Below are 44,709 nucleotides of genomic sequence, written 5' to 3'. Positions count from 1 at the left end.
CCAATTTTTATATAACATAAGACTTTATCAAAAAAAGTACAGCAAACAAAAAGCGATTAAGAGAAATGTAACATTTCTTAATCGCTTTTAAAGTTAAATTTCAAAAAGAGTTGCTTTTTCAGTGCCCTCGCATTTTGTAAGGGTTTTTTATTAAATCGTTTTTGTTTGACTTTTTACTTCATTTCAAATAACTTCGCTCATTGTTATTTTTAGGAACTTAAATTTTTACAATAATGAATAGCGAAAAAATCTTAAACGAAGTTGAAAAAATTTACGCTCCATTATCCGCAGTCTGCAAACAAGAGTTTATCCATAATTCAAAAATTAAAACGTTTAAAAGAGGTGAAATTATAGTTCGTGAAGGGCAATATGCTGAAAAAGCGTATTTAATTATAGAAGGGTGCGCCAGAGCCTACTATTTAAAAGATGGAAAAGATATTTCTGATTGGTTTGCTTTCGAAAACCAATTTATGGCATCAATTGTAAGTCTTTTTAGCGATAATCCAAGTCCGCATTATATTGAGTTTATTGAAGATGTAACGGTTATTGAATTTTCAAAGAATACGATGACGCTTCTTTCAAATAAACATCATGATTTTGAACGTTTTATTAGTAAAGTTGTTACCGAAACTATGTTAGGTTTGTGTGAACGTTTATACACCATTCAATTTAACAAGGCCAACGAAAGATATAATCACTTAATTACTATTCATCCAACAATAACAAACAGAATTCCTTTAACACATATTGCTTCTTATTTAGGAATTACACTCGAAACTTTAAGCAGAATTAGAAACCCAAAAAACCGAACTTGATTAATATCAAATGACACCTCTTTTGTTTGTATGACCTTTGTAAAAAACAAACATAATGGAGACAAACAGTTTACAATTAAAATCAATTTGGGGCAACTGGTGGCTATCAACTAGAAAATGGTTTTACCCTACTTGGCTTATTTACGAAACTTTAATTCGTTTTTACGATTATACTTGTGGCATTTATAATTATTTTAACAAGCAACAAGAAAATATTTCGTCCTATATTGGAGATATTGGTGCCTTATTTTTAAATATTATATGTAGTAGTATTACTTTTTTAGTATGTACTTTTTTCTTAACAGTTCCGACCTGTTTTATTTTATATAAATTCTTTACCGTATATAATTTATCAGGTACTAAGTTTGAAGTAAAACTTAAAAAACTTCTCTAAAACCCCCACTATTTTATACTTATAACTAAAATGAAAAAAATATTAATCATAAATGGGCATCCAGATAAAGAAAGTTTTAATTATGCACTTTCTGAATCTTATAAATTAGGTACCGAAAAGTCTAATACTGAAGTAAAAATAATTAATATTGGAGAACTAAATTTTAATCCAAACCTTGAGTTTGGCTACAGGAAAAGAACCGAACTAGAACCCGATTTATTAGAAGTCCAAAATAAATTAAAATGGGCCGATCATTTGGTTTGGATATATCCAGTATGGTGGGGTTCATTACCCGCAATAATGAAAGGTTTTATAGATAGAATTTTGTTACCTGGTTTTGCATTTAAAAAAAGAGCCAACTCATTATGGTCAGATAAATGCTTGACAAATAAAACTGCCAGAATAATTTGTACTTTAGATCAACCTTCATGGTATTATCGTTGGTATTATAAAAGACCAAGTACTAATGCTATGAAAAAATTAACGCTTCATTTTATCGGAGTAAAAAAAGTAAAAGTAACAACGATTGGCCCTATTAGAATGTCTGAAGAAAAATTCAGGAAAAAGTGGCTGAAAAAAGTCGAAAAACTCGGAAAAACGGATAGTTAATTTTTAATTACAACCACTCAAAGCAGCTTGTTATTTCTCAGCATATTATATTTTACTTGATTTTAAACTTATTTTCTAATAACTTCGCTGAAACTAGTTTTTACATAAAAAACATCCTATTTAAATGAAATATATATCTTTTATCGTAGTACTGCTAGTATTAGTTTTAGGCTGTAGTAAAAAAAACAAAATTAGCTCTATAAATTCTGAGAACTGGTCAAAAAGAGCCATCAATATAAACAACAAAAGATCACTTAAATTCGGAAAATCTTATCTATCCATTTATTCCCAAATTTATAGCTTTACAGAACATAAAACTCATAATTTAACATCAATGGTAAGTATGAGAAACACCAGTGATTTAGATACAATTTATCTTTTAAAAGCTCAGTATTATGATACTGATGGCAAATCAATTAGAAAATATTTTGATTATCCTATTTTTTTAGCACCTATGGAAACTACAGAAATAATTATAGATGAAATTGATGTTTCTGGAGGCACTGGTTCTAATTTTATTTTTGAATGGAAAACACCTCAAAATTGCCCAGAACCTTTATTTGAAGGCGTAATGACATCAACTATGGGGCAACAAGGTTTATCTTTCACAACAAGCGCTAAACGTATTAAGTAATTATGGCTGAAATTTTAACAACTATTTTTTTCATTTTAGCAGTAATTGACCCTATAGGTACAATACCCGTTTACTTAGAAGCAACTAAAGAGTTTGATTTAATTCATAAAAAGAAAATTGCTATTAGGGCATCAATAATTGCTTTTATAATACTGCTCTTTTTTATTGTTATCGGGCAATTAATTTTAGAAAGCATGTCAGTATCTCTTGATGCTTTTCAAATTTCTGGAGGAGTCATTCTTTTTTTATTTGCATTAACGATGATATTTGGCGACGGAAAACCTGAACAAGAAAAAAACAGAATAACTGATTATAAACATGTTACTATATTTCCAATAGCAATTCCTTCTATAGCATCTCCCGGAGCAATTATGGCTGTTGTTTTAATGACCAATAACCATGTTTACACAATTCAACAACAAACTATTACAACCATAATTGTACTGCTTGTAATTGGTATTACTTGTTTAATTCTTTTAACTGCAAATCATTTACAAAAAAGAATAGGTAATTACGGAATTACCGTTTTAAGTAAGATTATGGGGCTAATATTAGCTTCTTATGCAATACAAAGTATTTTAAGCGGAATTACTAGCTACTTTAAAAACATATACAATTAACTTTTTTAAAAGCTGATTTACCTACTCTTTTTACCTGAAATTTAGTACTACCGCTCTGTATAAACTACTTACAATTTTATCACTTACACTACGTTTTACACTTTAATGAAAACACTCAAAGAAATGTACCATAAGCTTACTGAAAAGAAAACTTTAATCCGTTTATTAAAATATGTAACGGGTTTGGTTAGTATAATATTTCTATCAATATTACTACTTTTCTCTTTGGTATATTTTGAGGTGTTTGGCGCTTTACCTAACAACAAAAAATTATCATCAATAATAAATGAAGAAGCCTCTTTAATATATTCTTCGGATGATGTAATTATCGGTAAAATTTTCACAGAAAATCGAACCAACATCAACATATCACAAATACCAAATCATTTAAAAGAAGCTTTAATTGCTACGGAAGACAAACGTTTTTATACTCATAATGGTTACGATGGTCAGAGCTATGCAAGAGTGCTATTTAAAAGTATTTTAATGCAAGATGCTTCTGGCGGCGGCGGAAGCACCATTACACAACAATTAATTAAAAACTTATACGGACGAAAGTATCACGGATTTTTAAGCATGCCCATAAATAAGATTAAAGAACTTATTATTGCTAGCAGAATGGAAAATTTATATTCTAAAAACGAGATACTTCAATTGTATTTTAATTCGGTTCCTTTTGGTGAAAACATCTTCGGAATAGAATCTGCCGCTAATCGATTTTTTAATAAAAAGGCAAATGAGTTAAATGCCGAAGAGTCTGCTGTGTTAGTTGGTATGCTAAAAGCAAATACTTATTACAACCCAAGGTTGTATCCTAAAAATGCTTTAAGCAGAAGAAATATTGTGCTGCAACTTATGAAAAACGAACAGTATTTAAATACCAAAACTACGGATAGTTTACAAAAATTACCACTTACACTAAGCTATAAAAACCTTGATTTAAAAACAACTGCTGGGTATTTTTCTTATCAAGTAAAGAAAAAAGCTGTTAAAATAATAGATAGCATTAATGAAACAAGAAATATAAAACACAATTTAGAAGCCGACGGTTTAAAAATATATACCACGTTAAATTACAGTATTCAAAAAATTGCCGAAAAAGCAGCTAAAGAACAACTTATAGTAAAACAAAAGGAATTAGATAAAGAACTACGATCAAATAGTTTAAAAAATAGCTGGTTAAAAAAGAACCGTTTTTCTTCTGAAAAAGACAAACAAAACAAAACCTTTAAGTTGTTTGATTGGGACAGTACTAAAACAATAAAAGGTACTAAAACAATAAAAGGTACTAAAATTGATAGTTTATGGCATTATGCAAAAATGCTTAATGCGGCTGTATTGGTTACAAATCCTAAAAACGGAGCAGTTATCAGTTGGGTAGGTGGAAACAATTTTAAAATACTTCCTTTTGATATGGTTTTATCGCATCGTCAAATAGCTTCTGCTTTTAAACCAATTTTATATGCTACAGCCATAGAAAATGGCATTTCGCCTTGCGATTATTTTAACAACGAAGAAAAAACATATCCCAAATTTAATAATTGGAAGCCTCAAAATGCCGATTACAGCTCAACACCCAAGAGTAAAGTTGCGCTATGGAATGCCTTAATTCATTCTATGAATTTACCAACTATCGATCTTTATTTTAAACTCGAAAGAGAATTATTAATCAATTACTGTGAAAAACTACAGTTTCCTAAAATTACCAATAATGCACCGTCTATTGCTTTAGGAACCTTAGACTTATCATTGTCCGAAATAACAAAAGCGTACGGTAGCTTTGCTAATAATGGCGCCATGAACGACTTGTACATGATTACTAAAATTACCGATAAAGAAGGTGCTATTATTTATGAAAGTAAGGAGCAAAAAGCCGAAGAAGCCTTTAAAAAAGAAACTACTGAAACACTAACAGCCATTTTACAAAAAGCTGTTGACCAAGGTACGGGAGCTAAGATTAGAAACACTTATAAAATTAAAAGTCAGCTTGCTGCAAAAACAGGTACCGCGCAAAATTATACCGATGCTTGGTTTCTTGCCTACACCCCCAATATTGTTTTTGGTACTTGGGTAGGAACTTCAAAAAACACCATACATTTTAAAAGCGGAAAAGGTGCTGGCTCGTCATTGGCTCTACCTATTGTTGCCAATATTATTAAAGAAATAGAGAAAGACGCCGAGCTAAGTAAAAAATACTTGACCGATTTTAATATTCCAGATGATGTTTACAAATCAATAAAATGCCCTCCTTACAGACAAAAAGGAATTAAAGGTTTTTTTAATAGACTTTTTGGCAAAAAGAAAAAGAAGAACGATTAGTCTTTACTGTTTCGAAATACTTAATTTTATTTTTAGCCTGTTTTCTGATAACTTAGCTAGCGCTGATAAAAAAATCAAAAATCTTTATATAATTAAGTTAGCATAAATATGAATACTACGAATTTCATTCACATTTCTAAGATGAATCGAGAGCAAACTAAAAACGTTTGTGAAAAATTCTATAATAGCGCTAAGGAATATACTCTAAGAAATAATATCCCGAATCAATCCGATAAAATATTAGACCAAACTGATTCTGTTCTTTCTAAGTTTCTTTCCGCAGGAGTAAATCTTGAATTTCTTTGGCAAATTCATTATTTAAAAAAGGATAAATATTCAGAACAAGAACACACTACTGAATGGGAAAATAATATTTCTTTCACCGATTATATCTTTATGGAGAATTTTATAATTCAAACAAAAGCATACTTAGATTTTAGTAAACGACTAGCTTTTATTATTCTCGGACTGGATAAAAAAGTTCAAAACGGAAATCACTTTCATAAAACACTTGATAAATTACAAAATGATAAAGCTGAATCTATAAATCAACTTTTCAAGGAAATTTACGAAGATGGACAATGGGCAAACAAGATAAGTAAAGTTCGAAACAAAATAATTCACAATGAGGTTCATAAAACCTGGTCATTAGACAAGCCCAAAATTGATAATTCAGAATATCAACAGTATTGCCAAAACACTGAAAATGGCATGTTTGAATTATTGACTAAAATGCAAGAATTGTTTTTTGAAAAAAAATGGAAAACAGGATATTAAAAAACATACTTACACCCATTTTATTCTATTTAAAGGAGTTTTTATGTGTTTTCTGTTTTGCTTACACTTATAAATACTAGTCAAGTGTATTAACAAAACTTAAGCAAACAACGTAGCGAAAGCCTCTTCTATTTTACCAACTAAAACGAGTTTTATACCGTGGTTTTTAGAAGATATTTTATTGTATTTCGATGCTACTAAAGTTTTATACCCTAGTTTTTCAGCTTCTAAAATACGCTGATCAATTTTAGAAACCGGTCGTATTTCTCCTGCCAAACCAACTTCGGCAGCAAAACAAACATTCGGGTTAATTGCTAAATCTTGATTCGATGATAAAATGGCTGCAACAACCGCTAAATCAATAGCAGGATCATCTACATGAATTCCGCCTGTAACATTTAAAAACACATCTTTTGCACCTAGTTTAAAACCTGCTCTTTTCTCTAGCACAGCTAAAATCATGTGCAATCTTTTCAAATTATAACCAGTGGTAGAACGTTGTGGTGTACCATAAACTGCGGTAGAAACCAAAGCCTGAATTTCGATCATTAAAGGGCGAATACCCTCTAAAGTTGATGCAATTGCGGTTCCGCTTAAATCGGCATCTTTTTTTGATATTAATATTTCAGACGGATTAGAGACTTCTCGTAATCCGCTAGATAACATTTCATAAATTCCGAGTTCGGCAGTAGAACCAAATCGGTTTTTCTGAGAACGTAATATTCTATAGGTATGATTTCTGTCGCCTTCAAACTGTAAAACTACATCTACCATGTGTTCTAAAATTTTAGGCCCTGCAATGTGTCCTTCTTTATTAATATGACCAATTAATAATACCGGAGTTGAAGTTTCTTTGGCGAATTTTATTAATTCTGCGGATGTTTCACGTATTTGAGAAATACTTCCCGGTGAAGCTTCAATAGAATTTGTATGTAAGGTTTGAATAGAATCAATCACCAAAACATCAGGTTTAACTTCCTCTATATTTTTAAATATTTGCTGCGTATTTGTTTCAGTAAGAATTAAGCAATTAGAATTTGTAGCTTCTAAACGCTCAGCTCGCATTTTAATTTGCGACTGACTTTCTTCACCTGAAACGTACAATACTTTTTGCGGGATTTTTAAAGCGATTTGTAACAACAAGGTCGATTTACCAATTCCGGGTTCACCACCTAATAAAACAACGGCACCTTTTACAATTCCGCCACCTAAAACAGTATCTAATTCGTTATTTTTTGTTTCAACACGTTCTTCTTGATTCAACTGAATATCTTGTACTCTTAAAGGCGTAGCAACTCTTTTTTTGTTGTTCTCTGGCGTTTTCCAACTTCTTTTTTCTTCTTTCTGAATTACCTCTTCAACAATGGTATTCCATTCTTTACAAGTATTGCATTGTCCTGCCCATTGCGCATGTTGCGCTCCGCAGTTTTGACAGAAAAAAGTAGTTTTGGTTTTAGCCATTTAGGTTTAGTTGTAACGTTTATAAAGTATCAAAGTTACAAAGTAATATTTAATGCTATTGATTATTTTTAACGTCTGTATAAATTTTATTCTAAAAAAAGTGAATTCCTAAAATTGAATTTATTTCAGTTTCTAATTTATCAGAGTTATGCGATGCTGAAATAAATTCAGCATGACACGGTAGTATGATTTTCATAATCACGAAAACAACTTCTTAAACACAGCTGAACAAAAATAACTTATAACTAAAGTTTATAAAGAACCTGCGTTAGCGATTGAGCGACATGTTTGAGCTCTTTTTAGTTTTTTCAAAAAAAGCGAGTAGCGAAAGCGCGACCTGCAAGGGAACGCCCTATTACTTTTTATTTTTATTATAGATAGGTAAGAATAAAAATGCTAGCCCTCCAAAAACAATAATCATCGCCGTTTGGGCTGTCCACATAATCCAACCAAAAGCGGTTGCTGGTTCTTCTGCAATACCAAATAAAGCTAAGGCACCTGCAACAGCTACCGGATATAAACCGATACCTCCGTTGGTTGCTGCAATACTAAATCCGCCTGCAATAAAACCAATTAAAACACCTCCTAAAGGAACATTTAAACCATTAATTGCGGGTATTGTTGCCCAGAACATTAACACATACATTACCCAAATAAATACGGTATGAAAAATAAACGCCCATTTATTCTTCATCTTAAATATACTCATGACTCCTTCAACTAAACCTGAGATAAAGTTTTTTATTTTTAGGCCAATTCCTGATCTTGCTTTTTTTACATATCTCGAAAAGATAAATCCGGCTACAATAAGAGCTGCTAATATTGCTACTATTTTTAGTGGATTAAAATTCTTTGTTAATAATTCATAAATAAAATCGAACTGTACAAATAACGTAATGGCGATGATACTTAACATCATAATTAAATCTGCCATTCTTTCTGCAACGATGGTTCCGAAACCTTTTTCGAACGGAATGTTTTCGTAGTTTGTCATTACTGCTGCGCGGGATACTTCTCCGGCTCTTGGTACTGCATAATTTACTAAATAAGCTACTAAAACTGCCATGGTACTGTTACCAAAATCTGGCTTATAACCCATTGGCTCCAGTAAAAACTTCCAACGATATGCTCTAGACAAGTGACTTAAAATTCCGAAGAATAATCCTAAAGTTATCCACCAATAATTTGCCTCTTTAAAATAATCTAGTAAAGTTGCTATAGACACTTTTGACAAAGAGTACCAAACCAAAAAACCTCCCAAAACGAGAGGTAATATAATTTTTAATGCTTTTTTAATATTCAAAACTATGTAAGGGTATTATCTTCTTCATTAGGAAAAACTAACGAAGGTTTAAAGTTTTTAGCTTCTTCTAATTCCATAAAAGCATATACGATTAGTATTAACACATCGCCTTTTGCTACTTTTCTGGCAGCGGCACCGTTTAAGGTTATTTCCCCACTATTTCTTGGACCAGGAATTGCATATGTTTCTAAACGTTCGCCATTATTGTTATTCACAATCTGAACACGTTCTCCTTCAATAATTCCTGCTGCATCCATTAAATCTTCATCAATGGTAATGCTTCCTATATAATTTAAATCGGCACCCGTAACTTTTACCCGGTGGATTTTAGATTTTACGACTTGTACTAACATAGTGCAAAAATAGTTTTTTAATGATTAATGAGTTGTTTTTGAATGATTTTATTTTAAACGGATATTATCTATCAATCTAATTTCTCCTGCAAAAACTGCAATAAATGCCCGATATTTTTGTTCAGACTCTTTTTTATCGATGGTTTTTAAGGTTTTTTCGTTGGCAATCGTAAAATATTCAAGTTCTAACAACGGTTGTTTTTTAAACTGTTTTTTTACCCACTCAGTAACTTCACTTCCGTTTTTAGTGATAAATTTCTTCTTTGCTTTTTTTAATGTTTTATAAATAAAAGGAACCAATTCTCGATGTTCTTTTGTTAATCTCGTATTGCGTGAGCTCATTGCTAAACCATCTTTTTCACGGTAAATATCGCATCCTTTTATCTTTACCGAAAGTGCATGTTTTTCAACCATCTTTTTGATGATTTGTAACTGTTGAAAATCTTTTTTCCCGAAGTAAGCAACATCAGGTTCCACAATTTCGAATAATGTTTTTACGATAGTTCCCACTCCGTCGAAATGACCATCTCTAAATTCACCTTCCATTTGATGTTCTAATCCATCAAAATTAAAACGTTCTGACACAATATTTTCACTATATATTTCTTTTACAGAAGGAAAAAATAAAACATCGCAAACAACGCTTTCTAAAAGCTGAACATCGTTATCAAATGTTTTAGGGTACTTTACTAAATCTTCTTTCTTATCGAATTGCGTTGGGTTTACAAAAATGCTTACTACTGTAATATCATTTTTTTTCTTTGACTCTTTAACAAGCGACAAATGACCTTGATGCAAGGCCCCCATTGTAGGGATGAATCCAATTGACTTATTAGCATTTTTTATATCTGATAAGAATTCTTTTAATTCTGATTTAGTTTTATAAACTTTCATTCTATTATAGTTGGAATACATGCAAAATTAGCAATTTAACACCATTTTAGCATAAATTTTCTTATTTTTGCATCTTCAATAAAATAGACAGACTTAATGAAGGATAAGAGAATATTATATGTTTCATCGGAGGTAACACCTTATTTACCAGAAACAGAATTATCATCTACTGCATTTAATGTTGCTAAAAACGCACATTCTAAAGGAGTTCAAACCCGTATTTTCATGCCTCGTTATGGGGTAATCAACGAACGAAGACATCAATTACATGAAGTTATTCGTTTATCTGGTATGAACTTAATAATTAACGACATGGATATGCCTTTAATTATTAAAGTAGCTTCAATTCCTAAAGAAAGGATGCAAGTGTATTTCATTGACAACGAAGAGTATTTTAAGCGTAAAGCGGTTTATTCTGATGAAGATGACAAAATGTTTAGCGACAACGACGAACGCATGATTTTCTTTGCGAAAGGCGTTATAGAAACTGTTAAAAAACTAAACTGGGCACCAGATATTATCCACGTTCATGGATGGATGGCTTCTCTACTTCCTTTATATTTAAGAGAATTTTATAAGGAGGAACCATTGTTTACCGAAAGCAAGATTGTAACTTCGATTTATAATAATAATTTTGAAGGTGAATTGAATGGGGAATTAGCAAAAAAAGTGCGTTTTGACAAAATTGATGAGTCAAAAATAGCAACTGTAGCTACACCAAATCAAATTAACATCTTAAAGAGTGCTATTGAAAACTCAGATGCTATTGTAAAAGGTAGTGAAGTATTGCCTGATGAAATTAATGCTTTTATTGATGAAAAAAGTACTAAAATTTTAGAATTTCAATCAGAAGAAGTATTAACTGAGGCATATTTACAATTTTATAAAGAAAACGTTTTAGAATTAAGCGAATAATAACAATATAAATGATTAGAAAAATTGGTATTTTAGGTATTAGTATGCTATGTTTTGCAGCTATAATATCATGTGAAAAAGATTTTAACAACGTAGGAAACGGAGTTATAAATAACACAAAATTTGAAACAGGTGAAGTATTAATCGATGTAGAAATTGAACAAATTGACATATCCGATTTGAATGCAAACCCTTTATATAATTCAGTTAGAGCAGATAATATTAGTATCGGAACACTCGGAGAATATTGGCTAGGTGTATCTAAAGGTGACAATTACAAAACGATTGAAGCATCTTTTGTTAGTCAATTGTCTTTACCTGCTAATTTAAAAATTCAAGATGTAAAACCAGCTACTGAAGATGGAGATTTAGATTCTATTTTTGTACTTGACAAAGTTGTACTTAAGTTACCATATACAGCAACGAGTATTGGAAAAGAAAGTGATGGAAAACCTAAATTTAGATTAGACTCTGTTTTAGGAGATCCAAATACTGCTACTTCATTAAAGGTTTTTAAAAACGGAACTTATCTAAACACATTAGACCCTGACAATCCTGCAAATTCAAATAGCTTTCAATCTAATCATTCTTATATTGAAGATCGTTTATTAAGCGAAAATGCTGGATTCACATTTAAGCCTAGTGCGATAGATACCATGTTAATATTAACTAGAAATATTAGTAACGGGAATACTTATCAAGATACAGTTAAATTGGCAAATAAAGCCCCTTTTTTAACTATCCCTTTAGACAAAACAGAAATGGAGAGTCTTTTTTGGGATAAATTTGAGGGAGGAGAGTTTTCTGATTTAGAATCTTTCAATGCTCATTTTAGAGGTTTAATTGTTAAAGCTGAAGGTAGTGACGGAGCTATGGTTCCTCTTAGTTTATTAGGAGTTAATACTTCTGCTAGCCTTGATTTTCACTATACCATTACTACTTTCGAAAAAGAAGCTGGACAAGCTGTTTTAGCCTTAAAAGACACTTTACCTAGAACTTATTCTTTTCCTTTATCGGGTATAAGAAATAGTATGTATAAAATGACAGCACCTACTGTTGCGGCTCCTGCTAATAACTTTACTATTCAAGGAACTGCGGGAACTATGGCTAAAGTAACAATTTTAGATAATACAAAGCTTCAAGAATTAAGAGATAATGATTGGTTGGTTAATGATGCTACTTTGTCTTTTTATGTTAATCAAACAATTAACACCGATAATAATACAATACCCCAAAAGTTATTTCTTTATCAGAATAAAGATAATGGAAGTGGAGGAGTATCCCCTACACATATTTCAGATGCTTATACTGAAGCTGCAAGTTTTGGTGGTTCTTTAGAGTCATCTGATACTACGCCTGAAAAATATTCTTTTAGAATTACTGATTATCTCTCAAATTTATTAACACAGAGTGAAGAAGCAACCATTGATCCATTAATTTTAAAAGTATATAACACTACTGATACGCCGACAAATTCGGCATCTGTTAGTTCATACAATTGGAATCCTAGAGGGGTAACACTTCAAAATGGTGATGAAGCAGCAAACGGAACTAGAAGAGCTGTTTTAAAAATATCATATTCTAAAGAAAAATAAGATTTTACTATGTGTGGAATAACTGGTTATATAGGTAATAGAGATGCTTATCCAATCGTGATAAACGGACTGAAACGTTTAGAATATAGAGGATATGATAGTTCTGGAATCATGATGTATGACGGACAAAGCATACATTTATCTAAAACTAAAGGAAAAGTTGCAGATTTAGAAGTCATCACTAATAACGATGAAAAAAGAAAAAAAGGAACTATCGGAATTGGACATACTCGTTGGGCAACTCACGGAATACCTAATAATGTAAATTCTCACCCTCATCTTTCTGAATCTGGTGATTTAGTTATTGTTCATAATGGAATCATTGAGAACTATGATACATTAAAAAAAGAATTAATATCAAGAGGGTACTCTTTTAAAAGTGATACCGATACTGAGGTTTTAATAAACTTAATTGAGGAAGTTAAAAAAAGTGAAGACTGTAAGCTAGGTAAAGCTGTACAATTAGCACTTACGAGTGTTATTGGAGCTTATGCAATTGCGGTTTTTGACAAAACAAAACCAGATGAGCTAATTGTTGCCCGTTTAGGAAGTCCAATTGCCATTGGTATTGGAAAAGATAACGAAGAATTTTTCGTAGCTTCTGATGCCTCTCCTTTTATCGAATATACAAAAGATGCTATTTATTTAGAAGATGGTGAATTAGCCATCATCAAAAAGAATAAAGAAATTAGAGTTCATAAAATCCAAGGTGACAAAGAAATTGATGCTAACATTCAAAAACTTCAATTAAGCTTAGAGCAGATTGAAAAAGGTGGATATGATCACTTTATGTTAAAAGAAATTTACGAACAACCTAAAGCTATTATAGATACTTACAGAGGAAGAATGCTTCCTGATGAAGGCATAATTCGTATGGCTGGTGTTGATGACAATATATCAAAATTCACAAATGCAAATAGAATTATTATTATTGCTTGTGGTACTTCATGGCATGCTGGATTAGTAGGTGAATATCTTTTTGAAGATATGGCTCGCATTCCTGTTGAAGTTGAATATGCTTCTGAATTCAGATATAGAAATCCGATTATTAACGAAAACGATGTAGTAATTGCAATTTCTCAATCTGGTGAAACGGCTGACACCTTAGCTGCAATTAAATTAGCAAAATCAAAAGGAGCCTTTGTTTTTGGTATTTGTAACGTTGTAGGATCATCTATCGCTAGAGAAACGCACGCGGGTGCTTACACTCATGCGGGGCCTGAAATTGGGGTTGCATCTACAAAAGCATTCACAACGCAAATAACTGTACTCACATTAATTGCTTTAAAGCTGGCACAAGCTAAAGGAACATTAGCTACATCTGCAGTAAATAAGTACTTACAAACAATGCAACAAATTCCTGCTCAAGTAGAACAATTACTTAAAACGGATGCACAAATTAAAGATATTGCAAATGTTTATAAAGATGCAAAAAATTGTTTGTATTTAGGTAGAGGATTTAACTTTCCTGTTGCTTTAGAAGGCGCTTTAAAGTTAAAAGAAATTTCATATATTCATGCAGAGGGATATCCTGCTGCTGAAATGAAGCACGGACCAATTGCTTTAATTGATGAAAACATGCCAATTTTTGTAATTGCGACAAGTAAGGGTCATTACGAAAAAGTAGTAAGTAATATTCAGGAAATTAAATCAAGAAGTGGTAAAATTATTGCTATCGTTACTGAAGGTGATACTACTGTAAAAGAAATTGCAGATCACGTTATTGAAATTCCGGATACTGAAGAAGCATTTACGCCGTTATTAACTACAATTCCTTTTCAGTTATTATCGTATCATATTGCGGTATTATTAGAAAAAAATGTAGATCAACCTAGAAACTTAGCAAAATCTGTTACTGTTGAGTAATCAGTAATTAATTTATAATATAAAAAAATCCGAAGAAATAGTTCTTCGGATTTTTTTATTCCTTTTCGAAAGTAAGATACACCGGAAAATGATCTGAATATCCTCCTTGATACCAAGGACCAATATAGGTTCTAAAAGGACTATTTTTAAACTTTCCTTTATAAAAACGCAACCAATCTTCTTTTAAAATATCCGCTTTTAAAAAACTAAAATTACTTTTTTCTGCATCAAAAAAATCTCTTGAAAAAATAATTTGATCAAACAAGTGCCATTCTTTGTAAAAAGTTAAAGTTCCTTGCCCTTTTTTAAATAACGATTTCATCGGATTGTATAAATAATCAGTAACTAAAAAATCTTCAATACTCTCACTTATTGGATCATCATTAAAATCACCCATAATGATAAATTTAGCCGCGGAATCTTCCTTTTTTATAGTATCTAAAACCTCATGTACGTGTTTTGCTGCTTTAATCCGTTTATCTTTGGTTTCCATATCTCCATCTCTTCTAGAGGGCCAATGATTTACTAAAACATATAGTAACTCTCCATGTAACTTTCCTTTTACCACTAACAAATCTCTTGTGTAATCAACAGCACCTTTATCATCAGTTAAATGTAGCGAATGCACATCCGTAGTTATCACTTTAAAAAAATCTTTATTATAAAGTAACGCTACATCAATTCCTCTTTCATCAGGAGAATCATAATGAACATAATTATAGTTATATTTTGATAAATTTTTATGTTTTGCTAAATCTTTAACAACCTTAGCGTTTTCAACTTCTGCCAATCCGATAATAGCAGGTGGAAAAGCAGATTTATTTTTACCAATTTGACTGATTACTGAAGTCAATTTTTTAACTTTATGACGGTATTTTTCATGATTCCATTTGCGTTTACTTGCTGGTGTAAAATCATCATCCGCAGTTAAAGGATTATTAGTAGTATCAAACAAGTTTTCTACATTATAAAAAGCAACGGTAAAAACATTTTTTCTTTTTGATCTTGACATTCAATAAATTTTAACGAAAGTACTAAATAAAAAAACACGCTATAAATAGCGTGTTTTTTAATATTTTAAAAAGTAATAATTACACTACTCCTTGATCTAACATTGCATCAGCAACTTTTACGAAACCAGCAACATTTGCTCCTTTTACGTAATCTACAAAACCATTTTCATCAGTTCCATATTCAACACAAGATGCGTGAATATCATTCATAATTTGGTTTAATTTTGCATCAACCTCTTCTCTAGTCCAGTTATAACGTAATGAATTTTGACTCATTTCTAAACCAGATGTTGCAACTCCACCAGCATTTGATGCTTTTCCTGGAGCGAATAAAATTTTAGCTTCTAAAAATGCTTCAACTGCTTCTGGTGTAGAAGGCATGTTTGCACCTTCTGCAACACACATACATCCATTTGCTAATAATGTTTTAGCTTCTTCACCGTTTAACTCATTTTGAGTCGCACAAGGTAAAGCTACATCACATTTTGTTCCCCAAGGACGTTCTCCTTTAAAGAATTTTGCATTTGGATATTTCTCAACATACTCATTAATTCTTCCTCTACGAACATTTTTAATCTCCATAACGTGTGCTAATTTCTCAGCATCAATTCCGTCAGCATCATAAATATATCCCGATGAATCAGACATAGTAACAACTTTACCACCTAATTCAGTTACTTTTTCAGTAGCATATTGCGCTACGTTTCCAGATCCTGAAACCGCTACTATTTTCCCACTAAAAGAATCTCCTTTAGTTTTTAACATGTTTTGTGCAAAATACACATCCCCGTAACCTGTAGCTTCTGGTCTAATTAAAGAACCACCCCAAGATGCTCCTTTACCTGTTAAAACACCAACAAACTCGTTACGTAATTTTTTATATTGACCGAACATAAATCCGATTTCTCTTCCTCCAACACCAATATCTCCCGCAGGAACATCAGTATTTGCACCAATATGACGGAATAACTCAGACATAAAAGCTTGACAAAAAGCCATTACCTCACGGTCAGATTTTCCTTTCGGATTAAAATCAGAACCTCCTTTTCCTCCACCCATAGGTAAAGTGGTTAATGAGTTTTTGAATACTTGTTCAAATCCTAAAAATTTTAAGATTGATAAATTAACTGATGGATGAAAACGCAATCCACCTTTATACGGTCCAATAGCTGAATTAAATTCAACTCTATATCCACGGTTTACTTGAGTTTCTCCTTTATCATCAACCCAAGGAACTCTAAACATTAAAGTTCTTTCTGGCTCCACCATTCTTTCTAACAATTTTTTTCCTTGATACTTAGGATTGTTTTCAATAAATGGAATTACAGTTTCTGCTACTTCGTGAACAGCTTGTAAAAACTCTGGTTCATTAGAATTACGTTCCTTAACGTAATCCATAAATGCATTTATTTTAGATTCCATAATTTTAATTATGTTATATTATGATTTAAACAATTTTGTTCCGCAAATATAATTAATTTACAATTTGTTAAATTTAAAAAGATCAATTATTTGCTTATTTTTAAGAATTTAACACTCTTTTAATTTAATATATTTCAATAGACGATAACTCTTGGGAAAACCTACACTTTTTTCATTTTAAAATCATAAATTTGCAGCTTAATTATTCCGAAAAACAAGATGTTAGATAAAGTAAAAGAACTGATTGGTGATGTAAAAGCTTTTCAAGCAACTTCTAAAGAAGAAGTTGAGGCTTTCAGAATAAAATATTTAGGTAGTAAAGGTTTATTAAAAGATTTATTTGCCGAATTTAAAAATGTTGATGCTGCAATGCGTAAAGATTTTGGGCAGGCATTAAATAATTTAAAAAAATCTGCTGAAAGTAAAGTTACCGAATTAAATGACACTCTAGATAACGCTGTTGAAGATAAAGGTATTTACGGAGATTTAACACGTCCTTCAGAACCAATAAATTTGGGTTCTCGTCATCCAATATCTTTAGTAAAAAATCAAATTATTGAGGTTTTTAATAGAATCGGATTCACTGTTTCTGAAGGACCAGAAATTGAAGATGACTGGCATAATTTTACTGCCTTAAACTTACCAGAATATCACCCAGCACGTGATATGCAGGATACTTTTTTTATTGATAAAAATCCTGATACTTTATTAAGAACACATACCTCATCGGTACAAGTTCGTTATATGGAAAATAACGAGCCGCCAATTAGAACTATTTCTCCAGGAAGAGTTTTTAGAAATGAAGATATTTCTGCGCGTGCGCACTGTATTTTTCATCAAGTAGAAGGTTTATATATTGATACTGATGTTTCTTTTGCCGATTTAAAGCAAACGCTTTTATATTTTACAAAAGAGATGTTCGGTAAATCAAAAATCAGATTACGTCCTTCTTATTTTCCGTTTACAGAGCCAAGTGCCGAAGTAGATATTTACTGGGGATTAGAAACAGAAACTGATTATAGAATTACAAAAGGAACCGGTTGGTTAGAAATTATGGGCTGCGGAATGGTAGATCCTAATGTATTAAAAAACGCAAACATCGATCCTAACAAATACTCTGGATATGCATTCGGAATGGGAATTGAACGTATTGCCATGTTATTATATCAAATTCCTGATATTAGAATGTTTTATGAAAACGACAAACGTTTTTTAGAGCAATTTAAATCGGTAATTTAATAAAACAATATAAAGACGAAAGCTCAAAACTTTCGTCTTTCCTTTTAAACTAATTAAAATGAAAAAAGACATACACGTACCTAAAGTTGAAAATGTAGAAATTGCCATCACTTTAGAAAAAAACCAGACAGATAATACTGATGAATGGTGTGTATACATCATCAATAAAAAAGAAGTGCCTTTAGAAATGGTGGTAATTGTTTCTCAAGGATTTTCTGAAACAAAAAAAACGTCATTGTTCCGCAGAAAAATAGATTTATTACCTGCTAATTCGTTTTCTAAATTTGAAATAATGCAACCAGAATTATTTGCTTTAGACAATCAATTTCAAGTTACTTTCTTCGAAAACAATGTTTTACATGACAAAACATTTATCTTTCAAGAAGGTACCATTCAAGAAGGTTTTTTTAGACACATTGATATTTTAAATAAAAAAGGAGTTGTTTGTAAATAAGTAACACTGTATTTCTTTACAACAAATCAAAAAGATTAATTATACATTGAAATGGAACAAAATCAAATAAATGTTATTCTTACTGGTACAACTGGAACCTTAGGTTCTCAAGTTTTTTATGAATTATTACAACAAGATAGTATTAAACATATATTTCTTCCTGTAAGAGAAAAAAATGGAAAATCAGCATTGCAAAGAATTCAAAACATATTGAATAATGATGCTACTCCAACATTTATTTCAGAAAATAAAGATTTAATTTATCAGAAAATAAAAGTTTTAGATATGGTTGCTTTCTTTAAGCCTGCAACTTTTTTATCAAAAGAAGAAACTAATTTTTTTATTCACTCGGCAGGAAGTGTAAATTTATCTACTGATGAATCGCAACGAGATATTATTTTTACTGGCGTTTATGAATTTACAAAAGATGTTTTTAATGCCTTTTCTTCCTACATCACAAAATTTACCTATATAAGTACCGCGTTTAGTATTGGTAATATTGGCGGGTTAATTGATAATGATTATCACAGTACAAAAAAACCTAAATACCGTAATTTCTACGAAGAAGCAAAACACACTACCGAAAAGTATTTATTAAAAAAGGGAAAAGAAAATAATATTGCCATTCAAATATTAAGACCGAGTGTTTTAGGTGGTAATATTTTTAAAAACGCTCCTTATTTTATTTCAAACTACATGGTTTATTATCTTTTAGGTAAGTTTTTTTATAAAAACCCGTTGGCAAATACTTCTATTAGACTTGCAGCAAACTTTAAAACAGGTTTAAATATTATTCCTGTAGATTATGTTGCAAAAATAATAGCCAATGTATATCAAAAACAAATAGTACAACTTAATATTGTACACTCTAAAAGTACAAATATTGTAAAAGGGATGGAAAGGATTTTAAAAACAGTAGATTTTAATAATTTTACTATTTTAAATTCTTCAACAGGCGGTGCCCTTTTAAAAGGTAAAAACAGACTAGAAAGCATTTATTACAAAACTATTGGCTTGCATTTAAACCAATACCTAACTTCTGAGCCTTATGAATACGATACAAGCTTATTAGAATCGATACTACCAATACCAAAATATAACACCGAAGATTATTTAGAAAACACGATTAGTTACGCTAAATCAAAAAATTTTAAAGGAGAAGATTGGTAATCCTAAAATTATAACAGAAGTAACCTTAGTATAAATTAAGGTTACTCTTTTTTTATGATGGTATTACTATTAAATTAGTCGAATACCTTTTTTTAAAAAGTTAATAGTATTCATTTCACTTAAAACAAAACAATTTTATGTTCGCAGATATTCAAAATTTAGTTGCTGATTTTTCTTCATGGATATGGGGAATCCCTTTATTAATATTACTAATCGGTGGCGGATTATGTTTATTTGTATATTCAGGCTTGGTTCCTTTTAGATATATGGGGCATGCCATTGCTATTTTAAGAGGAAAATACGACAAACACGATTCTCCTGGAGATTTATCGCATTACGAAGCCTTATCATCTGCCATAGCTGCAACGGTAGGAATGGGAAACATTAGTGGTGTTGCCATCGCGATAGCCACTGGTGGTCCTGGTGCTATTTTTTGGATGTGGCTAAGTGCTTTTGTAGGTATGGCAACCAAATTTTTCACCTGTAGTTTGGCAATAATGTATCGAGGTGAAGATAAAGAAGGAAATGCAAAAGGAGGACCAATGTATGTAATTACAGAAGGTTTGGGTAAAAAATGGAAGCCTTTAGCTATTTTCTTTTCTACTGCTGGTTTAGTAGGAACTTTACCTGCCTTTCAGGCAAATCAACTAACACAAACCATTATTGATGTTTTTAAAGTAAATCAAGCTAATGAATTTACTGCTAAATTATTAATCGGGTTAACAATTGCAGTAATTGTTTCGATGGTAATTTTTGGCGGAATCCAACGAATAGGAAAAGTAGCAGGTAAATTAGTTCCCATAATGGTGGTTGTTTATTTATTAACTGTAATAACTATTTTACTTTTAAAGTTTGATAAAGTTCCTGGAATATTTTCACTAATATTTACCGATGCTTTTTCAGGGAAATCAGTTTTAGGTGGTGCATTAGGAGCTTTAATAATTACCGGAGTTAAACGTGCTGCTTTTTCTAACGAAGCAGGTTTAGGAACCGCACCAATGATGCACGGAACCGCAAAAACTAAAGAGCCAATTAGAGAAGGTTTAGTGGCTATGTTAGGTCCTGCAATAGATACCTTATTGGTTTGTACATTAACCGCATTGGCAATTTTAGCTTCTGGTGTTTGGCAAAATTTTGATGGTAACGGTATTTCTATGACCTTAGCTGCTTTCGATTCGGTTTTACCTTATCATTCAGGAAGTATCATTTTAACCATTTGTGTGTTAATTTTCGCTTTTTCAACACTGTTTACCTATTCATTTTACGGTTTTAGTTGTTTAAGTTTCTTAACAAGCTCTAAAACAGGAAAATATTACAATTATTTTTACATATTGGTAATTGTAATCGCTTCTATTATTAAGCTAGATTTTGTTATCAATTTAATGGATAGCGCCTATGCCTTAATGGCAATTCCAACGGTACTTTCTACACTTATTTTAGCTCCGAAAGTTAAAAAAGCAGCAAGTTTATATTTCCAAAAGTTAAAGTCAGGCGCTTTTGATTAAACATTCTTTTCTATATAAAACAAAACACCTATTGTAAATTATAATGGGTGTTTTTTTTTGAAGCTATTTCCCGCTTTCCGCACTCGCTTTTTCCACCGCCGTTTTCGATACAAATTTTTCATACTTCAAAATTCACTCAAACAGGCAGTAAAAAAGAGCTCAAACAAATGCTACAATCGGGGCTAGGCTTATTTACCGAACTTATTGCTATGCTATTTTTTTACTGGCTAAATCAACTATAAAAAACGTCATGCTGAATTTATTTCAGCATCGCATTACCTTTACAAATAAGGATGAGAACCTGAAATAAATTCAGGTTGACGGATTCGACATTATCTAAAATACGAAATTTATAAAATTACATTATGAAACTACACTTTTTCTACTAACGTTTCATTTTCAAAAATCAATCCCACAAAACCAGTATTCATAAAATTTCTGATATTTTGATGATCTGTTCCATTCAGATTCTCTAAAACATCGTTAAAATAATATTGTCCAAAACAAGCCAAGGTTTCATCTTTGGTTAACTGTTCTTTTAAAGCAAAAGAAAACACTTTACACGAACCTAAATTTTCGATGCTACTATTTTGTAAATCTCCATTTTTAAATGCAGATGGAGTAAAAACATAGTTCTCTTCAACAACACTCATCGTTTCTGAAAAATTAATGTCTTTCGGAGTGTTTCTTAATTTATTTTTAAAATTTTCTACCGTCATTATTATAATTTTTCTGAAGTCATAAGTGAATCCTTTTTAACAAGCTCTTTGATAACCTTTAAAGACATTGAATCAATTAATTTTTGAGATTTTTTAACCTCCTTTTTAAAAGCAGCACTATCTTTTACAATATCTGTTGTAGTTGTTGCTGTTTTAGCATACCAATTATTCCATGCAGAAATTATTGCTATTTGGGTTTTTAAAGAATCTCCTTTTGCTAAAGACATTTCACTTTGATGTTGTTCTTCTTTAAGTCTAGAAAGTGCCGTTTTTTCGATGTTCATTAAAATTGATTTAGCAGTATTTTTATCAGCATTTAATAATGTAAAAGCGGATGTTAACGAAGTAACACCTACATTTTTTAAGGTAGTTTTAGATACTTTATCTATTCTATCATTATCAGTATGATAAAACTGATCTGTAAAATGCCAAAATAAAACACTCGGAATATCGGCTTTTAAAAACGGAACATGATCACTTCCTCCTTCAAATGGATTTGTACTAACTACCCAGTTTGCGCGTTTACCTTGCTCTTTAAATTTATCAATTAAAAAATCATTTAAATAATGAGGTTTCATTTCGCTTAATTTCATTTTTCTACCTCCCCATTCTGTATGTTTGTCATTTCCGCGTGTCCAAATAGCACTTGGATCTGGCATTTTTTCTATTAAAAAAGTACCTCCCGTTTTTTCGGTGTCTTCACCAACCATGTCTAATGAAATTCCCCACTTTATATCTTTAGCTCTAATACTATCTTCTTTAACATATCGGTTTGTAGAAATAATTTCATCTCCCCATAAAAAAGTTAATGTTCTGTTTGGTGTAAATCGCTTCTCTTTAATAAATTTTGCAGTAAGAGTTGCCATTTCTAAAGCCACTCCTACTCCTGTTGCATTATCATTTGCACCAGGTTCTTGTATGTGCGCACTAAAAACTAAACGCTCTTTAGGTGATTTAACCCCCTTAATATCTGCAATAATTGTTAATTCTTCTGACGGATAAATGTTCGTTTCTACATTTACGTTTAAAACAACTTTTCCTTTTAATAACGTAGCTTTCAATTTCTCTTTAGCCTCATAAGACATGGCAATTGCCCATGCTTTTACCTCTTCATTTAAAGGAATAGATCTAAACTGAATTGAAGTTTTGTTTTTTTTAGGCTGTAAATATTTCGGATTGCTATAAGTAATCAATCCTGCTGCTCCTCCTTCTACAATAGCTTGCTTAAATATTCTACTAGGGCTTGTTTCTGCAAAAACAATTTTACCTTTTATATTTAATGTTTTTAGTTTCTGTATATCTTTTACATAAACGACTTCTGCAGTAACACCTTCTTTGGGTGTGCTGTACGAATTTAAAGCAATCATGTTTCTATTGGTACTATGTTGTAACAAAGGAGTTTCTTCACCAACTATTTTCACCTCAGCATTAACAGATTCCCAAGTTGGTTTTTCAAGTGGTCTTTTTTCAATTCTGTAGGTTAAAAAGTCAGTATTCGTAGCAACATATTCTTTTACAAACCCTGATTTTTCAAGCTCATCAGCAATTCTGTACACGCTTTTATTAAAACCTGTATTACCCACAACTCTCCAATATTTTTCAACAAACGAAGTTGTTTCGAAAGCTAAATCTCCTGTAAATTCTTTATTAAGAACATCAAAATAATTTGAAGAATTTAAAGTTTGAATCTCTTTTTCTTTCTTACAACTAACAAAAGTTACAACAAGTACTATTACTAAAAGTATATTTTTAAACATGATATTTTTTTGAAGTTTAAAAGTACTATTTTTTTATGTTGAGAAACATATTTAACTATAAAGTTATAAAGCTAGTCATTTAGTATTCATTTTTATTCTAACTACTTTTAATCCTCCTTTTTATTTACGTAATTTTGCACTTTTAAAATTCAAGAAATGTACAGAACGCAAACTTGTGGCGAATTAAGAGCCTCACACATAAATACTGAAGTTACCTTATCTGGTTGGGTACAAAAATCTCGTGATAAAGGTTTTATGATTTGGGTAGATTTACGTGATCGTTACGGAATTACACAGTTAATTTTTGACGAAGCTCGTACCTCTAAAAATTTAATGGAAAAAGCCAAAACTTTAGGACGTGAATTTGTTGTTCAAGTTACCGGTACTGTTATCGAACGAGAGTCTAAAAATAAAAATATTCCTACTGGTGAAGTAGAATTGTTAGTGACCAGTTTAATAATATTAAACGAAGCTAAAACTCCGCCTTTTACTATTGAAGATAAAACGGATGGTGGTGAAGATATCAGAATGAAATATCGTTATTTAGATATTCGTCGTAATCCTGTAAAAGATAGTTTGATCTTTAGATCGAAAGTATCTATGGAAGTACGTAAATATTTATCTGATCAAGAATTTATAGAAGTTGAAACACCTTATTTAATCAAGTCAACTCCAGAAGGAGCACGTGATTTCTTAGTGCCTTCAAGAATGAATGCAGGTCAGTTTTACGCATTACCACAATCACCTCAAACCTTCAAACAACTATTAATGGTTGGTGGAATGGATAAATACTTTCAGATTGTAAAGTGTTTTAGAGATGAAGATTTACGTGCAGATCGTCAGCCAGAATTCACACAAATTGACTGTGAAATGGCTTTTGTAGATCAAGAAGATATTTTAAATATTTTTGAAGGGTTAACACGTCATTTACTAAAAGAAATCAACAACGTTGAAGTAGATAAATTCCCAAGAATGTTATTCGATGACGCGATGCGTTTGTATGGAAATGACAAACCAGATATCCGTTTCGGAATGAAGTTTGGCGAATTAAATGACGTTGCACAGCAAAAAGAATTTAAAGTATTTAACGATGCTGAACTAGTTGTAGGAATTGCAGTTCCTGGTGCTGCTTCATATACAAGAAAAGAAATAGATAAATTAATAGATTGGGTACGTCGTCCGCAAGTGGGAGCTTTAGGAATGGTGTATGTAAAATGTAACGAAGATGGTACTTTTAAATCATCTGTAGATAAATTTTACGACCAAGAAGATTTAGCAAAATGGGCAGAAAAAACTGGCGCAAAAGCTGGTGATTTAATCTGTATTTTATCAGGAAACACTACTAAAGTACGTGCGCAATTATCTGCTTTACGTATGGAAATGGCAGAACGTTTAGGTTTAAGAGATCCAAAGGTATTTGCTCCGTTATGGGTAATTGATTTCCCTTTATTAGAATTAGACGAAGAAACTGGTCATTATCACGCAATGCATCATCCGTTTACGTCACCAAAGCCAGGTCAGTTAGAGTTATTAGATACAAATCCAGGAGCTGTAAAAGCAAACGCCTATGATTTGGTGTTAAACGGAAATGAAATAGGTGGAGGTTCTATCAGAATTCACGATAAAGAAACGCAAGCCATTATGTTTAAGCATTTAGGTTTTACAGAAGCTGAAGCGAAAGAACAATTTGGTTTCTTAATGGATGCTTTTGAATACGGTGCGCCACCTCACGGAGGTTTAGCTTTCGGATTAGATAGATTGGTTGCTATTTTAGGTGGACAAGAAACAATACGTGACTTTATTGCATTCCCTAAAAACAACTCTGGGCGTGATGTAATGATTGATGCTCCGGCTGCTTTAAATGATGCGCAACTAGCAGAATTAAGTATAAAATTAGACTTAAAAGAGTAACTTACTTTTTTATAAAATATATAAATCCCGTTCTAAATTTAGAACGGGATTTTTTATTACTTTTAAATCATGAAAAAAAAGAAAATTCTAAAAATTGTTTTAATAGTTTTTGCTGCTATTTTAGTTCTTATTGGTTCACTACTTCTCTTCGGATACTTTTATATTAACCAAGCATATGATACCGAAAACAAACCTTTTAAACATTATGTTGGCTATATTGATCAAAGTAAAGCTCTTTTAAATGATAAACACCAACTATGCAATGATGGTAGTATTTATCATACTTATAGCAGTGCAAGTTTAAAAGCTTACAAAGGCTCTAAAAAGCAATTTAGAGATGCAGTAAACACGCAGTTTAACACAAATAATTATACAGAATCTGGTTATTTAAATTATCGGTTTTTAGTAAACTGTGAAGGAAATCCAGGATGGTTTGAAATTATTGAAATGGATTTAGATTTAAAAGAAAAATCTTTGGATTCTAAAATGGTAAATGAGTTATTAACCTTTACCTCAAAACCAAAAAATTGGAATGTTATTTCTTATGATGACAAACCGCAAAATTATTACATGTACATATCTTATAGAATAGAAAATGGAAAAGTTACTCAAATTATCCCTTAGCCTTATACTTATTATTAGTTTTTTGTCTTGTAAAAATGAAGAAAGCAAAAGAACTTTAGCCGAAAAAAGATATAAAAAAGCCGTGTTTTTCACACAAGGTTCAACGCCATTTCAAAACGGAATTACAGAAGCGATAGAAATAGATTCTACTTATGTAGAAGCAGTTTACGAATTATCCGTGGCATATTTAAAAAGAGGAATGCCAAATAAATGGAAATCACAATATGATAAGGCAGTAAAAATAGACTCAATCAACAAAATACCTTTAAGTGGATATTTATATTTATGGTTTTATAGAGATTATAAAAAAGCTATTATAAATTTTGATAAAAGTGATCTTTTAACACCAGATTTTATTGATGCTCCAAGAGGATTAAGTGTAGATTGTTGGCGAGGAATTGCTTATTTAGGCCTAAACGATTATAAAAATGCTATTTTTTATTTTGATAAATACATCGATAAAGAAATTGAAGATTTTAGTGAAAGTTCTGTGGATGTTACTGCCTTTTTATACAAAGGTATCGCGTATCTCGAATTAGAAAACTATGTAGAAGCTCAGCTTTGCTTTGATCGTGTTATTAAAAATTCGTACGGTTTTAGCGCTGATGCAAAATACTACAAAGCTTTTATATTAAAAAAACAAGGTGAAATTGAAAAAGCGACTAAGCTGTTAGCTGCTGCTATAAAAGATTTTAATGACGGTTATTATAATCAAAGACCCTACGTAGAAACTTTACGTCAATTATATTTAGGCGATTATAAAGAGTTACAAAAATCATTATCTAACAAATAAACTATCGAGTGACTATTTTTAGCTATTGATTTCCAATAGATGTTCTATGTATTAAAGTTACTTTTTCGTTTTAATTATTACAACAATCGTTATCATTTTAAAAGTTTACATTTACTATTAAAATTCAAAAAGAGATTCTATGGAAGGTTTTTTATTTATAACACTCATTTTATGTTTCTATTTTCTTAACAGAAATATAAACAACAAGTTTAAAGAACAAAACCTAACTATTGAAGATTTAAAAAACAGACTTCGTTTTCTTCAAAATGAAATTATTTCAAAAAGAACAGCTTTCGAAACAAAAGAAACAGTTGTTGTAGCTAAAAAACCTGTAAAGGATGAACCGATTAAAGTAGTAAAACCTACTATTATTGTTCCCGAAAAAAGCATCGGAAAAACAATACAACCAGTTCCAATTGTTGACACTCAACAAAAACCTGCTTCAACTACAACTCAAAAACAAGTTGTAAAACAAAAAATTAAAACAGCCCAAAAAAAGTCTTGGCTAAAATCATTTAAGGAGAAAAATCCTGATTTAGAAAAATTTATAGGTGAAAACTTAATTAATAAACTCGGAATCTTAATTTTAGTTTTAGGAATTAGTTTCTTCGTTAAATATGCAATTGATAAAGATTGGATAAACGAACCTGCAAGAGTAGGTATCGGTATTTTATGCGGTTCGCTTGTTATGACTATTGCTCATAAGCTAAAGAAAAACTATGCTTCTTTTAGCTCCGTTTTAGTAGCCGGTGCAATTAGTATCTTTTATTTTACTATTTATATTGCGTTTAACGAATATCAATTATTTAGCCAAACCGTTGCTTTTAGTATAATGGCAGTGATTACTGCCTTTAGTAGTTTAGTTTCTGTTTCTTACAACCGTCAAGAATTAGCTGTTTTATCATTAATTGGTGGATTCGCGGCACCTTTTATGGTAAGTACTGGTGAAGGTAATTACATTATATTATTCACGTATATTGCCATTTTAAACATTGGTATATTAGGGATTTCTTATTTTAAAAAATGGAAAGTTTCTACCATTTTAGCCTACATTTTTACTACCATATTATTTACTAGTTGGTGTGCTTTAAAAATAGGTGAACCTTCATTTTCGCATACAGGAGCCTTAACTTTTGCTACTATCTTTTATTTTATATTTAGTATTACTATTGTTTTAAATAACCTTAAAAACAAAGGTATTTTCTCTGCAATAGAGTATCTTATTTTGGTTGCGAATACGTTTGTATTTTTCGGAACGGGAATGTTAATACTAAATGATTTAGACTCTAATCTTACTGGATTATTCACATTGTTATTAGCGGTTTATAATTTAGGTTACGCCACTGTTTTATATAAAAAATTCGGATTAGATAAAAACGCAATATATCTCTTAATTGGCTTAGCACTTACTTTTGTTACACTTACAATACCAATTCAATTTGAAGGAAATCATATTACCTTATTTTGGGCTGCAGAAGCAGTGTTGTTATTTTGGTTGTCACAAAAATCGAAAATTAATTCTTTTAAAATAGGCGCCGTAATTGTACAAACTCTAACGCTTTTTAGCTTATTAATAGATTGGGATCGTTATGGTTCATCCGAAGAATTATCAGTAGTTTTTAATCCGTTATTTATTGCTGGTTTTACGGTAAGTGTTTCGTTGTTTTTAACGTATTGGTTATTACAAAAAGAAAAGGAAGTTGTTGCTAAAGTTTTTCTGCTAAATATTAATTTTTACAAAAAATTGGTTTTAATTCTTGCAGTTCTTGTAAGTTATTTCACAGGAATTTTGGAAATCAGTTACCAAGCAGATCAGTTTTTAGAAAACACTTTTTCAGTGTTATCTTTCCCACTAGTTTATCATTTTGTTTTTGTGGCTGTTTTATTATACTTAACGGCAATATTAAAAAACAAAGCATTTTCTAAGTTCGTATTATTAATAAGTGGTTTTTCTATCTTATTTTATATTCTTTCTTTTTATAAGTTTCCGGCAAACGAAATGGCTCAAAATTTCATCGATAACACCCATACTAAATATGCTTTTTACTTTCATTATATTGTTGTAGCGTGTTTAATTTATTTCGGATATCAGCTATTTAAAAAAACACATTCAATTTTTAATATAAAAGCAACGAAAAGCAAGTGGTTGCCTTGGTTATTTACTTTTGCGATTGTATATGTATTAAGTAATGAAATAATGACCCATGGTTTGTATATTTCTAATACGGTTGATGTAGTTGAATTAGCCGAAAAATTTCCCGACACTGAAGATAATCGATACTTAAAAAGCAATTTTGTAAACACACAAGTGCAAGAAACTAAAACACAAATTATAAAAATAGGGTATCCAATACTCTGGGGTGTTTTCTCTTTTATATTTTTAATTATAGGAATAAGAAGACAGTGGAAAACATTGCGCGTAATTGCACTTTCGTTGCTAGGTTTAACGATTGTTAAATTGTTTATGTACGATATTAAAAACGTATCAGAAACCGGAAAAATAATTGCTTTTATTTTATTAGGAATTTTAATATTAGTGATTTCTTTTGTGTATCAAAAAATTAAAAAATTAGTAGTTGATGAAACCTCAGAAAAAGAAGACAACAATGAAGAAATATAGTTTATTAGCAGCCTTTTTTATTGCAATTACTGGATTTAGCCAAAGCCATAAAGGATCTTTAGATACAATTAAAGAAGATGGTTTACATAAGATAATGCTATCTCAAAAGATACGTTCTTCAAGTAGTGATAATTTTAATACTTTACGAATAAAAGATACTCAAAAAAACGAGGTTCCCTATGTTTTAATTTATAATAACGACAGGAATTTTTCTACTTTTAAAACAGTTAAAATAGCGTCTAAAAAAATAATTAAAGATTCTGTTACTTCTATTGTTATCAAAAATGAAAGTGGTAAAAAGCAAGATTATATTACACTTAAAATAGCAAATACTAAAATCAGAAAAAGCTATAATGTATATGGTAGTGATAACGGTAAAGATTGGTTTGGTTTGGTTTCTGATAAAAAACTATCTTATATAAATATTCCTAGTAAAACGGCATCAGGAAACGTGTTTTTAGAAAAAACGATTGATTTCCCGCTAAACACCTATGCTTTTTTACGTATTAACTTTAACGATAAAAACTCATTACCTATCAATATTTTAGAAGCTGGAGTTTATGAAAGTAAGTTTTTTACGCAAGCACCTTTAGAGGTTTCTAATTACAAACAAAAAACTGTTATTTTAAAAGATAAAAAAGTAACTCAACTTAAATTTTCGGCAGAAAATGCTCATAAAATAAATACTATTTCGTTTAATATTACTACTGATTTTTTTCTGCGTAACGCAAAGGTTATCGTAAAGAGAACTCGTAAAATTAAAAAACGTATTGAAACTTATGATCAAGTAATTGCCAGATTTCAATTGAATTCTAAAAACAAAAATACGTTTGTTCTTAACAACTTAAATGAAAAAGAATTTAGCATAGAAATCGAAAATAAAGACAATCCGCCTTTGGCGATAGAAAACGTACAATTATTACAAAAACCAGTATACCTAATCGCTAATTTAAAGCAACAGAAAAAATACACAATAGTTATTGATACTACACTTACTAAACCTTCGTACGATCTAGGTAATTTTATTTCTAACAAAACAATTGCCCTAAAAGAAGCAAGCGTTTTAAATTTTTCGAGAATTGAACAAGAAGCCGTAAAACAAAAAAACACCCCTTTTTGGGAAACTAAAATTTTTATGTGGCTTTGTATTGTTTTTGGCGGATTTTTAGTTGTTTATTTTGCCTTTGGTTTGATAAAAGATATAGCTACTAAAGAACAGTAATAAACTAAACCGAAGCTATTTATTTTTGAAGTTAAATTAAATAATATCTATTTAGATGAATTAGAGTTATTTCTTAGCTAAAAACTGTACCATTTTATCAGGAAAATCAGTAAAACCACCATCTATATTTGCTTCAAAGAATAATACTTGTAGCATTTCATCGAAAGAAGAAAACTCATCTAGTTGATCGGCTCTAAAAGTATACGGATGCACTTTTAATCCAAGTTTATGAGCATCAGCAACCAAAGAAGTAAACAACCATTCTCCGTTTTCTTTTTTATTTAAAATTTGCTTATACCACGGTCCTACTCCGTCTGCATACGTTGCAAAATGGTCTAATTTTTTTGTTTCTTCTGTAAACTCAATTAATTGTACTAAGAACAAATCAGATTGTAATTCTACCCGAACTCTTTCTAATTCTTTAGCATCAAAACATTGAAAAATACAATTGTCTTTTTTTGTTTTATAACCATAATCGGACAAAACAGCTAAAGTGATTTTAGCGATATCTTTTCCGTTTTCGTGATGGAATTCCGGGTTTTTAATCTCTGGATAAATTCCGATTTTTTTCCCTGTACTATAATTTAATCCCTGAATCAATTCTATTTCTTGTTCAAAAGAATGCAGTTTAAAACTTCCTTTGTTTTTAGGAAAACGACTCTCGTAAAATTGCTTTCCAGTTTTTGGATCAAAACGTTCGGTTACTTGTAATTGCTGCAACTCATTAAAAGTAAAATCAATTACATAAAAACGATTGTCTTTTCTTTTTTTATCAGGAAAAACCTCAGCAACATTGGTAACATCCTCTAAATAAATATCATGGATTACTATAGGAACATTGTCTTTACTTAACACCAAATCTTGTTCTATATAATCAGGATTCATAGCATAGGCCATTGCTTTTGCTTCCATAGTATGTTCTGGTAAATATGCAGATGCTCCACGATGTGCAATTACTATTTTTTTTGAATTCATCTTGTTATTTTGATTAATTTGACTATAACTTTTTAACGAAAATGTTATTGCAATTAATAGTAGTTTTAAAGTGATGTTCTTTAAATTATTCATTTTATAAAAATAAAGAAAGTAGATTAAAAATTCTTAATAAAAACTATCTTTATCTTCTAAAAAAAACAATTATGGAAAACTCATTTAACAATAAAGTTCTAGTGGCTCAAGTATCAGAAACAGATAGAGTTGCTTTTTACAAAAAAACCTATGCACATGTTGGTTTAGGGGTATTATTATTTATCGTATTTGAATATTTATTATTGCAAAACGCTACAATAGTAGAGTTTGCTTTATCGATGACCCAGGGTTATAAATGGCTATTATTATTAGGTGGTTTTATGTTGATTACCAATTATGCAGAAAGTACTGCCTTAAAAACATCTGACAAAAATTTACAGTATTTAGCATACTCGGGCTATGTATTTGCAGAAGCATTTATTTTTATTCCGCTTATTTATATGGCAATTTCTTACACTAATAATTTTGAAATTATTAAACAAGCCGGAATCGTAACTTTAGGATTGTTTGTAGGAATTTCATCAATTGTATTTATTACAAAAAAAGATTTTTCGTTTATAAAAGCAGGCTTAAGTGTTGGTTTCTTTATTGCCATCGGATTAATTATTGCAGGAACTCTATTTGGTTTTAACCTTGGTTTATGGTTTTCTGTAGGAATGTGTGTGTTAGCTGCAGGTACTATCTTATACCAAACCTCTAACTTGGTTAACAAATTTTCTACCGACGATTATATACCCGCTGCATTAGGCTTATTTGCATCTTTAATGTTGTTGTTTTGGTATGTATTACAAATTTTTATGTCGAGAGATTAAGAATCTGTAAATTTAAAACACTTAAAATTAATTTGAAGCTATTTCCCGCTTTCAGCACTCGCTTTTTTTAAGAAAAATAAAAAAGAGCTCAAACAAATGCTTCAATCGGGGCTAGGCATTTCTACACAATTTAATATGTAGATAATACTGAATTTAGTTCTCCATCGCATCAAAAGTAGAATTATGGCAAATTAGGATGTGAACCTGAAATAAATTCAGGTAGACGGATTCGATTTATTATTTATTTAGATAAAATTCAAACAGACTCAAAATTAAAAGACCTCACAGATTTTAAAAATCTGTGAGGTCTTTTTTTTTGATATAAAATGCTATTCGCTAAAAGAAATTTTTAACTCAACATCATTTGTGCTCTTTTTAAAGCGGTTACCAAAACATCTATTTCTTCTTTAGTATTATAAAAAGCAAACGACGCTCTTACTGTACCCGGAATACAATAAAAATTCATAATAGGCTGTGCACAATGATGCCCTGTACGAACGGCAACACCCAATTTATCTAAAATACTACCAATATCATAAGGATGAATTCCTTCAATATTAAATGATATTACAGATGCTTTATTAGTGGTTCCGTATATTTTTAAATTTTCAATTTTCTCTAGTTCTTCTGTTCCGTACGCTAACAGTTCACTTTCTTGTTTTGCAATGTTATCAAAGCCAATAGCATTCATATAATCTATAGCAGCTCCAAAAGCAATTCCTCCGCAAATATTAGGTGTTCCTGCTTCAAATTTATGAGGCAAACCTGCGTAGGTAGTTTTTTCGAAAGTTACGGTTTCAATCATCTCTCCTCCTCCTTGATATGGCGGCAATAAGTTTAACAACTCTTCTTTACCATATAATAAACCAACACCTGTTGGGCCACACATTTTATGAGCAGAAGCTACATAAAAATCAGCATCTAACTCCTGAACATCTGGTTTTATATGCGGTACTGCTTGTGCACCATCAATTAAAACATAAGCTCCGAATTTATGAGCTGCATGAATAATTTCTTTTATCGGATTTATGGTTCCTAATGCATTTGATACATGGTTACAAAAAACCAATTTTGTTTTTGCATTTAGTAGTTCGTGATACACATCCATTCGTAATGATCCGTCATCATCCATCGGAATCACTTTTAAAACTGCTCCTGTTTTTTCACAAAGCATTTGCCAAGGAACAATATTCGAGTGATGTTCTAAAGCAGAAACGATAACTTCATCTCCCTCTTTTAACAAAGCTGCAAATCCTGAAGCTACAATATTAATACTATGCGTTGTACCAGCGGTTAAAATAATCTCGTATGATTGTTTTGCGTTAAAGTGCTTTTGAACTTTAAGGCGTGCCTCTTCATATTTATCTGTTGCTTCCTGACTTAAAGTATGTACGCCTCTATGAATATTCGCATTGTAATTAGAGTAATAATCAACAATAGCATCAATAACCACTTGTGGCGTTTGTGAAGTTGCACCATTATCAAAATACACTAATTTTTTTCCGTGTACCTCTCTATTAAGAATAGGAAAATCAGCTCTAATTTCGTTTACATTAAACATATAAAAATCATTATTTTAAACAAAGGTACTGCTTGCTTTTTCAAATACAAACATCAAACAATTAAATTCTTACATTTGCTAAAATTGTTTTATATGAAGAATTTAAAAAGAATACTCTTACTGTTTATTGTAATATTAGCTGTGGCTGTTTATTTTAATTATCCGAAGTTAAATATTCTTGCGGGTTATTCTGCAAAAAACACCGCTTCCTCAGTTTTTTTAGCGGAACGTAGTTTAGCATTTACTGATAAAAACGACAATAATTTTTCTCCTATTAACTTAACTTCTGATGAAATAAACAAAGAAGAAAAATCGGCTACTGGTAGTGCTTTTGGTCTTTTAAAAAGAAAGGCAATTTATAGAGAAGGTTTAGGTGCTGTTTTAATAAATGACACATATGATGTTTCTAAAAAAACATTGGTTCCTAAACGTAGTAAACCTGATAATTCTACGCCGTTTCCGTATGGAAATGCTGATCAAAAAGATACGCTTTTTTCAAATATTGATTACAAAAAACTTAACGAAACTATTGATACTATTTTTAATGATGTAAATCAAACTCGTTCGGTTTTAGTTATCTATAAAGATCAAATTATTGCTGAAAAATATAGCGACGGATTTGATAAAAATTCTAAACAATTAGGTTGGTCAATGACCAAAAGTATTACCAGTACTATTGTTGGAATTTTGCAATGCGAACGAAAATTATATGTGAATTCTGATAATTTATTTGAGGAGTGGAAAAATGATGAACGAAAAAACATTACGCTTCATAATTTACTACAAATGAATTCTGGTTTAGAATGGTTAGAAGATTATAATACAATCTCTGATGTTAGTAAAATGCTTTTTCTTGAAGAAGACATGACTAAAAGTCAAGTAAAGAAACCTCTTGCAGGAAAACCAAACAAAACTTGGAACTATTCTTCGGGAACCACCAATTTAATTTCAGGGCTAATTCGTAACCAATTTAACACGCATCAAGAATATTTAGATTTTTGGTACAGCGCGTTAATCGATAAAATTGGTATGAATTCTATGCTAATAGAAACCGATATGAGTGGTAATTACGTAGGTTCTTCTTATGGTTGGGCAACCGCAAGAGACTGGGCTAAACTTGGACTTTTATATTTACATAATGGAGAATGGAATGGCGAGCATCTTTTTGATAAAGATTGGGTAGATTATGCGACAACTCCAACTCCTGGTTCTGACGGATGGTATGGTGCACAAATTTGGTTAAATGCAGGTAACAGATATCCTGATGTACCAGAAAACATGTATTCTTTTAATGGTTATAAAGGACAAAATGTGTTTATCTTGCCAAACGAAAATTTAGTAGTCGTTCGTACAGGTCTTACCAAAAATGCCGATATGAATACACTTTTAAAAGGAATTATTACTTCAATTAAAAATTAAACAATGAATCCATATTATTACGTACTTTCTGTAAACGGAATCCTTTTAGTATTTAGTATTCTTTTTTACTTGTTTCCACCCAAAAAAATAAATGCCATCTATGGTTACCGAACCAATAAAGCGATGAAAAATGAGGTTGTTTGGCAGTTTGCTAATAGTTATTTTAATAAACAGTTCTTAATTTACTCTGCAATTTCACTTATTGCGTCATTAATATTGGCTTATATAGCTAAAGAGTTAACCTGGCAACCTATGGCAATTATGTTATTGTCTTTAGCGGTATCTGTTATTAAAACAGAACAAGAGATTAATAAGAATTTCGATGAAGAAGGGAATAAAATAAAGTAATTTTAATGGCTGTTAACTGGCTTCATACTATGTGATTCTGAAATAAATTCAGAATGACGGTAAATACATAATTTTAAGAGTAAAAAAATAAACGTTAACTTGAACTTGTTTCCGAGTTAACGTTTATTTTTTTCTTTTATTTTTGATAAGTTTACTTAATGTACTCTTGCTTTAATAAGGTAATATCGTCAATAATTTTTTGCATATTCTCTTTTTTGGTTCCATCATACGAACCTCTAATTTGTCCTTTTTTATCAATTAAAACAAAATTTTCAGTATGTACAAAATCATTTTCATCGCCATTTCCTTCATCTAAAACAGCAAAATAATGTTTACGAGCTAAATTGTAAATGTGTTTTTTATCGCCTGTAGTAACATTCCATTTTCCGTCAATTACTCCTTTCGCATCCGCATATTTTCTTAATTGAGGTACGCTATCCATTACTGGAGTTACCGAATGTGATAAAAACATAATATCAGCATCATTTTTATAATGTGTTTGTAATTCACTCATATTATAAGCCATTACAATACAAATTGTTTGGCAACGCGTAAAAAAGAAATCAGCTACATAAATCTTATCTTTATAATTGGCATTTGTAATTGTTTCTCCGTTTTGATTTATCAGTTTAAAATCGCCTATTTTATGATTTCTAGATTTTTTTCTTACAGAAATATCTACCAATTTTGGATTGATATCTGCTGGATTATAAATGGGTAATTTCTCTTCAACTTTTACTAAATGATAAAAAACAGGAATACCCACCGCGCAAAAAACAATTAAAAAAAGTAAGGTGCTTTTTGATTTTTTAAAGAATTTTAAATCCATTTTAGTGTTTTTTTTGCAAAAATACGACTAAAAACAAGGCTTATTTATCTTATATCATAAAAGATTTGTTAAAACCAAACCTCATCTATGCTACAAACTTTTACAGCTCTTATGAAAAACGTACATTTGTCCGATTTTAAATTTAGATATACACCTTTATGGAAATTTTAATAAAAGCATCACAATTTATTTTAAGCTTATCGCTTTTAATCGTTTTACACGAATTAGGGCATTTTATTCCTGCTAAAATATTTAAAACCAAAGTAGAAAAGTTCTATTTATTTTTCGATTATAAGTTTTCATTATTCAAGAAAAAAATAGGTGATACTGTTTATGGTATTGGTTGGATTCCGTTAGGAGGATATGTAAAAATATCAGGAATGATTGATGAAAGTATGGATACCGAACAAATGGCATTACCGCCACAACCTTGGGAATTTCGTTCTAAACCAGCTTGGCAACGTTTAATAATTATGTTAGGTGGTGTAATTGTAAACTTTATTTTAGGTATCGTTATTTACATTTGTTTAATGTATGCTTATGGTGAAAAGTTTTTACCAAACGAAAGTTTAAAAGATGGTATTTGGGTACAAGATCAGTTAGGTAAAGATTTGGGTTTACAAACAGGAGACAAAATACTTTCTGTTGATGGTGAACAAATTCAGAAATTTAGAGAACTTCCTTTAGAGTTTATTAATGGAAACAATTATACAGTTGAAAGAAACGGTGTAAAAGTAGATAAAATAATTCCTATTGATTTTATTTCTAAATTAATTGATCGCGGTAAAAATGCTGGTAGCTTTATCTCGCCAAGATATCCTTTCATAATTGCAGGCTTACAAAAAGATTCATTAAACGCAAGCGCTAATATTCTTGCAAAAGACATTATTACTGCAATTAACGGACAATCGATAACATATTACGATCAAGCAAAACCTATTTTACAAAACTTAAAAGGGCAAGATGTTACTGTTACTTTAAAAAGAAATAAAGAGGTTTTAAACGTTCCTGTTAAAGTTTCTGAACACGGAAACTTAGGTGTTGTTTGGGGAGCTGTATCTTTAATCGATTTAGAAAAATTAGGGTATTACGAACTGGCAGAAAAATCATATTCTTTTGGTGAAGCTATCCCTGCCGGAACTACAAAAGCATGGACTACCTTAACGAACTATATTAAACAAATGAAAAAGATTTTTAATCCGAGTACAGGCGCTTATAAAGGTTTAGGAGGGTTTATTTCTATTGGGAGTATTTTTCCTGCTGAATTTAGCTGGCAATCTTTTTGGAACATCACCGCTTTCTTATCAATTATGTTAGGTTTCATGAATTTATTACCAATACCTGCTTTAGATGGTGGACACGTAGTATTTACCTTATGGGAAATGATTACTGGTAAAAAACCTGGTGATAAGTTTTTAGAGTATGCACAGTTAACAGGTTTTGTTTTACTGATTATTCTATTACTATTTGCTAACGGAAATGATATTTTTAGACTATTTAAGTAATAGTACAAAGACTACATAAACAAAAAGCATCGTAATTTTTACGATGCTTTTTCTGTTTATAAATCAGTAGTAAGAGTTAAATACTATTATATTATAATCTTATTTTCTCCTATAAGAAAATAAGTGTTCAAGCTAAAAAAGAAGCATCCTATTAAATAGGATGCTTCTTTTTTTATTCGAGTAGTTAAGCTGTAATCTTTATTTATAATCAGGTATCATAGCGTCATTCTAAATTCATTTCAGAATCACATGTTTATAATAAATAGTATCTCTTATGATGAGAACCTGAAACAAGTTCAGGTTGACGTAAAGTGAGTTCTTATAAATTACGAACAATCAAATTTTAATAATTAATCTACTATTTATTCATGTTTTCAGTAGCACGCTTTTCTAACTCGGCCTGAAACTCTTCCATTACTGGTTTTACGGTGCTTTCTGGAATCTCTGCTACCTTAATATACATTAAACCATCTATTGCGTTGTTAAACTTAGGATCTACATTAAAAGCGACCAAACGTGCATTTTGTTTCACATATTTCTTAATTAAAACAGGCATACGTAATGCTCCTGGTTCAATTTCATCAATAATTTTATCAAACTTTTGCATATCTGCTTCTGTAGAGTCAAATACAAAATCTTTATCTGCATCCTTTAACTTTACTTTATATTCTTTTTTAGGATGAATGTATTGTGCAACATACGGATCGTAATAATGAGATTTCATAAACTCAATCATTAAGGATTTAGAAAAATCAGAAAACTGATTACTAATACTTACTCCACCCATTAAATATTTATACTCTGGATAACGTAATGTTGTATGTACAATTCCTTTCCATAATAAAAACAAAGGCATAGGTTTTTGCTGATAACTTTTAGCAATAAAAGCCCTACCTAATTCGATCGTGTTTTGCATCATCGGATACAACTCAGGCTCTATTCTAAATAAAGTATGAATATAAAAACCGTTAATTCCATGTTTTTTATAAATATCCTTACCCAAGCCCATTCTATAAGAACCTACCAATTCATTTTGTACGTTATCCCACAAAAAAAGATGGTGGTAATACCTGTCGAATTTATCTAAATCAATTGCCTTATTTGTTCCCTCTCCAACTTCTCTAAAAGTAATTTCTCGTAATCGGCCTATTTCATGTAAAATATTCGGAATTTCTTTTGCGCTCGCAAAAAACACCTCGTAATTTTTACTTTGTAATAACCTACTTCCTTTTTCTCTTAAATCATCTACCTCTTTAATAAATAAATCAGGTGTTCTCTGAGAAGTTATTTTGCTTACTTTTTTAGGTATTTTTAAATTTTGTGTTGATAAAATTTTCTGAGAAGCTTTCTCAAAAGGATTTGCCAACATATATGTTTTCTTTCTTATAAACTCATAAAAAGAAGGCACATCTTTATATTGTTCTTGATCTTTTACCGAAATTGGCTTTCCTATTCGTACTTTTATTATTCTCTTGTTTCTCGAAAGTACTTCAGATGGAAGTTTTGCTGTTCTTAACGTGCCACTAATTTTAGATAAAATATAAAATAACGGGCTATTTTTAGCATGGAAATAAATAGGAATTACAGGAACTTTTGCTTTTTTAATTAAACGTACCGCTCCTTCTTCCCATGGTTTATCAATCACTAATTTACCATCACGATGTGTTGATACTTCGCCTGCTGGAAAAATACCTAATGGCTTACCTTCACGTAAATGTAATAAAGCTCCTTTAATACCTGCCAAACTCGATTTTGCATCCTTTCTACTTTCAAAAGGGTTTACTGGCATTATATAAGGCTTTAGAGGTTCCGCTCTATGTAATAAAAAATTTGCGATAATTTTATAATCTGCTCTTTTCTCAACCAATAACTTCATTAATAAAACACCATCAATCCCTCCTAAAGGATGGTTAGATATTGTAATAAAAGGCCCCGTTTTGGGAATTCTTTTAAAATCCTCTTCAGGTATTTCGAACTCAATTTTACAATCGTCTAAAATACCGTTTAAAAAATCAAGATCAGACTTATCTTTGTTATTATCATACAATCTATTAACCGCAGAAATACGTAAAATTTTCATCAACGTCCAACCCAAAAAAGTTCCGGCAACACCGAACTTATCAACTCCAATAACTTTAGCAATTTCTTTTGATGTAACTAATCCCATTAATTCAAATTTGGCATAAACGCAAATATAATAGAATTTTGCGAGATTTTCAGTTTTTATTGTATAACCAACTGCGCAGTTTCAGTATTAATCTGACTAATTATTGATTTTCCTTTCTTGCGGATTTCATTTATAGCGTCTTCATTAAAATGACGAATAGTGTAAAGTGTTACTGCTTTATATGATTTTATTGTAAACCTGTTCTTTAAATCATCATAAAAAGCATCAAAATTTTTGTATTTATCATCAATACAAACTGAAAAGCTAATTGCTGAATTCTGAATTAAATTAACTTTTAACTTATATTCGTCTAGCTTTTCAAAAACATCACTAATGTTACTTTCTACCATAAAAGAGAAATCTTTTGCTGATATTGAAACCAAAATCTGATCTTTTTTTACAATAAAACAAGGAACTTCGGGAGTAATTTTCTTACCTCTACCTACGCAAGTTCCTTTATTAGACAAATCATCAAAAGAACGAACAAATAACGGAATGTTTTTTTGCTCTAACGGCTGAATTGTTTTTGGGTGAATTACTGATGCTCCGTAAAAAGCCATTTCTATGGCTTCGGTATACGATATTTCATGTAATAATTCTGTTTTAGTAAACACGCGAGGGTCTGCATTTAAAACACCTGTTACATCTTTCCAAATTGTAACACTTTCGGCATCTAAACAATATGCAAAAACGCCTGCGGTATAATCCGATCCTTCTCTACCTAAAGTTGTTGTTTCTACACCAACTCCACCTAAAAATCCTTGTGTAATATTTAATTGAGCAGAAACTACGTTTTCTTTAATCAGTTGTTTCGTTAACTCCCAATTAATCTTTGCATCCCTATAATTAACATCTGTTTTTATATATTCTCTTACATCTAACCATTGATTATCTACACCAACTTCTTTTAAATATTCACTAACAATAGTGGTTGATAATAATTCACCAAAACCAACCATTTGATCATAAACATAGTTATAATCTTCTGATTTATTTCGAAGCATAAAACCACTCAATTCACCTAATAAATGAGCTACCTTTTGATAAATATTATGCTCTTTCTCAAATAAACCATGTAATATCTGATAGTGAAAATCTTCTACAATACTTAAAACCTCCTTTAAATTGTTCTTCTTATAAAAGTAAGCATCTACAACATTTTCAAAAGCATTTGTCATTTTTCCCATTGCAGAAATAACAACTAATGTATTCGTTGTGCCTTCATGTTGTAAAACTTTTACTACATTTTTTACACCCACAGCATCTTTTACCGATGCCCCTCCAAACTTAAATACTCTCATTACAAAATTGTGTTAAGTTTTTTTCATTCATATGGCAAACTCTCCATTCATCATAAACGGTTGCTCCTGTTTTTTTATAAAACTCAATTGCATTTACATTCCAATCTAATACTTCCCAAGCAACTCTTTTAAATCCGTTTTCTTGTGCATATTTCATTACTGAACCATATAATTTTTTTCCAGCACCGATACCTCTTTTAGTTTCAGTAACCATTAAATCCTCTAAATGAAGCGCTTTTCCCTTCCAAGTAGAATAACGTTCGTAAAAAAGCGTCATTCCTATAATGGTTCCGTCTGACTCTTCTGCTACAAATGTTTTAAATTTAGGATTCTCAGAAAATCCATCATAAAGTAAATCATCAACAGTAATTTTAACTGCTGTTGGTTCTTTTTCAAAAATAGCCAATTCAATTATTAAGTTTAATATTGATTGTGCATCCTTTTTTTCTCCTGATCTAATTATAAAACTCATTTGTAGATAATTTTGTGTAAAGATAAATTTTAATAAATTCCTTTAAAACAAATAGAAAATTAAAACACATCGTTTGTTTTTGTTCAAAATTTTAAAATACGAAATCGTTGTAGAAACGTAAAAAAGTTGGCATCTTTGTACCAACAACACAAAAGTTACTATGAACAACAAGCACATGACTCTTGGAGAGTTTATTATTGGCAATCAAAAAGATTTTAAATATTCTTCTGGTGAATTATCTCGCTTAATAAACTCTATTCGTTTGGCTGCCAAAGTGGTAAACCATGAAATTAGAAAAGCAGGATTAGTAGATATTACTGGAGCTGCTGGTGACATTAATGTTCAGGGAGAAGCACAACAAAAACTAGATGTGCTGGCAAATGATCTTTTTAAACAAACACTTATTAATCGTGAAATTGTTTGTGGTATTGCGAGTGAAGAAGAAGATGATTTTGTAATTGTTGAAGGTCAGCATAAAACAAACGAAAACAAATATGTGTTATTGATGGATCCTTTAGATGGTTCATCAAATATTGATGTAAATGTATCGGTAGGAACTATTTTTTCTATTTACAGAAGAGTTTCTCCAGATGGTACTCCTGTAACTAAAGAAGATTTCTTACAAAAAGGAAACGAACAAGTAGCTGCTGGTTATGTAGCTTATGGTACCTCAACCATGTTAGTTTTTACTACTGGTAATGGTGTAAACGGATTTACATTAAACCCTGCAATTGGTACTTTTTACTTATCACACCCAAATATGCAATTTCCGGAAATTGGTAAAATATACTCGGTAAGCGAAGGATATTTTACGTATTTTCAAGAGGGAATGAAGCGTTTTTTAGTGCACTGTAAAGATTTAAATGAAGCTGATAACCGACCGTATACAGCTCGTTATGTTGGATCATTAGTAACCGATTTTCATAGAAACATGATTAAAGGGGGAATTTATATTTATCCTTCAACTACAATTACGCCTAACGGAAAATTACGTTTACTATACGAATGCAATCCAATGGCTTTTATTTGTGAACAAGCTGGCGGTAAAGCTTCTGACGGATTTACAAGAATTATGGACATAAACCCAACCGAATTACACCAACGTGTTCCGTTTTTCTGCGGAAGCAAACAAATGGTCGAAAAAGCGGAAGAATTTATGACTGAGTTCTCTTCAAATGAAAAACCATCATATTAAATAATAACATTTATTTATAGTTAAATAAATTATCGATAAGGCAAACAGTTGTTTGCCTTATTTTTTTGAATTAAATTTACATTTATATAAAAGAAAAATTAAACCATTAAAAAACATACAATTATGGCTTTTGAATTACCAGAATTAGGATATGCATACGATGCATTAGAACCAAATATAGATGCTAGAACTATGGAAATTCACCATAGCAAACACCATAACGGATATACATCTAAATTAAATGCAGCAATTGCTGGAACTGATTTAGAAGGAAAATCTATTGAAGATATTCTTGCTAATTTAGATATGAGTAACGGTGGTGTTCGTAATAATGGAGGTGGATTTTACAATCATTCTTTATTCTGGACAGTAATGAACCCTAACGATAGAGGTTATTTATCAGGAGAATTAAAAGATGCTATTGAAGCTGCCTTCGGATCTAAAGAAGCTTTTATTGATGCTTTTTCTAAAGCTGCTGCAACACAATTCGGTTCAGGATGGGCTTGGTTATGTGTACTTCCTGGTGGTAAAGTAGAAGTTTGTTCTACTCCAAATCAAGATAACCCATTAATGCCAGGTGTAACCTGTGGCGGAACTCCAATTTTAGGATTAGATGTTTGGGAGCATGCTTATTACTTAAACTACCAAAACCGTCGCCCTGATTATATTGATGCTTTCTTTAAAGTAATCAACTGGAACGAAGTTGAAAAAAGATATGCAGAAGCTAAATAGTAACTGCGTTATTATTTTACAACTTACTGTTAATAAATAAAAAAATCCGAAGCGTTAAAAACGAGGGCACTGAAAAAGTCCTCAAGACTAAATTAAAAGGAGTAGAAAGTAAAAACTTTTTACTCCTTTTTTCGTATCTTAAAAAAGTAAAATAATGCTTTTATAGATGCTGGTTCAACAACAAGAAATTCAATTTAGTCAATACAGGAGTAGAAAGTAAAAACTTTTTACTCCTTTTTTCGTATCTTAAAAAAGTAAAATAATGCTTTTATAGATGCTGGTTCAACAACAAGAAATTCAATTTAGTCAATACATTTCTTTGTATGATTTAATTG

Annotated in this window: 39 protein-coding genes; 25 read left to right on the top strand and 14 right to left on the bottom strand. The window is 30.8% G+C overall.

Annotated features, from left to right (window positions below):
• The first annotated feature begins 233 nt into the window (after positions 1 to 233).
• The 7 genes from N2251_RS00900 to N2251_RS00870 all read left to right on the top strand — a co-directional run bounded on the left by N2251_RS00900 (position 234) and on the right by N2251_RS00870 (position 6,168).
• Positions 234 to 815 carry a Crp/Fnr family transcriptional regulator gene (locus N2251_RS00900; RefSeq protein WP_260584801.1) on the top strand — a complete coding sequence of 194 codons (582 nt, stop codon included), beginning with the start codon at positions 234 to 236 and terminating at the stop codon, positions 813 to 815.
• A 55-nt stretch (positions 816 to 870) separates the two neighbouring features.
• A complete protein-coding gene (locus N2251_RS00895) occupies positions 871 to 1,209 on the top strand; it encodes a hypothetical protein (RefSeq protein WP_260584800.1) in 339 nt (112 codons plus the stop codon).
• Positions 1,210 to 1,239: 30 nt separating this feature from the next.
• Entirely contained in the window at positions 1,240 to 1,818 is a 579-nt protein-coding gene (locus N2251_RS00890) for an NAD(P)H-dependent oxidoreductase (RefSeq protein WP_260584799.1), read from the top strand.
• Positions 1,819 to 1,942: 124 nt separating this feature from the next.
• Positions 1,943 to 2,452, top strand: coding sequence for a DUF3124 domain-containing protein (locus tag N2251_RS00885; RefSeq protein ID WP_260584798.1), 510 nt, complete (start codon positions 1,943 to 1,945; stop codon positions 2,450 to 2,452).
• A 2-nt stretch (positions 2,453 to 2,454) separates the two neighbouring features.
• Positions 2,455 to 3,072 carry a MarC family protein gene (locus tag N2251_RS00880; RefSeq protein WP_068702354.1) on the top strand — a complete coding sequence of 206 codons (618 nt, stop codon included), beginning with the start codon at positions 2,455 to 2,457 and terminating at the stop codon, positions 3,070 to 3,072.
• Positions 3,073 to 3,177: 105 nt separating this feature from the next.
• Complete coding sequence (locus tag N2251_RS00875; RefSeq protein WP_260584797.1) at positions 3,178 to 5,391, top strand: transglycosylase domain-containing protein; 2,214 nt, start codon at positions 3,178 to 3,180, stop codon at positions 5,389 to 5,391.
• Positions 5,392 to 5,532: 141 nt separating this feature from the next.
• The gene (locus tag N2251_RS00870; RefSeq protein ID WP_260584796.1) at positions 5,533 to 6,168 is read left to right on the top strand and encodes a Cthe_2314 family HEPN domain-containing protein; all 636 of its coding nucleotides are present in this window, start codon (positions 5,533 to 5,535) and stop codon (positions 6,166 to 6,168) included.
• A gap of 99 nt (positions 6,169 to 6,267) precedes the next feature.
• On the opposite strand, the gene radA is transcribed toward N2251_RS00870, so the two are convergent.
• The 4 genes from radA to panC form a co-directional block, all read right to left on the bottom strand.
• Positions 6,268 to 7,629, bottom strand: coding sequence for a DNA repair protein RadA (gene radA / locus N2251_RS00865; RefSeq protein ID WP_260584795.1), 1,362 nt, complete (start codon positions 7,627 to 7,629; stop codon positions 6,268 to 6,270).
• 355 nt (positions 7,630 to 7,984) lie between these two features.
• Positions 7,985 to 8,932, bottom strand: a complete 948-nt coding sequence (locus N2251_RS00860) for a lysylphosphatidylglycerol synthase transmembrane domain-containing protein (protein ID WP_260584794.1) — start codon at positions 8,930 to 8,932, stop codon at positions 7,985 to 7,987.
• Between the two features lie 2 nt (positions 8,933 to 8,934).
• Positions 8,935 to 9,285 carry an aspartate 1-decarboxylase gene (gene panD, locus N2251_RS00855; RefSeq protein ID WP_218772008.1) on the bottom strand — a complete coding sequence of 117 codons (351 nt, stop codon included), beginning with the start codon at positions 9,283 to 9,285 and terminating at the stop codon, positions 8,935 to 8,937.
• Positions 9,286 to 9,333: 48 nt separating this feature from the next.
• A complete protein-coding gene (panC, locus tag N2251_RS00850) occupies positions 9,334 to 10,179 on the bottom strand; it encodes a pantoate--beta-alanine ligase (RefSeq protein ID WP_260584792.1) in 846 nt (281 codons plus the stop codon).
• 96 nt (positions 10,180 to 10,275) lie between these two features.
• Here panC and N2251_RS00845 point away from each other — a divergent pair, with 96 nt between their 5' ends.
• From N2251_RS00845 to glmS, 3 genes are read left to right on the top strand one after another with little or no spacing between them, the layout of a single operon-like run.
• Entirely contained in the window at positions 10,276 to 11,094 is an 819-nt protein-coding gene (locus N2251_RS00845) for a glycogen/starch synthase (protein ID WP_260584791.1), read from the top strand.
• A gap of 11 nt (positions 11,095 to 11,105) precedes the next feature.
• Positions 11,106 to 12,689 (top strand): DUF4270 family protein, encoded by a 1,584-nt coding sequence (locus tag N2251_RS00840; RefSeq protein WP_260584790.1) that lies wholly within the window; start codon positions 11,106 to 11,108, stop codon positions 12,687 to 12,689.
• 9 nt (positions 12,690 to 12,698) lie between these two features.
• On the top strand, positions 12,699 to 14,555 hold the full coding sequence (gene glmS, locus N2251_RS00835) for a glutamine--fructose-6-phosphate transaminase (isomerizing) (protein ID WP_260584789.1): 1,857 nt from the start codon (positions 12,699 to 12,701) through the stop codon (positions 14,553 to 14,555).
• A gap of 55 nt (positions 14,556 to 14,610) precedes the next feature.
• Here glmS and N2251_RS00830 read toward each other — a convergent pair whose 3' ends face one another.
• Together N2251_RS00830 and gdhA are read right to left on the bottom strand one after the other, a co-directional pair.
• The gene (locus N2251_RS00830; protein ID WP_260584788.1) at positions 14,611 to 15,567 is read right to left on the bottom strand and encodes an endonuclease/exonuclease/phosphatase family protein; all 957 of its coding nucleotides are present in this window, start codon (positions 15,565 to 15,567) and stop codon (positions 14,611 to 14,613) included.
• Positions 15,568 to 15,646: 79 nt separating this feature from the next.
• Positions 15,647 to 16,990, bottom strand: coding sequence for an NADP-specific glutamate dehydrogenase (gene gdhA, locus N2251_RS00825; RefSeq protein ID WP_260584787.1), 1,344 nt, complete (start codon positions 16,988 to 16,990; stop codon positions 15,647 to 15,649).
• 219 nt (positions 16,991 to 17,209) lie between these two features.
• On the opposite strand from gdhA, the gene pheS reads away from it, so the two are divergent.
• The 4 genes from pheS to N2251_RS00805 all read left to right on the top strand — a co-directional run bounded on the left by pheS (position 17,210) and on the right by N2251_RS00805 (position 21,358).
• Positions 17,210 to 18,229, top strand: coding sequence for a phenylalanine--tRNA ligase subunit alpha (pheS, locus tag N2251_RS00820; RefSeq protein WP_260584786.1), 1,020 nt, complete (start codon positions 17,210 to 17,212; stop codon positions 18,227 to 18,229).
• A gap of 58 nt (positions 18,230 to 18,287) precedes the next feature.
• Positions 18,288 to 18,683 (top strand): hypothetical protein, encoded by a 396-nt coding sequence (locus N2251_RS00815; RefSeq protein WP_260584785.1) that lies wholly within the window; start codon positions 18,288 to 18,290, stop codon positions 18,681 to 18,683.
• 51 nt (positions 18,684 to 18,734) lie between these two features.
• Positions 18,735 to 19,853 carry an SDR family oxidoreductase gene (locus tag N2251_RS00810; RefSeq protein WP_260584784.1) on the top strand — a complete coding sequence of 373 codons (1,119 nt, stop codon included), beginning with the start codon at positions 18,735 to 18,737 and terminating at the stop codon, positions 19,851 to 19,853.
• Between the two features lie 137 nt (positions 19,854 to 19,990).
• Positions 19,991 to 21,358 carry an alanine/glycine:cation symporter family protein gene (locus N2251_RS00805; protein WP_260584783.1) on the top strand — a complete coding sequence of 456 codons (1,368 nt, stop codon included), beginning with the start codon at positions 19,991 to 19,993 and terminating at the stop codon, positions 21,356 to 21,358.
• Positions 21,359 to 21,729: 371 nt separating this feature from the next.
• Here the strand turns inward: N2251_RS00805 and N2251_RS00800 are convergent, their stop codons facing one another.
• Complete coding sequence (locus tag N2251_RS00800; protein ID WP_260584782.1) at positions 21,730 to 22,077, bottom strand: HopJ type III effector protein; 348 nt, start codon at positions 22,075 to 22,077, stop codon at positions 21,730 to 21,732.
• 2 nt (positions 22,078 to 22,079) lie between these two features.
• Complete coding sequence (locus N2251_RS00795) at positions 22,080 to 23,834, bottom strand: M28 family peptidase (RefSeq protein WP_260584781.1); 1,755 nt, start codon at positions 23,832 to 23,834, stop codon at positions 22,080 to 22,082.
• Between the two features lie 156 nt (positions 23,835 to 23,990).
• Between N2251_RS00795 and aspS the strand changes: the two genes are divergently transcribed.
• The 5 genes from aspS (at position 23,991) to N2251_RS00770 (ending at position 31,004) form a co-directional block, all read left to right on the top strand.
• Entirely contained in the window at positions 23,991 to 25,745 is a 1,755-nt protein-coding gene (aspS, locus tag N2251_RS00790; RefSeq protein ID WP_260584780.1) for an aspartate--tRNA ligase, read from the top strand.
• A gap of 69 nt (positions 25,746 to 25,814) precedes the next feature.
• Positions 25,815 to 26,369: a hypothetical protein gene (locus tag N2251_RS00785; RefSeq protein WP_260584778.1), complete on the top strand. Its 555-nt coding sequence runs from the start codon at positions 25,815 to 25,817 to the stop codon at positions 26,367 to 26,369.
• A complete protein-coding gene (locus N2251_RS00780) occupies positions 26,341 to 27,162 on the top strand; it encodes a tetratricopeptide repeat protein (protein WP_260584777.1) in 822 nt (273 codons plus the stop codon). The genes N2251_RS00785 and N2251_RS00780 overlap by 29 nt, the downstream gene beginning before the upstream one ends.
• A 139-nt stretch (positions 27,163 to 27,301) precedes the next feature.
• Positions 27,302 to 29,782 (top strand): DUF2339 domain-containing protein, encoded by a 2,481-nt coding sequence (locus N2251_RS00775; protein ID WP_260584776.1) that lies wholly within the window; start codon positions 27,302 to 27,304, stop codon positions 29,780 to 29,782.
• Positions 29,769 to 31,004, top strand: a complete 1,236-nt coding sequence (locus tag N2251_RS00770; RefSeq protein WP_260584775.1) for a hypothetical protein — start codon at positions 29,769 to 29,771, stop codon at positions 31,002 to 31,004. Before N2251_RS00775 ends, N2251_RS00770 begins: the two co-directional genes overlap by 14 nt.
• A gap of 66 nt (positions 31,005 to 31,070) precedes the next feature.
• Here N2251_RS00770 and glpQ read toward each other — a convergent pair whose 3' ends face one another.
• Positions 31,071 to 32,072 (bottom strand): glycerophosphodiester phosphodiesterase, encoded by a 1,002-nt coding sequence (gene glpQ / locus N2251_RS00765; protein WP_260584774.1) that lies wholly within the window; start codon positions 32,070 to 32,072, stop codon positions 31,071 to 31,073.
• A 71-nt stretch (positions 32,073 to 32,143) separates the two neighbouring features.
• Between glpQ and N2251_RS00760 the strand changes: the two genes are divergently transcribed.
• Entirely contained in the window at positions 32,144 to 32,845 is a 702-nt protein-coding gene (locus N2251_RS00760; RefSeq protein WP_260584773.1) for a Bax inhibitor-1/YccA family protein, read from the top strand.
• A gap of 349 nt (positions 32,846 to 33,194) precedes the next feature.
• Here N2251_RS00760 and N2251_RS00755 read toward each other — a convergent pair whose 3' ends face one another.
• Positions 33,195 to 34,406: an aminotransferase class V-fold PLP-dependent enzyme gene (locus N2251_RS00755; protein WP_260584772.1), complete on the bottom strand. Its 1,212-nt coding sequence runs from the start codon at positions 34,404 to 34,406 to the stop codon at positions 33,195 to 33,197.
• A gap of 93 nt (positions 34,407 to 34,499) precedes the next feature.
• On the opposite strand from N2251_RS00755, the gene N2251_RS00750 reads away from it, so the two are divergent.
• On the top strand, positions 34,500 to 35,825 hold the full coding sequence (locus N2251_RS00750; RefSeq protein ID WP_260584771.1) for a serine hydrolase domain-containing protein: 1,326 nt from the start codon (positions 34,500 to 34,502) through the stop codon (positions 35,823 to 35,825).
• Between the two features lie 3 nt (positions 35,826 to 35,828).
• Positions 35,829 to 36,173 carry an SdpI family protein gene (locus N2251_RS00745; protein WP_260584770.1) on the top strand — a complete coding sequence of 115 codons (345 nt, stop codon included), beginning with the start codon at positions 35,829 to 35,831 and terminating at the stop codon, positions 36,171 to 36,173.
• Between the two features lie 151 nt (positions 36,174 to 36,324).
• On the opposite strand, the gene N2251_RS00740 is transcribed toward N2251_RS00745, so the two are convergent.
• Positions 36,325 to 37,002 (bottom strand): SCO family protein, encoded by a 678-nt coding sequence (locus tag N2251_RS00740; protein ID WP_260584769.1) that lies wholly within the window; start codon positions 37,000 to 37,002, stop codon positions 36,325 to 36,327.
• Positions 37,003 to 37,160: 158 nt separating this feature from the next.
• Here N2251_RS00740 and rseP point away from each other — a divergent pair, with 158 nt between their 5' ends.
• Complete coding sequence (rseP, locus tag N2251_RS00735; protein ID WP_260584768.1) at positions 37,161 to 38,507, top strand: RIP metalloprotease RseP; 1,347 nt, start codon at positions 37,161 to 37,163, stop codon at positions 38,505 to 38,507.
• Between the two features lie 358 nt (positions 38,508 to 38,865).
• On the opposite strand, the gene N2251_RS00730 is transcribed toward rseP, so the two are convergent.
• From N2251_RS00730 to N2251_RS00720, 3 genes are read right to left on the bottom strand one after another with little or no spacing between them, the layout of a single operon-like run.
• Complete coding sequence (locus N2251_RS00730) at positions 38,866 to 40,674, bottom strand: lysophospholipid acyltransferase family protein (RefSeq protein ID WP_260584767.1); 1,809 nt, start codon at positions 40,672 to 40,674, stop codon at positions 38,866 to 38,868.
• Between the two features lie 56 nt (positions 40,675 to 40,730).
• Positions 40,731 to 41,975 carry an aspartate kinase gene (locus N2251_RS00725; RefSeq protein WP_260584766.1) on the bottom strand — a complete coding sequence of 415 codons (1,245 nt, stop codon included), beginning with the start codon at positions 41,973 to 41,975 and terminating at the stop codon, positions 40,731 to 40,733.
• On the bottom strand, positions 41,962 to 42,447 hold the full coding sequence (locus N2251_RS00720; RefSeq protein ID WP_260584765.1) for a GNAT family N-acetyltransferase: 486 nt from the start codon (positions 42,445 to 42,447) through the stop codon (positions 41,962 to 41,964). Before N2251_RS00720 ends, N2251_RS00725 begins: the two co-directional genes overlap by 14 nt.
• A gap of 160 nt (positions 42,448 to 42,607) precedes the next feature.
• Here N2251_RS00720 and fbp point away from each other — a divergent pair, with 160 nt between their 5' ends.
• A complete protein-coding gene (gene fbp, locus N2251_RS00715; RefSeq protein ID WP_260584764.1) occupies positions 42,608 to 43,642 on the top strand; it encodes a class 1 fructose-bisphosphatase in 1,035 nt (344 codons plus the stop codon).
• A 123-nt stretch (positions 43,643 to 43,765) separates the two neighbouring features.
• A complete protein-coding gene (locus N2251_RS00710) occupies positions 43,766 to 44,374 on the top strand; it encodes a superoxide dismutase (RefSeq protein ID WP_260584763.1) in 609 nt (202 codons plus the stop codon).
• Positions 44,375 to 44,709 lie beyond the last annotated feature (335 nt).

Origin of the sequence: Tenacibaculum haliotis, assembly GCF_025215075.1 — a bacterium.
Lineage (GTDB): Bacteria > Bacteroidota > Bacteroidia > Flavobacteriales > Flavobacteriaceae > Polaribacter > Polaribacter haliotis_B.
Note: the sequence above shows the minus strand (reverse complement) of the source record. Positions and strands in the feature narration are given on the sequence as shown.

Excerpts from the sequence above, each read along its gene's own strand:
- N2251_RS00900 (WP_260584801.1), top strand. The coding sequence starts at position 234 with ATGAATAGCGAAAAAATCTTAAACGAAGTTGAAAAAATTTACGCTCCA.
- N2251_RS00895 (WP_260584800.1), top strand. The coding sequence starts at position 871 with ATGGAGACAAACAGTTTACAATTAAAATCAATTTGGGGCAACTGGTGG.
- N2251_RS00890 (WP_260584799.1), top strand. The coding sequence starts at position 1,240 with ATGAAAAAAATATTAATCATAAATGGGCATCCAGATAAAGAAAGTTTT.
- N2251_RS00885 (WP_260584798.1), top strand. The coding sequence starts at position 1,943 with ATGAAATATATATCTTTTATCGTAGTACTGCTAGTATTAGTTTTAGGC.
- N2251_RS00880 (WP_068702354.1), top strand. The coding sequence starts at position 2,455 with ATGGCTGAAATTTTAACAACTATTTTTTTCATTTTAGCAGTAATTGAC.
- N2251_RS00875 (WP_260584797.1), top strand. The coding sequence starts at position 3,178 with ATGAAAACACTCAAAGAAATGTACCATAAGCTTACTGAAAAGAAAACT.
- N2251_RS00870 (WP_260584796.1), top strand. The coding sequence starts at position 5,533 with ATGAATCGAGAGCAAACTAAAAACGTTTGTGAAAAATTCTATAATAGC.
- radA (WP_260584795.1), bottom strand. The coding sequence starts at position 7,629 with ATGGCTAAAACCAAAACTACTTTTTTCTGTCAAAACTGCGGAGCGCAA.
- panD (WP_218772008.1), bottom strand. The coding sequence starts at position 9,285 with ATGTTAGTACAAGTCGTAAAATCTAAAATCCACCGGGTAAAAGTTACG.
- panC (WP_260584792.1), bottom strand. The coding sequence starts at position 10,179 with ATGAAAGTTTATAAAACTAAATCAGAATTAAAAGAATTCTTATCAGAT.
- N2251_RS00845 (WP_260584791.1), top strand. The coding sequence starts at position 10,276 with ATGAAGGATAAGAGAATATTATATGTTTCATCGGAGGTAACACCTTAT.
- N2251_RS00840 (WP_260584790.1), top strand. The coding sequence starts at position 11,106 with ATGATTAGAAAAATTGGTATTTTAGGTATTAGTATGCTATGTTTTGCA.
- glmS (WP_260584789.1), top strand. The coding sequence starts at position 12,699 with ATGTGTGGAATAACTGGTTATATAGGTAATAGAGATGCTTATCCAATC.
- N2251_RS00830 (WP_260584788.1), bottom strand. The coding sequence starts at position 15,567 with ATGTCAAGATCAAAAAGAAAAAATGTTTTTACCGTTGCTTTTTATAAT.
- gdhA (WP_260584787.1), bottom strand. The coding sequence starts at position 16,990 with ATGGAATCTAAAATAAATGCATTTATGGATTACGTTAAGGAACGTAAT.
- pheS (WP_260584786.1), top strand. The coding sequence starts at position 17,210 with ATGTTAGATAAAGTAAAAGAACTGATTGGTGATGTAAAAGCTTTTCAA.
- N2251_RS00815 (WP_260584785.1), top strand. The coding sequence starts at position 18,288 with ATGAAAAAAGACATACACGTACCTAAAGTTGAAAATGTAGAAATTGCC.
- N2251_RS00810 (WP_260584784.1), top strand. The coding sequence starts at position 18,735 with ATGGAACAAAATCAAATAAATGTTATTCTTACTGGTACAACTGGAACC.
- N2251_RS00805 (WP_260584783.1), top strand. The coding sequence starts at position 19,991 with ATGTTCGCAGATATTCAAAATTTAGTTGCTGATTTTTCTTCATGGATA.
- N2251_RS00800 (WP_260584782.1), bottom strand. The coding sequence starts at position 22,077 with ATGACGGTAGAAAATTTTAAAAATAAATTAAGAAACACTCCGAAAGAC.
- N2251_RS00795 (WP_260584781.1), bottom strand. The coding sequence starts at position 23,834 with ATGTTTAAAAATATACTTTTAGTAATAGTACTTGTTGTAACTTTTGTT.
- aspS (WP_260584780.1), top strand. The coding sequence starts at position 23,991 with ATGTACAGAACGCAAACTTGTGGCGAATTAAGAGCCTCACACATAAAT.
- N2251_RS00785 (WP_260584778.1), top strand. The coding sequence starts at position 25,815 with ATGAAAAAAAAGAAAATTCTAAAAATTGTTTTAATAGTTTTTGCTGCT.
- N2251_RS00780 (WP_260584777.1), top strand. The coding sequence starts at position 26,341 with ATGGAAAAGTTACTCAAATTATCCCTTAGCCTTATACTTATTATTAGT.
- N2251_RS00775 (WP_260584776.1), top strand. The coding sequence starts at position 27,302 with ATGGAAGGTTTTTTATTTATAACACTCATTTTATGTTTCTATTTTCTT.
- N2251_RS00770 (WP_260584775.1), top strand. The coding sequence starts at position 29,769 with ATGAAGAAATATAGTTTATTAGCAGCCTTTTTTATTGCAATTACTGGA.
- glpQ (WP_260584774.1), bottom strand. The coding sequence starts at position 32,072 with ATGAATAATTTAAAGAACATCACTTTAAAACTACTATTAATTGCAATA.
- N2251_RS00760 (WP_260584773.1), top strand. The coding sequence starts at position 32,144 with ATGGAAAACTCATTTAACAATAAAGTTCTAGTGGCTCAAGTATCAGAA.
- N2251_RS00755 (WP_260584772.1), bottom strand. The coding sequence starts at position 34,406 with ATGTTTAATGTAAACGAAATTAGAGCTGATTTTCCTATTCTTAATAGA.
- N2251_RS00750 (WP_260584771.1), top strand. The coding sequence starts at position 34,500 with ATGAAGAATTTAAAAAGAATACTCTTACTGTTTATTGTAATATTAGCT.
- N2251_RS00745 (WP_260584770.1), top strand. The coding sequence starts at position 35,829 with ATGAATCCATATTATTACGTACTTTCTGTAAACGGAATCCTTTTAGTA.
- N2251_RS00740 (WP_260584769.1), bottom strand. The coding sequence starts at position 37,002 with ATGGATTTAAAATTCTTTAAAAAATCAAAAAGCACCTTACTTTTTTTA.
- rseP (WP_260584768.1), top strand. The coding sequence starts at position 37,161 with ATGGAAATTTTAATAAAAGCATCACAATTTATTTTAAGCTTATCGCTT.
- N2251_RS00730 (WP_260584767.1), bottom strand. The coding sequence starts at position 40,674 with ATGGGATTAGTTACATCAAAAGAAATTGCTAAAGTTATTGGAGTTGAT.
- N2251_RS00725 (WP_260584766.1), bottom strand. The coding sequence starts at position 41,975 with ATGAGAGTATTTAAGTTTGGAGGGGCATCGGTAAAAGATGCTGTGGGT.
- N2251_RS00720 (WP_260584765.1), bottom strand. The coding sequence starts at position 42,447 with ATGAGTTTTATAATTAGATCAGGAGAAAAAAAGGATGCACAATCAATA.
- fbp (WP_260584764.1), top strand. The coding sequence starts at position 42,608 with ATGAACAACAAGCACATGACTCTTGGAGAGTTTATTATTGGCAATCAA.
- N2251_RS00710 (WP_260584763.1), top strand. The coding sequence starts at position 43,766 with ATGGCTTTTGAATTACCAGAATTAGGATATGCATACGATGCATTAGAA.